The following is a 54525-nucleotide window of genomic DNA, read 5'->3' as shown; positions in this document are numbered from 1 at the left end:
CCCGGCCGCTACGAGGTGGACGCCAGGCTCGGCTACTACACGACTGTCGCTGGTCTCGGCGCCCACCCGGACGACGTGGAGATCCACGGCGCGGTCCGGGTGGTCGGGCAGCCGGACCCGAACTCGCCCGCCGGCATCTCCGCGCTGACCAACTTCTGGCGCTCGGCGGAGAACCTCGCGGTCACCCCGACCGACTGGTCGAACCAATGGGCCGTCTCCCAGGCGTCGCCGATGCGCCGGGTGCACGTCAAGGGTGTGCTGTGGCTGGAACCCGGCAACGGCGGCTACTCCAGCGGCGGCTACATCGCCGACTCCAAGGTGGACGGCATCACCATCAACGGCTCCCAGCAGCAGTGGCTCACCCGGGACAGCGAACTCGGCGGCGAGTGGACCAACGGCGTGTGGAACCAGGTCTTCTCCGGCGTGATCGGCGCGCCCGCCCAGGGCTTCCCCGACCCGCCGTACACGACGCTGCCGACCAGCCCGGTGACCCGGGAGAAGCCGTACCTGTTTGTCGACGCCCGGGGCGCCTGGCGGGTCGCCGTACCGCGTCTGCGCCGGAACACCGCCGGCACCACCTGGGCCACCGGCGGCGCGCCGGTGCCGTCGCTGCCGCTGTCCGCGTTTTTCCTGGCCCGGCCCACCGACTCGGCGAAGCGGATCAACGCGGAACTGGCCCGGGGCCGGCACCTGCTGCTCACCCCCGGCGTCTACCACCTGGACCGGGCCCTGCGGGTACGCCGTCCGAACACCGTCGTGCTCGGCCTCGGCATGCCGAGCCTGGTGCCGGACCGCGGGGACGCGGCGCTGCGGATCGAGGACGTGGACGGGGTCCGCATCGCCGGGGTGCTGGTGGACGCCGGGCCGGTCGAGTCGCCGGTGCTGGTCGAGGTCGGTACGCGGCACTGCCACCGGTCGCACGCCACGAACCCGATCTCGCTGCAGGACGTCTTCTTCCGCATCGGCGGCCCGTACGCCGGGCGGGCGGTGACCAGCCTCGTGGTGCACAGCCGGCACACGCTGATCGACAACATCTGGGCCTGGCGCGGCGACCACGGCCGGGCCGGCACGATCGGCTGGACCGTGAACACCGCCGCCACCGGCGTGATCGTCAACGGTGACGACGTGACCGCGTACGGGCTCTTCGTCGAGCACTACCAGCGCTGGCAGACGATCTGGAACGGCGAGCGCGGCCGGACCGTGTTCTACCAGAGCGAGCTGCCCTACGACCCGCCCAGCCAGGCGGCCTGGCGCAGCCCGACCGGCAACGGCTGGGCCTCGTACAAGGTGGCCGATCACGTCCGCACGCACGAGGCGTGGGGACTGGGCGTCTACTCGTACTTCAACCAGGGCGTGGACATCCGCTGTGACAGGGGGATCGAGGCGCCGCGCCGGGCCGGGGTGCGGTTCCACGACGCGATCACCGTGTTCCTCGACGGCAGCGGCGGGATCGAGCGCACGATAAACGACGTCGGGATGCCGGTCGTCGGCTCGTACGGCACCAGCACGGTGATCAGCTACCCGTGACGTCAGCGGCGGCCCGGCCGGTGATCCGGCCGGGCCGCCCGGCTCACCCGGCGAGCTGGTCGACGCGGGAGAGCACCTGGTCGATCAGGCCGTACTCGCGGGCCTCCTCGGCGGTGAACCAGCGGTCGCGGTCCCAGTCGCGCTGGATCTCCTCCAGCGTGCGCCCGCTGTGCCGGGCGATGAGCTCCTGCATGGTCCGCTTCACGTGCAGCATGTTCTCGGCCTGGATGGTGATGTCGGAGGCCGTGCCGCCCATCCCGCCGGAGGGCTGGTGCATCAGGATCCGGGTGTGCGGCAGCGCGAACCGCTTGCCGGCCGTCCCGGCGCAGAGCAGGAACTGCCCCATCGAGCCGGCGATCCCGAGCGCCAGCGTCGCGACGTCGTTCTTGACGTACCGCATGGTGTCGTAGATGGCCATGCCGGCGCTCACCGAGCCGCCGGGCGAGTTGATGTAGAGGAAGATGTCGCGCTCCGCGTCCTCGGCCGCGAGGAGCAGGATCTGCGCGCAGATCTGATTCGCCGACGCCTCGGTGACCTCGGTGCCGAGGAAGATGATCCGTTCCTTCAGCAACCGCTCGAAGACCCGGTCGTCGAACACCGCCTGCCGATCGTCGAGCATCCAGATGCCACCCATCACCGCGCACCTCCGTACCGCCGGTGGACGGTGGACCGCCCGGGAACCCGGCGGTCTCCAGCGTCCGCCGGGCGCACGGTCGCGGCCCAGGCTTTCTGCCCGGGGCAGATCCGCCCTCGGCAGAAGCTACGCGGCGACCGGCCGCCGCCGGCCCGCGCGGGCCCGCCGCCGGGCCAGCGTGACGGAGGTACGCGGACGGGGGCGGGCGGTCGGGGCGGAGGGAGCCGGCCAGATCCGGATGCCGCCACCGAACCCGATCGGCGTGGCGGCGCCGAGGGGCGCGCCGAGCGGCGCCGGCCCGGGGCCCAGGGGCCGCAGCGTGCCGCCGAGCAGCGGCGTGGCGGTGACCGGCCGACGGGCGACGTGCGGCCGGAGCGAGACGGCGGGCCGGCGGGACACGGGTGGCCGGGACGACACGGCCGGACGGCGCGTGACGGACAGCCGGGGCGGGCCGACCCGCAGCTGTGGCCCGGTGCGGGCGACCGGCACCCGGTCGAACCGGGCCGCCGAGACTCCGGGGACGACCGGCGTCGGCCGCTCGCGGCGCAGCTCGTCACGGGCTTCTTCGAGCAGGTCGGCGAGGTGGATCCCGAGCGCCCGGCAGATCGCGGCGAGCACCTCGGAGGAGGCCTCCTTGCGTCCGCGCTCGACCTCGGAGAGGTAGGGCAGGGAGACGCCGGCGGCCTGGGCCACCTCGCGCAGCGTGCGGCCCTGGCGCAGGCGGATGCGCCGGAGCACCCCGCCGATCACCCGTCGCAGCAACGACATGCCGGCCTCCTCGCGGTCGGGCGCCCCGGACTTACCCATCATGCCCTCTCCACGCCTCCGGCAGCGGCCCCGACGGGTTCCGATCGTCACCCGGCGGGCCGCGTCCCCGCGTACCCGTTATCTTGTGGGCGTGCAGGTGGCGGAGCAGGACCGACGGTGATCCATTTTCCCGCGCAGCGGCGAGGGCCGCTGAGCGCGCTGAGCCTGCGCCTGCTCGCCGCTCTCGGCCTGGTCTTCGCCACGGTGTTCGTGGTGTGGCTCGACCGCGACGGCTACCGCGACGTCGACGACAGCGGCCTGAGCCTGCTCGACTGCTTCTACTATGTGGTGGTCTCGCTCTCCACCACCGGGTACGGCGACATCACGCCGGTCAGCTCGTCGGCTCGACTGGCGAACGTCCTGTTCGTCACCCCCGCCCGGGTGCTCTTCCTGATCATCCTGGTCGGCACCACCCTGGAAGTCCTGACCGAGCAGTACCGCACCGGGCGTCGCCTGTCGCGGTGGAGGAGAACCGTGAAGGACCACGTCATCATCTGCGGCTACGGCACCAAGGGCCGCAGCGCGGTCTCCGCCCTGCTGGAGAACGGCACGGACAAGTCCAAGATCGTGGTGGTCGAGCGCAGTGGCCCGGCGCTTCGGCAGGCCACCTCGAACGGCCTGGTGACGATCGAGGGCTCGGCGACCCGCTCGTCGGTGCTGGAGCAGGCGCACGTGCGTACCGCGAAGTCGGTCATCATCGCGACCGACAGCGACGACGCCTCGGTGCTGGTGGCGCTCACGGTCCGGCAGCTCACCGCCGGTCAGGTGCGGATCATCGCGGCGGTACGCGAGGCGGAGAACGCGCCGCTGCTCAAGCAGAGCGGCGCGCACCACGTGATCGTCTCGTCGGCCACGGCCGGGCGGCTGCTCGGCCTGTCCACCTCGGCCCCGCCCCTGATCGACGTGGTGGAGGACCTGCTCACCCCGGGGCAGGGCATGGCGCTGGCGATGCGGTCGGCCGAGCGCGACGAGGTGGGCCGTTCTCCGCGTGAGCTGGAGTCGCTGGTCATCGCGCTGGTCCGCCGGGGCAAGGTGGTCACGCTCAACGACCGTGCCGGCGCGGTGATCGAGACCGGCGACATGCTGGTCCACGTCCGCGACGACCGGCCGCAGGCCACCACGGCGCTCTGACCCGGCCCCGCTGAGCGCCGGCGGTCAGCAGGCGCCCGGGCCGCCCTCCGCCATCACTTCGCCGCAGGTCGACGACCGGCCCTGGGTGGCCCGTCGCAGCAGGTCGTAGAGCAGGTCCCGCTCGCCGGGCGCCAGCGCGCCGAGAACTTCCTCCTCGGCTCCGGCGAGCGCGCACTCGGCCTCGCGCAGTCGCTTCGTGCCCGCCTCGGTGAGGCGTACCTCGTGCCGGCGGCGGTCCTCCGGGGAGCGGCGGCGCTCGGCCAGGCCGTCCGCCTCCAGGTCGTTGAGCAGCCCGACCACGTTCGTGCTGTCGAGCTGGAGCGTGCCGGCGAGCGCCTGCTGGCTGATGCCGCCGGAGTCGCGCAGCACGGTGAGCGCCACCAGGTGGCGGGGGCGCAGGCCCAGCGGGGCCAGCACCGACTCCGAGCGCAGCCGCATCCGCCGGGCCAGGTGGTCGAGCAGGGGCCCGGAGCGGCGCTCGGACTCCTCGACCGGTGCGGCGGACATGTGACCCAGTTTACGCGCTCCGAGGAACATCGACCTGCTATAAATAGTTGGTTCTACACGAACGATCGTCGGAGGAGGAATCACCAATGGCACACCTACTGCACATCGACTCCAGCATCACCGGGGAGCGGTCGATCAGCCGGCGGCTCACCGCCCGCGCCGCCGCCGCCTGGCGCGCCGCCCACCCGGACGGCACCGTCACCTACCGGGACCTGGGACAGAACCCGCTGCCGCACCTGAACACCGCGAGCGGCCTCGCGCGCATGGTGCCGCCGGATCAGCACACCCCCGATCAGGCGGCGTCCTGGCGGCTGACCGAGGAGGTCGTGGCCGAGGTGAAGCAGGCCGACACGGTCCTGCTCGGGCTCCCGCTCTACAACTACGGCGCGCCCAGCAGCGTGAAGTCCTGGGTCGACCACCTGATCGCCCCCGGCATCGCCTACGACCCGGTGACGAACGCCGGGCTGCTCGGCGACCGCCAGTTCGTCGTCCTGGTCAGCCGCGGCGGCGGGTACGGCCCGGGCACCCCGCGCGAGGGCTGGGACCACGCCGAGCCGTGGCTGCCGCACGGCCTGTCCCTGACCGGCCTGGAGCCGCGGTTCATCTGCGCCGAGCTGACCCTGGCCCCGGTCAACCCGGCGATGGCCGAGCTGGTCCCGCTGTTCGAGCAGAGCCTCGCCGCGGCCGAGCGGGCCGTCGACGACCTGTGGGTGCCCGCCTCGGCGGCCGCCTGACCGGGCTGCGTCACACGCGAGAGGGCGGGCCGCTCCACGGGGAACGGCCCGCCCTCTCGCGTGACGCGTCAGCGGCGGATCAGAGGATCGTCCAGGTGTCGCCGCTGCCGAGCAGCGCGGCGAGCTGCTGCTCCGGGGTCTTGTCCACGCTCGCCTTGGCGGCCGCGACCTGCTCCTGCACCACGCTGTCGTAGGAGGGGCGGCCCACCGACCGGAACACGCCGATCGGGGTGTTGCTCAGATCCAGGCCGGGCAGCCGGGACAGCGCGAACGCGTACGCCGGGTCGGCCACGCCCGCGTCGTGCACCACGATCTCCTCGGCCGGCGTGTTCGCGGTCTCCCGGACCTCCAGGCCGAAGCCGCCCGGCGGGTGGACGACGCAGAACTGCCCGTCCTTGCCGAACGTGATCGGCTGCCCGTGCTCCAGCCGGATCAGGAAGTCGTCCCGGGTGGCCGGCTCCTTCAGCGTGTCGAACGCGCCGTCGTTGAAGATGTTGCAGTTCTGGTAGATCTCCACGAACGCGGAGCCCTCGTGCTGGGCGGCGGCCCGCAGCACCGACTGGAGGTGCTTGCGGTCCGAGTCGATCGTCCGGGCCACGAACGTGGCCTCGGCGCCGAGCGCCAGCGACAGCGGGTTGAACGGCGCGTCCGCCGAACCGACCGGCGTCGACTTGGTGATCTTGCCGACCTCGGAGGTCGGCGAGTACTGGCCCTTGGTCAACCCGTAGATCCGGTTGTTGAACAGCAGGATCTTCAGGTTGACGTTGCGGCGCAGCGCGTGGATCAGGTGGTTGCCGCCGATGGAGAGCGCGTCGCCGTCACCGGTGACCACCCAGACCGACAGGTCCGGCCGGGACACCGACAGGCCGGTGGCGATCGCCGGGGCACGCCCGTGGATCGAGTGCATCCCGTACGTGTTCATGTAGTACGGGAAGCGCGACGAGCAGCCGATGCCCGAGACGAAGACGATGTTCTCCCGGGGGATGTTCAGCTCCGGCATGAAGCCCTGCACGGCCGCCAGGATGGCGTAGTCGCCGCAGCCGGGGCACCAGCGCACCTCCTGGTCGGACTTGAAGTCCTTGGCGGTGAGCTTGAGGGCGACGGGCTCAGACATTCTTCAGGACCTCTTCCAGCATCGTCTCCAGCTCGGCGGCGGTGAACGGCAGACCGCGGACCTGGTTGTAGCCGATCGCGTCGACCAGGTACTTCGCCCGGATCACGTGGGCGAGCTGGCCGAGGTTCATCTCCGGCACGACCACCTTGTCGTACCGGGCCAGCACCTCGCCGAGGTTGGCCGGCATCGGGGCCAGGTGCCGCAGGTGCGCCTGGGCCACCGAGTGCCCGCGCTGGCGCAGGCCACGGCAGGCCGCGCCGATCGGGCCGTACGTGGAGCCCCAGCCCAGCACCAGCACCCGGGCGTCGCCGTCCGGGTCCTCCACCTCGACGGCCGGCACCGGGATGGTCTCGATCCGGGCCGCGCGGGTCCGCACCATGAAGTCGTGGTTGTCCGGGTCGTACGAGATGTCGCCGGTCTTGTCGGCCTTCTCCAAGCCGCCGATCCGGTGCTCCAGACCGGCCGTGCCGGGCACCGCCCACGGGCGGGCCAGCGTCTGCGGGTCCCGCAGGTACGGCAGGAAGGTGGTGCCGTCCTCGCCGTTGGGCTTCGTGGCGAACTCGACCCGCAGGTCGGGCAGCGACTCCACGTCCGGCAGCAGCCACGGCTCGGAGCCGTTGGCGACGTAGTTGTCCGACAGCAGGATCACCGGCGTGCGGTAGGTCAGCGCGATCCGGGCCGCCTCCAGCRCCGCGTGGAAGCAGTCCGACGGCGACTTCGGCGCGATTACCGCGACCGGGGCCTCGCCGTGCCGGCCGTACAGGGCCATGTTCAGGTCGGCCTGCTCGGTCTTGGTCGGCATGCCGGTGGACGGTCCGGCCCGCTGCACGTCGACGATGACCAGCGGCAGTTCCAGCGCCACCGCGAGGGAGATCGTCTCGCTCTTCAGCGCCACACCGGGACCGCTCGTCGTGGTGACGCCGAGCGAGCCGCCGTACGACGCGCCGAGCGCCGCACCGACCGCGGCGATCTCGTCCTCGGCCTGCATGGTGACCACGCCGAACTTCTTGTGCTTGCTCAGCTCGTGCAGGATGTCCGAGGCCGGCGTGATCGGGTACGCGCCGAGGAACACCGGCAGCCCGGAGCGCACCCCGGCGGCCACCAGGCCCAGCGACAGCGCCGCGTTGCCGGTGATGTTCCGGTAGGTGCCGGGCAGCATCTTGGCCGGCTTGACCTCGTACCGGACGGAGAAGTCCTCGGTGGTCTCGCCGAAGTTCCAGCCGGCCCGGAACGCGGCCACGTTCGCCGCCACCAGCTCGGGGCGGGCCGCGAACTTGCGCTCCAGGAAGCGCAGCGTGGACTCGTACGGGCGGGAGTACATCCAGCTCAGCAGCCCGAGCGCGAACATGTTCTTGGCGCGCTCGGCGTCCTTCTTGGAGACGTCGTGCTCGGCCAGCGCGCCGATCGTCATCGAGGTGAGCGCCACCGGGTGCACCGCGTACCCGTCGAGCGAGTCGTCGTCCAGCGGGCTGGTCGCGTAGCCGACCTTCGCCAGGTTGCGCCGGGTGAACTCGTCGGTGTTGACGATGATGTCCGCCCCGCGCGGCAGGTCGGCCAGGTTGGCCTTGAGCGCGGCCGGGTTCATCGCCACCAGCACGTTCGGCGCGTCACCCGGGGTCAGGATGTCGTAGTCGGCGAAGTGCACCTGGAAGCTGGAGACGCCGGGAAGGGTGCCGGCGGGGGCGCGGATCTCGGCCGGGAAGTTGGGCAACGTGGAGATGTCGTTGCCCAGCTGCGCCGTCTCCGACGTGAACCGGTCGCCGGTGAGCTGCATGCCGTCGCCGGAGTCCCCGGCGAACCGGATGACCACCCGGTCCAGTTGACGGATCTGCTTGGTCACACCCGCACCTCGCTTCGCTGAGCGCCGTCGCCCCTGCCGGCCCGGCCCGCTCCGATTCTCACGTCAGAGCCTACGTCGCCACGTTAGGGCCACCTTGGTCGAGGTCCGACGTATGGGACTGGTTCGGGCCGCTGTATGCCCCGCTTTGCAGCGTTTAGTACCTGGGTCCGTAACCCAGATCACCACGTATTCATGATCACCGGTCGGTTGCCGGCCGCTCCGGCACCGTGATGTCACTGCGGCGGCGCAGCGAGCGGGTCGCCAGCGTCAGCGCGAGCACGACCAGGAGGCCGGACACGGCGATCAGCGCGATCGCGGTCCGCCGGGTCGAGGCGTCGTCGTCGGCCGGCCCGCCACCGGCGGCGAGCACGCCCTGCGAGGCGGTCGGACCCGGCACGCCCACCGGCGGGGTGGCGTCCGCCGCGGCGGCGCTGATCCGAAAGCTCATCTGCACCTGCCGGTCCCGCCCGCTGCGCGGGTCCAGCCGGCCGATCACCGCGCCGGCCAGCGGGGCACGGCGCTGCGCCTCGGCCGAGGCGGCGAGCGTCAGCCGCAGGGTCGCGGTCCGGCCGGCCGGCAGGACGCCCAGCTCGCACCGGGTCCGGTCGGGCGTCACCGCGGCACAGCCGCTCCCGGTGTCGCCGACCGTGACACCGGCCGGCAGGAGCACCTCGACACGGCCCGCGGCGTCGACAGCGCCGGTGTTGCCGAGCCTTACGGTGAGCGTGCTGGGCGCGCCACTGATGTCGAACAGCACCTCGTCGGCGCGCAGCGAGATCCCGGGCACCGGCGGCCCGGGCGGGAAGAGCACCGGGAAGCCCTCGTCGTCGTACGCCGCTCCGCTGACCCCCGGCGCGACGGCGGTGACCTGCACGGAACCGGTCAGCGGCATGGTCCGCCAGGCGTCGCCGTCGACCCGTACCCGGATGGTCGCGCTGAACCGGGCGCCCGGCTCGGCGTCCCACCCGACGCAGCTGTGGTTGGCGCCGCCGGTCGGCTGGCAGCCCGGCGTGCCCGCGTCGGTCAGCCCGGGCGGCAGCGTGTAGGCGAGCGTGATCCGCTCCGCCCGGCCGCCGGTGTTCGTCACCGTCACCCGCAGCGTGGCCACCGTGCTGTCGGCGTTCCAGTAGTCGGGCGTGAGCACCACGTCCTCGGTGTTCACCCGTACCCCGAGCGGCCCGCCGGGCGGCTGGGCCGAGGGCGGCGGCGGGGGCTGGACCGGCGGCACGACCGGCGGCGGCGCGCTGGTGGTGTTCGGGGCCGCGCTGGTCGGCGCCGGTTCGACGGGCGGGCTGCTGACCGGCGGGGCCGGCGCGGTGGTGACCGGCGGCGGAGGCGTGCTCGGGGGTGGCGGCGCCTCGGTGGGCGGCGGTGCGGGCGAGCTGGTTCCCGGGTCCGCGGTGGGGACCGGTTCGGTCGGCTCGCCGGCCGGATCGGCGGGTTCGATCACCCGGGCCAGGCCGGCCGGACCTCCGGCGGCGGCCGTGGCTCCGGCCGGCACCACCGCCACCGCCGCCGCGACCAACGCGGGCACCAGCAGTGCGAGGGTACGACGGAGCGCGGCCCGCCGAACGGGTCGAACGCGCAGGCGGGCCATCTGTCCTCCGGGGCGGGTCAAGGTGTCCCATTATTCGGTGATGCTTGCCATCAGGCACTAGTCCTGCCAGGAAACGAATTCGTAACGTGTCCGGGACATCTGGACGGGACCGGTACGCTCCGCTCGTGACCGGATATCTCGGCTCGTACGCCACGCTCGGTCTGCTGCTGCTCGCCGCCGTGCTCTTCTTCGTGACGGCGTTCTCCGCGAACCGGGTGTTACGTCCGAGCCGCCCRGCCGAGCCGTGGGGCAAACGGGCCACGTACGAGTGCGGCATCGACCCGGTCGGCGGCGACTGGGCCCAGATGCAGATCCGCTACTACGTCTACGCCTACCTGTACGTGCTCTTCGCGGTCGAGGCGGTCTTCCTGTTCCCCTGGGCGCTGGTGTTCGACCGGCCCGGCTTCGGCGCCACCACCGTGGTCGAGATGGGCGTCTTCGTGGCGATCGTCGCGCTCGGCATCCTCTACGCCTGGCGGCGCGGCGTCCTGCGCTGGACCTGACCCGTCAGGCGCCGCGCGTCACCTGACCTCCTAGGCCAGCCCGCGCCGGGTCGCCGCCGGCGGCCGGTCGCCCCGGATCGAGGCCACCATGTCCAGCACCCGGCGGGTCTCGCGGACCTGGTGGGCGCGGAACACCCGGGCGCCGAGCCAGGCCGAGACCGCGGTGGCGGCGAGCGTCCCCTCCAACCGCTCGGGCACCGGCAGGTCGAGCGTCTCGCCGATGAAGTCCTTGTTCGACAGGGCCACCAGCAGCGGCCAGCCGGTGTCGGTCAGCTCCGCCAGCCGCCGGGTGATCTCCAGCGAGTGCCGGGTGTTCTTGCCGAAGTCGTGCGCCGGGTCGATCAGGATGCCGTCCCGGCGTACGCCCAGCCCGGCCGCGCGTTCGGCCAGCCCGGTCACCGTGGTGAGCACGTCGGCCACCACGTCGTCGAAGTGGGCCCGGTGCGGCCGGGTACGCGGCGCGAGCCCGCCGGCGTGCGAGCAGACCAGCCCGGCGCCGGTCGCCGCGGCGACCCGGGCCAGCGCCGGATCCGCCCCCGACCAGGTGTCGTTGAGCAGGTCCGCGCCGGCCGCCACCGCCTCCACCGCCACCTCGGCCCGCCAGGTGTCGATGGAGACGACCACCTCGGGGAAGGCGGACCGGACCGCGGCGATGGTGTCCACCGTCCGCCGGATCTCCTCGGCCACGTCCACCTCGTCGCCCGGGCCGGCCTTCACCCCGCCGATGTCGATGATCTCGGCGCCCTCGTCGACCGCGCGCTCCACCGCGCGCAGCGCGCTGTCCTGGGCGAACGTGGCGCCCCGGTCGAAGAACGAGTCGGGCGTGCGGTTGACGATCGCCATCACCACCAGCTCACCGGGGCCGAACGTCCGTCCGCCCAGCCGCAACGCCCCGGTCATGCCCGCCTCCTCGTCGCCCGCGCTCGCCGGCCGGTCCGACGCTATCCGGTCCCGTGCGCGCCACCCCTGCCGGTCCCGTGCGTCGGACGCATTTACCGACCGGACGTCCCGGAGGGCTCGCCCGATCCCGGCCCGCATGCCACGATCTGTGCATGGGTGAGGTTCTGCTCCTCTTGGTCGTCGCGCTGACAGTCGCGGCGGTGGTGTTCGGCGTGACGGTGCTGGTCTCCGGCAAGGATCCGGGCCTGACACCGGCCGAGCCGGACGGGCGGGCCGTGCCCCTGCCGGGCAGCCGTCCGCTCGACGAGTCGGACGTGACAGGCGTCCGCTTCGACACCGCGCTGCGCGGCTACCGGATGGCCCAGGTCGACTCCGCGCTGCGCCGCGCGGCGTACGACATCGGCTACAAGTCCGAGCTGATCAGCGTGTTGGAGGCGGAGAACGCGGCCCTGCGCGACGGCCGCACCGAGGACGCCGACGCGCTGCGCCGGGCGCGCGAGGAGGCCGCCGCGACCCGGCCCGAGACCGAGCAGGCGCCCGACCCGTCCGACCTGGAGCCGGTGGTGATCGACCTGTCCGCGCCCGAGCAGCCGTCCCGTACCGACGCCGACGGACAGCCGGGAGGCACCCCGGCCGAGCCGGGCGTGGCGGAGGCCCCCGCCGCCGCGGCGACCGAGGACACCGTCTCCCCGGCGAACGGGATCGCTGCCGGCTCGGCCGACGACGACCGGGAGCGCGGTTCGGTGGTCCGGTCGGAGTCCGCGTGACCGGCGCCGGCCGCCCGGCCGACGACTTCACCGAGGCGTCCCGGCGCGGCGCCGGCGAGGTCACCGCCACCGTGATCGTCGACGCGCCGGCCGATCGCGTCTTCGCCGCGCTCACCGCCTGGGAACGCCAGTCGGACTGGATCCCGCTGACCCGGGTCCGGGTGGTCGAGGGTGACGGCGGCGAGGGCAGCCTGGTCGAGGCGGTCACCGCGCTCGGCCCGGCCGTGCTCCGGGACGAGATGCGTGTGGTCCGGGTCGACGCCCCGTACGAGGTCGGCGTGGTGCACTGCGGCAAGCTGCTGCGCGGCCCCGGCGTGCTGCGCTGCACCCCGATGGACCGCGACCGCACCCAGGTGGTCTGGCACGAGTGGTTCCATCTGCCGGGTGGCCCGGCCGGGCGGGTGGCCGGGCCGGTGCTCTGGCCCGGCTCGAAGTTCAGCCTGACCCAGGCGTTGAAGAAGTTCGCCCGGCTGGTCGAGCAGGGCCGGCTGCCCTGACCGGCGGTCGGCGCGGCGGGGCTGTCGGTGGCCCGGCCTATCGTGGACGCCGTGACTGACCTGGTGAACGGCCCCGACGGGCTGCCGCGCTGCGCGTGGGGAGCGAGCACCCCCGACTACGCCGTCTACCACGACGAGGAGTGGGGCCGGCCGCTGCGCGGCGACGACGCGCTCTACGAGCGGCTGACGCTGGAGGCGTTCCAGTCCGGCCTGTCCTGGCTGACCATCCTGCGCAAGCGGCAGGCGTTCCGGGACGCCTTCGCCGGGTTCCGGATCGAGTCGGTGGCCCGCTACGGCGAGTCCGACGTGGCCCGGCTGATGGCCGACGCGGGGATCGTCCGCAACCGGGCCAAGATCGAGGCGGCGATCGCCAACGCCCGGGCCGCGTCGGAGCTGCCCGAGGGCCTCTCCGCGCTGCTCTGGTCGTTCGCGCCGCCGCCCCGGGCGGCGCGCCCCCGGTCCTTCGCCGAGGTGCCGGCCACCAGCCCGGAGTCCGCCGCGATGGCCAAGGCGCTCAAAAAGCGGGGCTTCCGGTTCGTCGGCCCCACCACCGCCTACGCGCTGATGCAGGCCACCGGCATGGTCGACGACCACCTGGCCGACTGTCACGTGAGCGGTGACCGGGCCGGGGTGTGACCGAGCGCGCCACCTCCGGCGTGATGGGATTGGGACATGACCGACACCGAGCCGCGTACGAGCGGGACGACCGACGGTGAGACCACTACCGGCGCCTGGGCGGTGCTGCTGCCCGCCGAGCGCTTCGAGGCCGAGCGGCTGGTGCACCACGACGTGCTGGAGCTGACCGGGCCGGCCGCAGCGGCCCGCCCGCGCCCCGGCGACCGGGTGGCGGTGCTGGTCGACGAGCCGCTGCGGCTGGTCGCGCTCGGCCGGGTCGCGCTGGCGGCGTCCGGGACCCGGGAGGACCCGGACGATCCGCAGTCCGACCTGGCGGCCGGGCCGCTCGTGGTCGCGTACACCCGGCGGGCGCTGGACGAGCCGGTTCCGGTCGACGGCCCGGCGCCGGACGGACCGGTGGTCGCGCTCGACCCGGCCCGCTGGCGGGCGCTGGCCGACCGGCTCGGCCCGCCGCCGGCCCGCAGCACCTGGCTGGTCAGCCTGGACCTGCCGATCGAGGCGGCGTCGCGGGCCGAGGCGGTCCGGATCTTCTGGTCCTACGTGCAGGAGCTGGGCCCGCGGGAGCTGCCGGCGTTCGTCTCGCCCTACGGCGACGAGCTGGCCATGCAGGCGTTCGTGCTCGGCGTCGAGGCCAACCAGGATCCGGAAGAGGACGACTGACCCCCCGTCCCGGGCGGTAGCGTCCGGGACGAGGGCCGGCGCCGGCCGGCGTGGTCAAGGGGGTGCCATGCGGTTCCGGGACAGGGTCGTGCTGGTGACCGGCGGAGCGTCCGGCCTGGGCGAGGCGACGGCGCGCCGGTTCGCCGCCGAGGGCGGCAAGCTGGTGATCGCGGACATCAACACCGAGGGCGCCGAACGGGTGGCGTCGAGTTTGCCGGACGCGCTCGCGGTGACCATGGACACCGGCGACGCCACCTCCGTCGAGCGCGGCATCGCCGAGGCGGTCGCGCGGTACGGCCGGCTCGACGTGATCTTCAACAATGCCGGCATCGATGGGCAGCAGCAGGCGCTGCACGAGATGGACCTGGCGAACTGGGAGAAGGTCCGCCGGATCAACGGCGACGGCGTGTTCTACGTGCTGCGGTACGGCATCGACGCGATGCTGCGCTCCGGCGGCGGCGCGATCGTCAACACCTCGTCCACGGCCGGGCTGACCGCGCAGGACAACATCTCGCCGTACACGTTCACCAAGGCCGGCATCGTCGGGCTGACCCGGTCCGCGGCCGTCGAGTACGCCGCCCGGGGCGTACGCGTCAACGCGGTCGCCCCGACAGTGGTGATGACCCCGCTCGTGGAGCACTTCATCGCGAACGCGCCGGACCCGGAGCAGATGCGCCGGCAGATGGAGTCGTTCAACCCGAAGCCCGGCATCCCGACCGCCGACGACGTGGCGGGCGTGGTGCTCTTCCTCGCCTCCGACGACGCGGCCTGGGTCACCGGGCACACGATCCCCATCGACGGCGGCTACGTGGCCCGCTGAGCGGGCGCGCGAGGGGTGCCCGGCGCCCGCCCCGGCCCGGTTCAGCGGCCCTCGAAGACCGGCTTCTGCTTGTTGACGAACGCCTTGGTGGCGGCGTGGTGGTCGGCGGTGGCGCCGCAGATCGCCTGCGCCTGCGCCTCGGCGGCCAGCGCGTCGGCGAGCGTGCCGGCGTCGGCGATGGAGAGCTGGCGCTTGATCGCCCCGTACGCGACGGTCGGGCCGGCGGCGAGCCGCGCGGCCAGCTCCTGCGCGGCCGGGAGCACCTGCTCGTCGTCGTCCACCAGCCGGTTCAGCAGGCCCAGCCGGCAGGCGTCGTCGGCGCTCACCGGCTCGGCGAGCATCAGCAGCTCTACGGCCTTGGCGTGGCCGACCAGCCGGGGCAGCGTCCAGGACGCGCCGGTGTCGGCGGCCAGCCCCACCCCGGCGAAGGCCATCAGGAAACGGGTCTTCGGGCCGCCGATGCGGAAGTCGGCGAGCAGGGCCAGTGAGGCGCCCGCCCCGGCGGCCATGYCGCGCACCGCGGCGACCACCGGCTTGGGCAGGTTGGCCAGCCGGGCGGCGATCGGGTTGTAGTGCGCCCGGACCGTGCCCAGCGGGTCGGCGTCGGCCGAGTCCAGCGTCTGAACGTGCTCGCGCAGGTCCTGCCCGGCGCTGAACGAGCCGCCCGCGCCGGTCAGCACCACGGCCCGGCAGGAGCGGTCGGTCTCCAGCTCGGCCAGGGTGTCCCGGAGCGCCTCCTTGAGCGCCACGTCGAGCGAGTTCATCGCCGTCGGGCGGTTCAGCGTCAGGGTGACGACGGCGTCGGTGCGGTCGACGAGCAGCGGCTCGGTCACGTTTCTAACGACCCTTCTGTCGTGCCAGGCGGTTGCTCGCGTCGAGGCACTGCTCGACGTACCGGTCGGCGGCCGGCCGGAGCCGGGCGGCGTGCCGGTCGAAGAAGCTGGCCGCGCTGGTGCCCGGCCACCGCTCGGGTAGCAGCGCCGGTGGCAGCTGCGGGTCCCGGAACAGGAACGTACGCCACGCGTGCACGAGCCGGAACCGGGCCGCGTACGCGTCCTCGTCGCTGCTGCGCACCGTGACGCCGGACAGGAGCGGCTTCTGCTCGGCGACGAAACGCTCGTACGCCCGGCCGATCTCGGCCAGGTCCCAGGCGCGGCGGACCACGCCCATCGCGCCGGGCGTGCCGGAGGTGTGTGCGGCGGTGAAGCGCTCGTAGCGCACGCCCGCCTCGTCGAGCAGCAGGTCGACGTCCTCGCCGGCACGGGTGGCGACCCAGGTGCAGTCGTCGAGCGTGCCGTAGCCGAGGAAGCTGAGGTTGGCGGCGAGCCGCTGCCGGTCGCGGCGGGACGCGGGCGGGGTGAGCACCAGGAGGTCGAACCGTCCGTCCCAACTGTGCCGTCCGGTCCGGTAGATCCGCGACGCCGCCTCGTCGAGTCGACGTGCCGCCTTCGGGGTGATCGAATACCCGGGTCCGGAGGCGAGCCGGAGTGGTTCCAGCCAGCCCTGGCGGACCATCCGGCTGACCGCGGTGCGCACCGCCGGTGGGGCGATCCCGAGCGGGGCGAGCAGCTTGACCAGGGCGGCGACGGGTGCGCGGCCACCTCGGGCCCGGAGGTGGTCGCCGTACAGGTCGAAGAGTGCCGACCGTGCCTGCATGACCGCACATTGTGACAGGCCTATCCAAGATAAGCTAGATGCTGTTACATCAATGCTGCTTCGGTTTGGGTCCGGCGGTGTTCATCAGGGAAAATCGTTGGTCGAGCCTCCCGTGATGGTTGCGGTTGGCGTTGGCGAAGTGGCTGTGGGGCAACTCACCGACCCTGGTGTAGGTCTGAGGGGAGACAACATGGCGGCGATGAAGCCGCGGACGGGCGACGGTCCGCTGGAAGTCACCAAGGAGGGCCGGGGCATCGTCATGCGTGTCCCGCTGGAGGGTGGTGGCCGGCTCGTCGTCGAGATGACTCCCGACGAGGCCACCGCGCTGGGTGACGCGCTGAAGGCGGCAGCGGGCTGATTCGAGGAGTGTCCGCGTGGCGTCCGCCGCGCGGGCGGTTCGTCATACCCTGAGCCACCGGCACCGCCGGTGGCTCAGGGCCTTCCTCTGCGGGTGAGCGATGAAACGTCCCCGTTGAAACCATTTCGGAGGTACGGTCCAGCGTGCTGGTCATTCGTCTGGTGAGTGGGCCCGCGGGGTCCGACGCTCTCGTCCTGCCCGTCCGTCCCGGGAAGCCCGACTCCGCGGACTCGTCCGGCTCTCCGGCCGAACTGGTCCCGACCGCCGTCGCGCCCGGCGACGACGTCCGGGCCGAGGCCGCCGCCCTGCTGCCCGCCACCCGGCTCACCGGCGCCGCCGGTGAGGTACGCGAGCACCTGCGTCCCGGCGGCGCTCCGGCACGGCTGTGGCTGCTCGGCGTCGGGTCCGGCGACGAGCGCGACTGGCGCACCGCGGGCGCCGCGCTGGCCCGCGCGGCGAAGGATGAGACGCAGATCACCATCGCGCTTCCCGGCGAGGCGACCGAGGCGCTGCGCGGCCTGGCCGAGGGCCTGCTGCTCGGCTCGTACCGCTTCCGCCTCACCGAGTCCGGCGGACGCCCGGCCCTGGCCGAGGCGCTGGTGCTCGTCGACGACCCGGAGGCGCTCGCGGGCACGCTCGACGCCGCCCGGACCACCGCCGAGATGACCCGCCTGGCCCGGGACCTCACGAACACGCCCTCGTCCACCAAGAACCCGGAGTGGTTCGCCGAGCAGGTGGCCGGCGCCGCGTCCGGCCGGACCGGCCTGCACCTGCGGGTACGCGGTCCGCAGGAGCTGGCGGCCGAGGGCTTCGGCGGCATCCTGGCCGTCGGCGGCGGCTCCGCCAGCGGCCCCCGCCTGGTCGAGCTGGACTGGCGGCCCGACGGCGCGCGCACCCACGTGGTCCTCGTCGGCAAGGGCATCACGTTCGACACCGGCGGCATCTCGATCAAACCGGTGCCCGCCATGAAGCTCATGCGCAAGGACATGGCCGGCGCCGCCGCGGTGATCGCCGCGACGCTCGGCGCCGCCGAACTGGGGCTTCCGGTACGGGTCACCACGCTGGCCCCGCTCGCCGAGAACATGGTCAGCGGGTCGGCGTTCCGCCCCGGCGACGTGATCCGGCACTACGGCGGGCTGACCAGCGAGAGCACCAACTCCGACGCGGAGGGCCGGCTGGTCCTCGCCGACGCGATGGCGTACGCGGTCCGCGAGCTGAAGCCCGACCTGCTGATCGACCTGGCCACGCTGACCGGCGCGAACGCGGTGGCCCTCGGCAAGCGGCACGCGGCGCTCTACAGCGAGAACGACGCCCTGGCCGGCGACCTGCTCGACGCGATCACCGCGGCCGGTGAGCGGGCCTGGCGGATGCCGCTCGCCGACGACTACGTCGAACACCTGGCCAGCGACGTCGCCGACCTGCACAGCTCACCGGCGCAGGGCGCCGGCTCGGTGGTGGCCGCGCTGTACCTGCGGGAGTTCACCGGTGACCTGCGGGACCGGTGGGCGCACCTGGACATGTCCGCGCCGTCGTGGTCCGACGACACGCACGGCGAACTGGTCAAGGGCGCCACCGGCTGGGGCGTACGCGGGTTGCTGCGCTGGCTGGCGACGCTGGGCTGAATCAGGCGTGCCGGGGCATGATTCAGCTCTTCACGGCGGCGAGCAGGCCGTGGCCGACCGGCAGCAGCGCGGGCACCCAGTTCTCCGACTCGCGGATCGCCTTGATGGCCTCCCGCACGGTGACCGTCTCGACGTCCCGCGCGGCCGGATCGCCGACCCGGCCGGCCGCGAGCGCGCCGTTGAGCGCGAGCACCCCGCCGGGGCGCAGCAGCCGCAGCGCCGCGTCCACGTACGCGGCGAAGCCGGTGGCCGCCGCGTCCACGAAGACCAGGTCGTAGGCGCCGTCCGCGAGGCGGGGCAGCACGTCGAGGGCCCGGCCGGTGATGATCCGGGTACGCCCCGACGGGAAACCCGCCTCCTGGAACAGCCGCCGGGCGATGCGCTGGTACTCCACCTCGACGTCGATCGTGGTGAGCACCCCGTCCGGGCGCATGCCGCGCAGCAGCCAGATGCCGCTCACCCCGGTGCCGGTGCCGATCTCCACCACCGCCCGGGCGTTGCCGGCGGCGGCGAGCAGCCGCAGGGCGGCTCCCGACCCGGGCGTGACCGCCTCCAGGCCCACCTCGTGGGCGAGGGCGCGGGCCGTGCGCAGCACGAGGTCCTCGGTGACGTACGACTCGGCGAAGTGAAGCGCCTGGGCCGTCGAACTGCCGTGACCGGCGACCGTGGCGATGGGACACCTCCGGGGGCGGACTGGTGCGAGGGGCGGTATGCACTGTGAGCGTAGAGGCGGGCCGGTACCCGCGCAGCCGCGAGTCCGCTGTGAAGCGGTCACGGAGGGCAACCCCTGACTCCATTCGCGTCATCCGTGTAATCCTGGATGCGTCCCGCGCGTCACGGTCGTCCGGCTCCGCCGGTCTCCGGCGCGGGGCGAGGGGGACGGAGTGGGAGGCACCGACGTGACCGACGGCTGGGACTGGCGCCGGCCCGGCGGATCACCGGCACCGGGTGGACCGGCGCCGGGACGACCCGCGCAGGACGCCCCGGGTCAGGCGACGTCGCCGTGGTGGTCGGACGCGCTCGCCGACCCGTGGCGGGACCCGTACGCGCCGGCCGCCGTGGTCGTTCCGGCGGCACCGACACCGGGCGCGGGTGAGCCGGAGCCGGTCACCGATCCGGACCTGCCGACCCGGCCGGGGCTGCGCCAGATGGTGCTGATTTCCCTGGTCACCGCGTTGCTGGCCGGTTCCCTGGGCAGCGCCCTGACGTACGCCCTCCTGCGCGGCGGTGACGTGCCGACGCTCGGCGCGCAGTCGGGGCAGGCCCCGGCGCTGGCCCAGCGCAAGCCCGAGTCGCTCGCGGGCGTAGCCGAGCGGGTCCTGCCCAGCGTGGTCACCATCCGGGTGGTCAGTCTCGGCGGCACCAGCGAGGGCTCCGGCTTCGTGGTCAGCGCCGAGGGGCACATCGTCACGAACGACCACGTGGTCGCCGACGGCCCCGGAAAGGCGACGGTCGTGTTCAACGACGGCAGCACCGCCGCGGGCACCGTGGTCGGGCAGGACCCGGAGTCGGACATCGCAGTGATCAAGGTCTCCCGCTCCGGGCTGACGCCGGTGCAGTTCGGCGACTCCGACGCGCTCGCTGTCGGTGACCCGGTGCTCGCGATCGGCTCGCCGCTGTCGCTCGCCAACACCGTCACCGCCGGCATCGTGAGCGCGCTGGACCGGACGATGCAGGCCGGCGAGCCGGGCGGGCCGACCCGCTACTACGCGGCGATCCAGACCGACGCCGCGGTCAACCACGGCAACTCCGGCGGCCCGCTCGTGGACGGCGCCGGCCGGGTGGTCGGGGTGAACTCGACGATCAAGTCACTGGTGGCCGACGGGCAGGAGGCCGGCAACATCGGTCTCGCCTTCGCCATCCCGATCAACCAGGCGAAGCGGATCACCGAGGACATCATCGGCACCGGCAAGGCCCGGCGTACGGTGATCGGCGCCCAGGTCGGCGGCACCGGCGCCACCGGCGGCGGGGTACGCCTCAACGCGGTCGAGCCGGCCGGTCCGGCGGCGGCCGCCGGGCTGCGCACCGGGGACGTGGTGCTGCGGCTGGACGGCCATCCGATGACCGACCCGACCGATCTGGTGGCGCTGGTGCGCAAGTACGCGCCCGGGTCGGTGGTGACTGTCGAGTACCGGCGGGGGTCGGCGCGGCAGAACGCCTCGGTGACGCTCGCCGCCGACGCGAAGTGAGCACCGGTCACCCCCTCCCGGATGGTCACCTGACGTGCGTAGTCTTGCCGTGGACACGGACGAGGAGGCCGCGGTGTTCGAGAACCTGAACTGGTGGGAGATCGGCGTCCTGCTGCTCCTGGCGCTGTTGATCTTCGGGGACCGGCTGCCCAACGTCATCAACGACGGTCTCCGGATGGTCCGCAACCTGCGCAGCATGGCGCGCAACGCCACCGGCGACCTGAGCCGCGAGCTGGGTACGGACATCCAGCTGGAGGACCTGCACCCCAAGGCGTTCATCCGCAAGCACCTGCTCAGCGAGGACGACGAGCAGGCGATCCGCAAGCCGCTGCAGAGCATGTACGACAACCTGCGCTCGGACGTCACCGGCGTGCACGACGAGCTGAAGGACGTCGCGAAGGCCGCCGACCTGCGTACCCCCAGCGTCGCGACCAGCACCCCCACCCCGCCGGCCCCCCGCCCGTCCTACGACGACGCCACCTGAGCCGGAAAAGGGACCGCCCCCTCTCGCGTGCGGCGGGAAGGGGCGGTTGGGGAGCGGTGGGAGCTAGCGGCCGGCGGGCTTCAGGCCCAGGGGCTTGCCGAGCAGGGACTCGCGACGCACGGCCAGGCGGTCGGCGACCTGGAACAGGGCCTTCGCGGCGGGAGCGTCCGGCTGCGCCAGCACGATCGGCTGACCGGCGTCGCCGCCCTCGCGTACCCGGGTGTCCAGCGGGATCTGCCCCAGCACCGGCACCTGCGCGCCGATGGTCCGGGTCAGCGACTCGGCCACCGCCGCGCCGCCACCGGCCCCGAAGACCTCCATCCGGGAGCCGTCCGGCATCTCCAGCCACGACATGTTCTCGATGACGCCGACCACCCGCTGGTGGGTCTGCAACGCGATCGCGCCGGCCCGCTCGGCCACCTCCGCGGCGGCGGCCTGCGGCGTGGTGACCACCAGGATCTCCGCGTTCGGCAGCAACTGGGCCACCGAGATCGCGATGTCGCCGGTGCCCGGCGGCAGGTCGAGCAGGAGGACGTCCAGGTCGCCCCAGTAGACGTCGGCGAGGAACTGCTGGAGCGCCCGGTGCAGCATCGGCCCGCGCCAGACCACGGCGGCGTTGCCGGGGGTGAACATGCCGATCGAGATGACCTTCACGCCGTGCGACTGCGGCGGCATGATCATGTCTTCGACGCGGGTCGGCGCGCCGTCGGCGCCGAGCATCCGGGGCACCGAGTGGCCGTAGATGTCCGCGTCCACCACCCCCACCGACAGGCCCCGCGACGCCAGCGCGGCGGCCAGGTTGACGGTCACGCTCGACTTGCCGACACCGCCCTTGCCGCTGGCCACCGCGTAGACGCGGGTCCGCGAGCCGGGCTGGGCGAACGGGATCACCGGCTCGGCAGTGGCGCCACCGCCGCGCAGCTTCGACTGCAGCTCCTGGCGCTGCTCCGGGCTCATCACCCCGAAGACGATCTCCACGCCGCTCACGCCGGGCACCGCGCCCACGGCGGCGGTGATGTCGCTGCGCAGCTTGTCCTTTAGCGGGCAGCCGGCCACGGTGAGCAGCAGCTCAACCCGGACCACGCCGTCGTCGTCCCGCTCGGCGGACTGGACCATGCCGAGTTCGGTGATCGGCCGGCGGATCTCCGGGTCGTTGACGGTGGCCAGGGCGGCCTGGATCGCGTCGGAGACGGTGCTGACGGGTGCTGACATGCCCGCAATGCTACGTCGCGGGTCATCGGCCACCGCCGCTGGCGGGGGCGGTGTGAGCGATTCGATGGCCGGTCAGCCCTCGTAGTGACCGTCCCGCGCGAAGTCCCCGTCCAGCTCGTCCCGGGGCTCGTCCAGCCGCTCGGCGCCGGCCGTCCGGCGGGCCTCCCGCTCCTGCTGCCGCCGCTCCAGCTTGCGCCGCCGCTCGGCCGCCTCGTCCAGTTCCTCACCCAGCCGGGTCAGCTCCGAGCGGAGAAAGTCCCGGGTCGCCACGTCACCCATCGCGATCCGCAGCGCGGCGATCTCCCGCGCCAGGTACTCCGTGTCCGCCTTCTGCAGCGTGGCCCGCCGCCGGTCCTCGTCCAGCGCGATCCGGTCCCGGTCCGCCTGCCGGTTCTGCGCGAGCAGGATCAACGGCGCCGCGTAGGACGCCTGCAGGGACAGGACCAAGGTCAAGAACGTGAAGGTGTACGGGTCGAAGCGCAGGTTCGCCGGGGCCAGCGTGTTCCACAGGAACCAGGCCACCAGGATCAGCGTCATGTAGACGAGGAAGTTCGCCGTGCCCATACCCCGGGCGATGCCCTCGGCCCAGCGGCCGAACGTCTCCGCGTCGACTCGGCGCAGGCGCAGGTTCCGTGGGGTGCGCGGCTGGTCCAGCCGGTCGCCCCGTCGCTGATCACTCATCGTCGCCGTCCAGGGGGCCGTCGTCGGTGGCGGACGAGGGGGATACCGCGTCCCGGTCCCGCCAGTCCCGCGGCAGGGAGTGGTCGAGCACGTCGTCCACTGTCACCGCGCCGACCAGGCGGTTGTTCCGGTCCACCACCGGCATGCTCACCATGTCGTACGTCGCCATCCGGCGGGTGATCTCGGGCAGCGGGGTCGACGTCCGCAGCGGGTCGATGTCGTTGACCACGATGCCGCCGAGCAGATCGGCCGGAGGTTCCCGGAGCAACCGCTGGAAGTGCACCATACCCAGGTAGCGGCCGGTGGGCGTGGTCAGTGGGGCGCGGGTCACGAAGACCTGGGCGGCCACCGCGGGCGAGAGCTGCGGCTCCCGGATCCGGGCCAGCGCCTCGGCCACCGTGGCGTCCGGCGGCAGGATCACCGGTTCCGAGGTCATCACGCTGCCGGCGGTGCCGGAGGCGTAGCGCAGCAACTGGCGTACCGGGTCGGCCTCGTCCGGCTCCATCAGGTCGAGCAGCACGTCCTGCTCCGGCGGGGGCAGCTCGTTGAGCAGGTCGGCGGCGTCGTCCGGCTCCATCTCCTCCAGCACGTCGGCGGCGCGCTGGCGGTCCAGCGCGGCCAGGATCTCCACCTGGTCGTGCTCGGGCAGCTCGCTGAGCACATCGGCCAGGCGCTCGTCGTCGAGCGCTGCGGCCACCTCGTTGCGCCGGGCATCGGGCAGGTCCTGGAGGGCGTTGGCGAGGTCGGCGGGGCGCATGTCCTCCAGGACGGCGAGCAGGTTCGCCGTACCCCGGTTGTCGCCGACCGCGCCGAGGCCGTGCACCCGGTCCCACTCGACCTGGTGGAGGTGGCCGCGCCGGGTGAGCCGGCCGGTGTGCTCGCGGACGGCGACCCGGCTCAGCGTCCACTCGCCGCCGCGGCTGCACTCCATGGCCACGTCCACCACGGAGCCGGCCCGGCCGCCCTCGACCTGGACCCGGCGGTCGAGCAGTTCCTGGAGCACCAGCAGCTCGTTCGGGCGCTTCTCGAAGCGGCGCAGGTTGAGCGTGCCGCTGCCGAGCACCACCCCGTCGGGATCGATGGAGGTGATCCGGTTGATGGACAGGAAGATGCGTCGTCGCATCGGCATCTCCGCGACCAGGCCGACCACCTCCGGCGGTCGCTGGGTCGCGCGCATCCGCGCCACCGCGTCCCGGACGCGGCCGACCTGATCGCCGTTCGGGTCGAAAACGGCGACTCCGGCGAGTCGAGCGAGGTAGACCCGGTTCGGCGTGCTCACGGGCACCAGCCTAAGGGCCTACTCTCTAACAGCATGTCGACCTTGGGCTACGAGATCGTGGACGTCTTCACCGACCGCCCCTTCGCCGGCAACCCGCTGGCCGTGGTGTTCGGCGCGGAAGGGCTGGCCACCGAGCAGATGCAGGCGCTCGCGCTGGAGTTCAACCTGTCCGAGACGGTCTTCGTGCTCCCGCCGACACAGGTCGGTGCCACCTACCGGGCGCGGATCTTCACCCCCGCCGACGAACTGCCCTTCGCCGGGCACCCGAGCGTCGGCGCCGCGGTGACCGCGAGCCGGCGTGGCGTCTTCGGCGCGGGCCGGGTCACCCAGGAGTGCGGCGCCGGCGTCCTGCCGATCGAGGTGACTGCCACCGGCGCGACGCTCACCGGCGGCACGCCCACGCTCGGCCCGGAACTCGACCCGGAACCGCTGCTGGAGATGGTCGGCCTCACCGGCCCCGACCACGTCGGCCCGCCGCCGCGCGTCGCCGGGTGCGGCCTGGAGTTCCCCTACCTTCCGGTACGCCCGGACGCGGTGGCCCGGGCACGGTTGAACACGGCGGCGGCGGAGCGGTACGGCGTTGAGCACGTCAGCCTCTTCTCCTGGGACGCCGATTCGCAAACCGCGCACGCCCGGGTCTTCGTGCCGGGGCTCGGCGTGCCCGAGGACCCGGCGACCGGCTCGGCCGCTCTCGGCCTGGGCGTGTGGCTGGTCGCGAGCGGGCTGCTGCCCGGCGAGGGGCGCGCGGAGTACACCGTCCGGCAGGGCATCGAGATCCACCGCCCCTCCACGCTGACCTGCACGGTGACCGCCTCCGGCGGGCTGGCGCTGGGCGCGACCGTCTCCGGCCAGGTGATGCCGGTGGCCCGAGGCGAGATCACCGTCCCCCCGTTCATCGGCTGACCCCACCCCATCCCACCTTGTTGATCAAGGAGTTTGTGTCGGCGAACGGGCCTCTGGAGGACACGAACTCCTTGGTCAACCGGCCGGGGCGGGAGGGACGGGCCGGGATGGGGGAGGATGGCGGGGTGAGTGACGAGGTGGACGAGCGGGTGACTCCTCCGCTGGTGGACGAGGCGGTGAAGAAGGCCGCCGTCTGCTGGGTGAGCAGTGGCGGCGGCCCGGCGTACGCGCTGTGGTGCCTCCCGCTGGACGGCACGCTGCTGGTGGTCACCGGCCCGGGTGAGCAGGCCGCCCCCGGGCTGGCCGACAGCGAGACCGCCGAGGTCACGTTGCGCGGCGACCACGGCGGACGGATCGTCACCTGGTCGGCGCGGGTGACCCGGCTGCGACCCGGCACCGAGGAGTGGGACACCGCCGCGCCGCTGGTCGCGGCGAAGCGGCTCAACGCCTCAGGGGCCGCCGCCGAGCTGGTGGAGCGATGGGTGGCGCAGGGATGCGCGCTCAACCGGCTCGCGCCCGTCGGCGCCGTCGTGACCGGCGCTGACCTGCCGGACGGCTCGCTGAGTGAGCAGCCCCGGCCGGCCCCCGTGGTGCGGGCCGTCCGCAAGCCGTTCCGCCTGCACCGCGTCCGCCGCCGCTGACAGCGAACCGCCGGGGCGTCAGGCGGCCGCCCGATCCGACCCGGCCACGTTCGACGGGCCCCGTCCGACGGGCCCGGTCAGGCGACGGGGACCGGGTCGAGCAGGTCGAGCACGTCCGTCAGCGAGGTCAGCGACGGCCCGTCGAAGCCGTGGTCGGCGTTGAGGACCACGTGGCCGGCCAGATCCGGCGCGGCCAGCCGGACCGCGCTCAGCCCGGCCCGTTCCGCGCCGGTCAGTTCCTGGCTGTCGCCGTCGCCGACGTAGAGGCAGTCGGCCGGCGCCTGGCCGAGCCGGTAACACGCGGCGAGGTAGAGCTCCGGGTCCGGTTTGCAGCGCCCGAGGCGTACCGAGAAGATCTGGGCGTCGAGCAGCGGCGCGACCGGGAGCTGCGGCAGGAACGCCGGCAGCTCGTGCGTGCAGTCGCTGACCAGCCCGGTGCCGACGCCCCGGCGACGCAGCGCGGCCAGCACCGGGACCGCCTCGGCGCGCAGCCGGGTGTCGGCGCGTACGGCAAGGTGCCGGGAGGCGACGGCGGCGCGTACCGCCGCGTCGGACGGGTGGACGCCGAGCCGGGCGCACACCCGGCGCATGGTGGACTCGGCGTTACCGAAGGAGCCGCTGGCCCGTTCGTAGAAGCTGCTGTCCAGCACCTCCATCAGGGCCTCGGGGGAGCAGCCGAGCAGTTCGGCGGTGGCGATGTGGGCGGCTCCACGCCGCGCGCCGTGGGTCAGGGTGCCGAAGAAATCGAACAGCACGGCCTGGAATCTGGGCATGAGGGAACGCCTCCGGACGTCGAGGGGGGAGATCGCCGGGACGCATGATCGTAACGGAGTGCTGACTTTCCGTGTCGGTCGGGTGTTCGTGTGAGGATTACCGCTCGTGCCGACCGTTCCGCATCGCCCGCCGCTCGACGTGTTGACGGTGGGCGCGCTCGCCCTGGCTGTCGCCTCGGTGTCGTCCTCGGCACCGCTCGTGGCGTTCGCCGCCGCCTCGGCGCTCGCTGTCGCGTTCTGGCGTACCGCGTTGTCGGCTGCGGTCCTCGGGCCGGTGGCGCTGACCCGTCGACGGGCCGAGCTGCGCGCCCTGACGGTCGGGCCGGGCCGGCGTGAGGGCCTCTACTGCGTACTCGCCGGGGTCGCGCTGGCTGCCCACTTCGCCACCTGGATGCCGAGCGCGCAGCTCACCTCGGTCGCGGCCGCTACCGCGCTCGGCGCGACGCAGCCGGTCTGGCAGGGCCTGATCGCCCGCTGGCAGGGGCGGCGGCTGCCGGCGGCGGTGTGGGCCGGCATCGCGGTGGCCGTGCTCGGCGCGGCGCTCGCCACCGGCGCGGACTTCGGCGTCTCGGGCCGGGCGTTCGCCGGTGACCTGCTCGCGGTGGTCGGCGGCCTGTTCGCGGCCGTCTACACCGCCTTCGGTGAGCGGGCCCGGGCCAGCATCAGCACCACCACCTACACCACCGTCTGCTACGGCGTGTGCGCGCTGGTCCTGCTGGTGGTGTGCCTGGTCGGAGGGGTACGCCTGCACGGCTTCGAGGGCACGACCTGGCTGGCGATCCTCGGCCTGGTGGCCGGCGCCCAACTGCTCGGCCACTCGATGTTCAACTACGCCCTGCACCGGGTCTCCGCGACTACTGTGAGCGTGCTGATCCTGCTGGAGGCGCCCGGCGCGGCAGTGATCGGCTGGGTGTGGCTGGGCCAGCTGCCCCGGCCGCTGGCCCTGCCCGGCCTGGCGTTGCTGCTGGCCGGCGTGGCGGTGGTGGTGCTCGGCGGGGCGCGGGCCGGTCGCCGTGCCACGCCGGTCGCGGCGCCCGCCGACCCGGACCCGCTGGGCGACGCGGAGCGGGCGCGGCGACCCGGCGACGCGCCCGACTGAGCCGGTCGGGGCGAAGTCGCGCCGTTCCGGCCCCTGGACGGTCCCGTTTGCACGAAAGTGCTCAGGGTGGGGGCGGAGCGGGACGACGCGGCACAGGCGGGCACGGTCGTCACGCCCTCGGCCGAGTTCCCGCCGCTCGGCGACGAGGAACGGGCGGCCCTCGGCCGGATCGGCGAGCGGTGGCGCGGCCCGCGCCGCGCCGACGACCTGCCGGTCGACCCGACGCTGGGCCGRCACGAACACCATCCGGCGCCCACCCGCTTCGGCCGGCTGGCGCCGATCGACATGTTCACCGTGGCGCAGCCGGGGGAACTGGTCGCCACCGGCGCGGCGGACCTGCCCGGCAACCGGGCCGGCCGGTCGGTCGCCCGGGTCCGCCGGACCCTGATCGGTCCGCCGTTGTCCAGCGCGTCGGTGCTCTACGAGCGGATGCGCAAGCTGGTCGCGCTGCCGGTGCTCTCCTCGGATCTGCTCAGCTCCGTCGCGTACGGGCCGGAGGCGATGCTCGCGGTGCTGGTGCTGGCCGGGAGCGCCGCGCTCGGGCTGGCCCTGCCGCTGGCCGCCGTGCTGGTGGTGCTGATGGTCGCGGTCGGCCTGTCCTACCGGCAGACCATCCCGGCCTATCCGCACGGCGCCGGCTCGTACATCGTCGCGGGGGACAACCTCGGGCGTACGCCGGGACTCGCCGCCGCGGCCGGGCTGATGCTCGACTACGTGCTGACCGTGTCGGTGTCGATCGCGGCCGGGGTGCACGCGGTCACGTCGGCGCTGCCCGGCCTCGGCCGGTGGACCGTGCCGCTCGGGGTGCTGGTGATCGCCGTGCTGCTCGCCGGCAACCTGCGCGGCGTACGCACCGCCGGGAACATCTTCGTGCTGCCCACGTACGCGTTCGTGGTGGTGCTGCTCGTGGTGCTGGCGGTCGGGTACGCGAAGGCCGCCTCGCGGGGTTTCGCGCCGCTGCCGCCGCCCTCGGCGCCCGCGGCCGAGGGGCTGGGCCTGCTGCTGGTGCTGCGGGCGTTCTCCTCCGGGGCGGTGTCGATGACCGGCATCGAGGCGGTCTCGAACGCGGTGCCCGCGTTCCGCCCGACCGAGTGGCGCAACGCCCGCACCACGCTGGGCTGGATGGTCGCCATGCTGGTGACGCTGTTCGCCGGCCTGATCGGGCTGATCCACCTAGACGGCCTGGCGCCCCGCGCGGACGAGACGCTGCTGTCCCAGCTCGGCCGGGTCACGTTCCCCAGCGGTCCCGGGTACGCGATCCTGCAGGCCACGACCGCGCTGATCCTGCTGCTCGCGGCGAACACGGCGTTCAACGACTTTCCCCGGCTGCTGTTCTTCATGGCCCGGGACGGGCACGCGCCGCGCCGGTTCCTGCACATGGGCGACCGGCTGGCGTTCAGCAACGGGCTGGTGGCGCTGGCGCTGACCGCGGCGGTGGTGTTCGTCGCGTTCGGCGGGCACACCGAGCGGCTGATCCCGCTCTACGCGGTGGGCGTCTTCCTCGCCTTCACGCTGTCCCAGACCGGCATGGTGGTGCACTGGCGGCGCCGCCGGGGGCCGGGCTGGCGTCGCCGGCTAGCGGTCAACGCGGTCGGCGCGACGCTGTCCGGCCTGGTGCTGCTGACCGCGGCGGTAGCCAAGTTCGCCGAAGGCGCCTGGGTGGTGGTGCTCGCGGTGCCGCTGCTGGTGCTGCTGTTCCGCCGGATCCACGGGCACTACGACCGGCTGCACCGCGCGCTGGCGCTGCACTCGCCGCCGTCCGCGCCGCCCGCCGAGTGCGACGAGCTGCCCCAGCAGGTACGCCACCTGGTGGTGGTGCCGGTGGCCCGGCTGAACCGGGCGTCGCTGCGCGCGCTGGCGTACGCGACCTCGCTCGGGCGGCCGACGCTCGCCGTGCACCTCGCTCCGGCGCAGGACGAGGCGGACCGGTTCCGGGACCAGTGGCGGGCCTGGGGCGACCACCTGAAGCTGGAGACGATCGTGTCGCCGTACCGGTCGGTGATCGGCCCGCTGGCGCACTACCTGGAGGCGCTGCACGCCGCGAGCCCGGACCTGACGCTCACCGTGATCGTGCCGGAGGTGGTGCTGCGCCGACGTCGGTACCGGCTGCTGCACAGCCGCGCCGAGCAGCGGCTGCGGACCGCGCTGCGGGCGCTGCCCGGCGTGGTGGTGACGAGCGTCCCGGTGCACGTGTCGCGGTGACGCTCAGAGGTATCCGGCGAAGTGGTCGGCGACCAGCGCTGCGACCGCCTCGGCGTCCCGGTCGAGGTCCACCTCGATCACGCGTACCCCGAGCGCCCGGGCGCCGGCGACCGCGTCGGCGGCGACCAGCTCGTCGCGCGCGATCCGATGACGCCACGCCCGCTCCGGGTCGCTCACGCCGGGATGCCGGGCCATCGCCCGCGGCAGCCGTTCCACCTGGTACGCGCGGAACTCCGGCGTCGGCACCAGCACCACCATCTGCCCTGTCGACTCGACGATCGGGGCAACCAGTTCGGGCCGCAGCCCCCAGCCCTCGGCGACCACCCGGCGACCGCTCACCAGCGCGCTCAGGTCGTCGAGCACCCACTCGAAGCGGCGCGGAAATCCGGCGAGGGTCTCGGCTGCCATCCGCTCCGGGTTCGTCGTCACCCAGGTCGCCTCCGCGTCCGGGCCGTCCGGCGGCTCACCCCGTCGGATCCGGTCGGCGATCCGCCGGTCGTCGTGCCCTCGCGCGTCGTGGCGGTCGTAGAGGTACGCGGTCAGCCCGTACCGCAGTGCCAACGTGACCGCGAGTGTCGTCTTGCCGGCCCACTGCGCGCCGCCGATCCAGAGTGCGCGGCGGGCGGTGGCCAGAGGATCGAAGTCCATGCCCCGACACTGCGCCTCGCCAACCCCAAGATCAAGTCTTGTTCTCGGCGTCCCCGCGTGATGAAGTGAGGGAGAAGGCGCAGCTCAGACGTCGCGTACCTCCAGCACGCGGGTGGCGGGCGCGGCATCGCCCAGCTCGGCGCGCAGCGCGACGCGGTCCGGGTCGACCAGGAACGCGTCCAGCCCGGCGCGGGCGGCGAACCGGATCACGTGCACCTCGGTCTCCCCGTCGCCGGTACGCAGCCGCCGTTGCAACTCGCCGCCGTGCCGGCCGAGCAGCGCCAGCACCGCGTCCTCGTACCGCCGCCCGGCGTCCGCGTCGGCGCTCAGGTCGACCAGCGCGACCAGCAGGACCTCGTTTCCCGTCGTCATGGCGTCGAGTGTCCCAGCGGACCGGCGGTCGTGGTGACCCGCTCAGGCGTCGACGCCGACGGCCTTCGCGCTGGCCGTCCAGAGCCGCGCGGCCAGCGCCGGGTCGGCCGCCTTGGGCCGGGGCCGGTGCGGCTTGCGGTCGGCGTAGTAGCCGCCGTTCGTCAGCCGGGACGGATCCTGGCAAGCGAGCCAGACCAGCGTCTCGGCTCCCTTCTCCGGGCTGCGGAACGGCAGCAGCCGCATGCCGAGCGCCACGATCCGGCTCTCGTTGCCGAAGCGGGTCCGCACCACGCCCGGGTGGAACACGTGCGCGGGCACCTCCGGCCAGCGCCGGGCCGCCTCGGCGGTGAACAGGATGTTCGCCTGCTTGCTGGTGCCGTACGCGCGGAACGGCCGGTACGAGCGCAGCGCGGAGTTGAGGTCGTCGGGGTCGAGCACGCCGCTGCGGTGCGCGTCCGAGCCGGTGACCACCATCCGCCCGATCCGGTCTCGCAGCAGGTTGCTGAGCAGGAACGGGGCGAGGTGGTTGGCCTGCATGCTCAGCTCGAAACCGTCGACCGTGGTGATCGGCTCCAGCACGATCGCGCCGGCGTTGTTGGCGAGCACGTCGATCCGGTCGTAGCGCTCGCGCAGGCGTTCGGCGAGCCCGCGTACGTCGTCGAGCACCGCGAAGTCGGCGCGGAACAGCTCCGGCTGCTCGCCGCAGCACTCGCGGACCCGCTCGCCCGCGGCGCGCAGCCGGGCCGGGTCCCGGCCGACCAGCACCACCTGGTCACCGCGGCGCGCCAGCTCCTCCGCGGCGGCCAGGCCGATGCCGGAGCTCGCCCCGGTCAGCACCACGATCCGACGCTCAGTGAGATCTTCCACAGGTCCATTCACCCCGGTCACGGCACGAGGTTACCGTGGCGTCACCACGCCCTTTGGGATCGTTAAGTTCTCGAAATCCACCGCTGCGCCGGCGCCTGCGCCGGACGCTGGAAGGAGCGCACCCATGACCGCTGTCGGTCGTCCCCGCCGATCCTGCCTGGCGGTGCCCGGCTCCAGCGTCAAGATGCTCGGCAAGGCCCAGGGCCTTCCCGCCGACCAGGTCTTCCTGGACCTGGAGGACGCGGTCGCCCCGCTGGCCAAGCCGGACGCGCGCAAGAACATCGTGGCGACGCTGAACGAGGGCGACTGGGCGGGCAAGACCCGCGTGGTCCGGGTGAACGACCTGACCACGCCGTGGACCTACCGGGACGTCATCGAGGTGGTCGAGGGCGCCGGGGCGAACCTGGACTGCATCATGCTGCCGAAGGTGCAGAACGCCGAGCAGGTGCACTGGCTGGACCTGCTGCTCACCCAGATCGAGAAGACGCTCGGCCTGGAGGTGGGCCGGATCGGCATCGAGGCGCAGATCGAGAACGCGGCCGGGCTGGTTAACGTGGACGCCATCGCGGGCGCCTCGCCCCGGGTCGAGACGATCATCTTCGGCCCGGCCGACTTCATGGCCTCGATCAACATGAAGTCCCTGGTGGTCGGCGCGCTGATCCCGGACTACCCGGGCGACCCGTACCACTACATCCTGATGCGCATCCTGATGGCCGCGCGGATGCACGACAAGCAGGCCATCGACGGCCCGTTCCTGCAGATCCGCGACGTGGACGCGTTCCGCGAGGTGGCGAAGCGCTCGGCGGCGCTGGGCTTCGACGGCAAGTGGGTGCTGCACCCCGGCCAGATCGACGCGGCGAACGAGGTCTACTCGCCGGCGCAGGCCGACTACGACCACGCCGAGCTGATCCTCGACGCCTACGACTACTACACCTCGGAGGCGGGCGGGAAGCTCGGCGCGGTGATGCTCGGCGACGAGATGATCGACGAGGCGTCCCGCAAGATGGCCCTGGTGATCGCCGCCAAGGGCCGCGCCGCCGGCATGTCCCGTACGTCCTCGTTCACGCCGCCCTCGGCCTGATCGCGCGTCGGGCCGCCCCCGCGCCCGGGGGCGGCCCGGTGGCGTCAGTAGCTGCTGCTGGCGCTGGACGCGCCGATCGCGATCACGATCATCACGATGTAGAAGATGATGCCGGCGACCAGCAGAGCGGTCAGGATCCAGCCCACGATGATGGCCGCCGTGGCCATGCCCTCGCCCTGCTCACCGGTCTCCCGGATCTGCTTGCGCGCGACGTGGCCCATGATCGCGCCGATCGGCGCGGTGATGCACGAGGCGAAGCCGACGAGCGACAGGACCAGCGCCACGATGGCCATCGTGTTGGTGCGGGCCGGCGGCATCGCGTAGCCGGGATAGGCCCCCGGCGGCGGGTAGGTGCCCGGGGGCGGGTAGCCGGGCATCGCGGCGGCGTACGGGTCGCCGCCGGGTGGGGCGTACGGGGACTTCGCGCCCGCGTACGGGTCGGCGACCGGCGCGTAGGGATCGGCGACCGGCGCGTACGGGTCGGCCTGGCCCGGCTGGTTCGGGATCGCGGGCATGATCGGGTCGGCCGGCGGCGCCGAGTGCGGCCCGGCCGCCGAGGGGTCCTGCCAACCACCGGGCGGTGGGGGATAGCTCATCTGATCATCTCCAGGTACGTGGTCGGCTCAGGGTAGCCACCGGCTCGCGACACGGAGCACCCTCTTTCCGGGCGCGCGTTGCCCGGCGGGTCGGTACCGGGCAGGATCCTCGGCATGGCACTTGACGCGCGTGGGGGTCGGTCGCGACGGGACATGAGCCGGCCGGGGTCGGTGCGGCGCCCGCGTGGCGGCGAGCCGGTCGGCGCCGCCGACTCCGAACGGCCGGCGCCGCTGCCGGAACCGGCCACCATGCGGCTGGACGGCCGGGTCGCGCTGGTCACCGGCGCGGGCAGCGCCGACGGCATCGGGTACGCGACCGCGCGCCGGCTGTCCGACCTGGGCGCCCGGGTGGCGATCGTCTCCACCACCCGGCGCATCCACGAGCGCGCGGGCGAGCTGGGCGTCACCGGCTTCGTCGCCGACCTCACCGACGAGTCGGAGGTGGGCGCGCTCGCCGACGCGGTGGCCGAGCAGCTCGGCGACGTCGAGGTGCTGGTGAACAACGCGGGCCTGGCCAGCCGGGCCAGCCCGGAGGTGCTGCGGCCGGTGGCCCAGCTGACGTACGACGAGTGGCGCGGCGAGATCGACAGGAACCTGACCACCGCGTTCCTGTGCAGCCGGGCGTTCATCGGTGGCATGGCCGAGCGGGGCTGGGGCCGGATCGTCAACCTGGCCGCCACCGCCGGGCCGGTCAACGCGCTGCCCACCGAGGCGGCCTACGCGGCGGCCAAGGCCGGCGTGGTCGGGCTGACCCGGGCGCTGGCGATGGAGATGATCGCCGACGGGGTGACTGTGAACGCGGTGGCGCCGGGCATCATCCACACCGCGGCGTCCACCATGGCCGAGATCAAGCAGGGCCTGGGTACGCCGGTCGGGCGTCCCGGCACGCCGGACGAGGTGGCCGCCGCGATCGCGTTCCTCTGCTCGCCGGCCGCGTCGTACATCACCGGGCAGATGCTCGTGGTCGACGGTGGCAACAGCGTCCGGGAGGCGCAGTTCCGCTGAGCCTCAGTAGGTGCCGTTGTCGGAGTTGGCCCAGATCGCCAGCCCGATCCAGCCGCAGCAGGCCACCAGGCCGATCGCGGTGAAGATGTAGCTGAGGATCAGTCCCCAGGTGGCGAGCTGGTCGCCGTCCTCGCCGGTCTGCCGGATCTGCCGCTTCGCCAGGTGGCCGCAGACGATGCCGGCGGGCGCGAAGACGAACGCGAAGACCAGTGACAGGATGGCGAGCACGTTCGTGCCGCCGGGGCGTGGCCCCGGCCCGGGTGGGCCGTACTGGCCGTAGGGCGGCTGCGGGGCGTACGGGGGCTGCTGGCCCCACTGCGGATGCTGCTGGCCGTACTGCGGCTGCCCGTACGGCTGGCCGTGCGGCGGCGGCTCGTACGGTGAGGGTGGCTGCTCGTCAGTCACGCGCGCCCCTTTTCCCCAGGTGAACGGGCCCTCTCTCTTGCGGACGCTACCCGTAGCGGTGAACCTTTTCACAGCGGTTGTAGGGACTGGTCACCTTGGCTGCGCCGGTCCCGGGGCCGATACTGACCGAGCGTTCAGTTACCCCTGAGTAATGCGCCGACGACCCCGGAGGCTGAGATGGCCCGACTCGCCCAGACGCCCGGACTGACCGACGTGCAGCGGTCGATCCTGGAAACTGTCCGGGAGTTCGCCGACAAAGAGATCATTCCGCACGCGCAGCGGCTGGAGCACGCCGACGAGTACCCGAGCGACATCCTCGACGGCATGCGCGAGATGGGGCTGTTCGGCCTCACCATCGACGAGGAGTACGGCGGGCTGGGCGAGTCCCTGCTGACCTACGCGCTCGTGGTCGAGGAGCTGTCCCGGGGCTGGATGTCGATCTCCGGCATCGTCAACACGCACTTCATCGTGGCGTACCTGATCTCGCAGCACGGCTCCGCCGACCAGAAGGCCCGGCTGCTGCCCCGGATGGCCACCGGCGAGGTGCGCGGCGCGTTCTCGATGTCCGAGCCCGAGTGCGGCTCGGACGTCTCGGCGATCAAATCGAAGGCCGTCCGCGACGGCGACAACTACGTCCTCAACGGCCAGAAGATGTGGCTGACCAACGGCGCGTACTCGTCGGTGGTGGCCACCCTGGTCAAGACCGACACCGGGGCCGACTCGGTCTACGGCAACATGAGCACCTTCCTGCTGGAGAAGGAGCCCGGCTTCGGTGAGACCGCGCCCGGCCTCACCATCCCCGGCAAGATCGACAAGATGGGCTACAAGGGCGTCGAGACCACCGAGATGGTGCTCGACGGCGTCACCGTGCCCGCCTCCGCCGTGCTCGGCGGCGAGGAGAAGGTCGGCCGCGGCTTCTACCAGATGATGGACGGCATCGAGGTCGGCCGGGTCAACGTCGCGGCCCGCGCCTGCGGCATCTCGATCCGGGCGTTCGAGCTGGCCGTCGCGTACGCCCAGCAGCGCCACACCTTCGGCCAGCCGCTCGCCCGGCACCAGGCCGTCGCGTTCAAGCTCGCCGAGATGGGTACGAAGATCGAGGCCGCGCACGCGCTCATGGTCAACGCGGCCCGGCTCAAGGACGCCGGCCAGCGCAACGACGTCGAGGCCGGCATGGCCAAGCTGCTCGCCTCCGAGTACTGCGCCGAGGTGGTCCAGGAGGCGTTCCGGATCCACGGCGGCTACGGCTACTCCAAGGAGTACGAGATCGAGCGCCTGATGCGCGAGGCGCCGTTCCTGCTGATCGGCGAGGGCACCTCGGAGATCCAGAAGACGATCATCTCGCGCGGCCTGCTCAAGCAGTACAAGCAGTAGCGTTCAGCGTTCCGCCACGCCGGGGGCCGGCTCCGGGGGTGTCACCGGCAACCCCACCGCCAGCGCCTCCGGCGTGGTCCGGAACGCCTCGATCGCGGCGATGAGCCGTTCGTCCGGCACGGCCAGGTCGCGTCCGCCGACCACCGTCCGGGGCAGCCGCTCCGGTTCCAGCCGGAGGTGCACACCGCCGGCGCGCTCGCCGGAGCGCCGGACGCCCCGGATCTCCGACCACGGGTACCAGTCCCCGCCGTACCGGAGCCCGCCGCCGGTCAACGCCAGCCGGCCGGTGAACCGCGTCTCCGCGTAGACCACCCAGCCCAGGCCGAGAGCCACCGCGGCCAGCACCGGCGGTCGCCCCGCCTCGACCTGCGGCCAGCGCTCGGTCAGGACCGAGAAACCGCCGAGGGCCACCACGACACCCGCTGTCACGTCCGCGGTCAGCCCCAGCCATCCCGCCGCCGACCGCCGGGCGACCAGCCCCGGTTCGGCGCCGTGCGGCCCGGCCACCCGGGGCCGCCAGATCAGCCGGCCGTTCCGCCGTGGCCGCCAGTACCGCTGCGCCAGGTGCCCCAGCATCACCAGCCACACCACGCCACGAGCCGCGTCGAGGTGCGACGGATCCAGCGCGAGGAGAACCCGGCCGCTCACCGCGGCCACCGCCGTACCGGCCAGGAGCGCGAACAACCGGCGGGACCACAACCCGTCGCGGTCGGGCACCGCCGCAGCCATCGGGCCGGGACCGGACATGCCCGGAAGGGTACGCGCCGCGTGCCGCGCCGTCAGTCGGCCGTCGGGCCGGAGGTACGGGTCAGTCCGGCGGCGGCCCGCTCCACGATGAGGCACCTGTCCTCGACGTAGTCGAGGCCCGCCTCCTCGGCGATCCGGCGCGCCTCGTCCGAGAAGATGCCGAGCTGCAACCACACCGCCGGGGCGCCGATCGCCACCGCCTGCCGGACCACGTCGACCGCGTCCCGCGCCGGGCGGAACACGTCGACCAGGTCGACCGGGTGCGGGATGTCGGCCAGCGTCGGATACGCCTTCTCGCCGAACAACTCGTCCACAGTCGGGTTGACCGGGATGATCCGCCAGCCGTGCCGCTGCATCTCCAGCGGTACGCGGTGCGCGGCCTTGCCCAAATCGCGGGAGGCGCCCACGACGGCGATCACGGCGGAGTCGGCGAGGATCTGCTGAGCGGAACGCATCCCCCGAGCCTAGCCCCGCCGGCGCGGGTCCTCCCCGCTAGAGGTAATGCTCAGCAGCGTTGTGGGTCTGCACCGGCAGGTGACAGGTGTAGTCACGCGGCCTGACTGGCCGGTGGGTGCATGATGGCCTCGAATTCAACGGGGTCAACCCGGACAGCGACCGCTGGCGTCGGCGGCGGTGATAGGTCCGTTCGATCCAGGTCACGATCGCGATCCGTAGTTGTTGGCGGGTGGCCCATGATCGGCGGTTCAGGACGTTGTTCTACAAGGAGTCCGAAGCCGCCGCGTCGCGCGAGTCGCTACCCTCCCGTTAGGTCAAGAAGCTTTCAGTAGTGACTATAGGAGGTTGTGCTTACGGGCGAAGGCGGGAAACTCAGCTCCCGAGCAGGGCAGACGAGCATCGCAGTTCGGCGGCAGCGAGGACGGACGCCTCCCCAAGGTCGCGCTCACCCGAGCCGAGCCGCGCGGCCCATTTGGTGAAGCACCGCACCTCATCGAGGGTGTCTAACTGGGCAGTGGTCAGCCAATCCGCCTCGCAAGCGACGGCCAGTTCACGATGATCCGCAGATCCCGCCCGCAACTCCTCCCGAACCACCTGAGTCGTCCAACAATCGGCATCGAGCAGCAGGTCCTGCAAGACGTCCAGCCGGTCAGCGAGAGTGAAGTGGCTGAGAACCATCGTGTCGAGTACAAGGACGGGGTTGGCTTGCGCCGACAGGCTCACGGCGCGATCTCCAGGTCGTCCTCCTGCGGCAGATCCTCGTCGGCGATGTGGCCATGCATCAACTCCAGAGCCCTCGCCCGGGTGATGCGCCTGTTCCGCCACGCGTCCATCACGGCCTGTGCGTAGGCGGGCGGTACCCGCACCGACACAAGGTCGGGCTGCGGCGCCCAGCCCAATGCCTCCATGAACTCCACATGCGTGGGCCGAACCTGGCTCCAGGATCTACGCGTCTCTGCGTCGATGGTCCCTGCCTGCTCAGCCTGCCGCAACGCCAGCAACCAAGAGGTACGGTATCGAGCCGCATAGCTCACGATCTGGTCCCGGCTCACCGTCCCGGGGGCTCCGGCTGCGGCAATCGCTTGCACGGGCAGCAGCAGTTCTGCGGCGAAGGCATCAATCACCGCCTCCCGTTCTGCACGCGAGGCACTCACGCCGAGGTCGGCAGAATACTCATCACCAATGATGAGATGCCCCAACTCGTGTGCAGCGGTAGCCCGACGGCGGCCAGGGTCGCCCGTAGTGCTTACGACAGCAACCGCGATGTCGCCCTCGACGAGCGATGCTCCGTCGCCTGGAAGGTCGGTGACCAGTACCCACTGACCTGCGCGCTCACAGACGTCCATGATGCTGCCGATCGGTGCATCGCCGAGCCCGAACCGCTGTCGCAGCCACCGGGCTGTCTGACGCGCATCATCCTCGGATTCCACTGAGTGCGGGTAGCGAAGCAGCGGACGGGTAAGCAATACGCCAAGATCCAGCAACTGCTGGACGTTGCGCAGCCACTCAACCATGGCGATTTCGAGGCGTTCCGACGATCGTGCTGCCTGAGTGTCCGTTTCCTCGGTCAACGGGGCCGCTCGTCGGGACAACACCGCCGGCGGCTGAATCAAGTACTCCATCGACACTCTTAGTGCCCTGGAAAGCCGAGCCAGCTCCATGCCGTCCAAACGGCGGCTGCCAGCCTCAACCTTGGCCAGCATTGTGCGGTCCAGCCCCACCATCGCCGCGAGATCCTGCTGCGAGATCCCCAGCGACAACCGGGCTCGCCGTACCTGCTCACCGACGAGGGGCCAGACCCAACCATCAGCCATGGTGCGATAATCGCACACTTGGCGCTGGAGTGGGTCAACACACGGAAGTTCAGGGGTCAACCTCAGGGGCATTACCGCTAGAGCAGGGAGAGCTGTTCGGCGGCAGGCGCGGGCGGCGGGGTCTCGGGCAGCCGCCTGTTGTCGCCCGTCTCGCCCCGGTGCAGCCCGTGCCGGCGTGCCGCCATCCGCACCCGCGCGGTCACCTCCCGCTGGTACGCCTGCGGCGCGTACGAGCCGGCCTGGTAGAGCCGCCGGTAGCGGGGCACCAGGTGGGGGAACTCCCGGGCCAGCCAGCGGGCGTACCACTCCCGGGCGCCGGGCCGAAGGTGCAGCGGCAGCGGCGTCACGCTCGCCGCCCCGGAGGCGGCGACGGCCGCGACGGTGGCGTCGATCGACTCCTCGTCGTCGCTGAGGCCCGGCAGGATCGGCGCCATCAGCACACCCACCTCGAAGCCGGCGTCGGCGAGCTGACGGACCGCGTCCAGGCGGCGGCGCGGGCTCGGCGTACCAGGCTCGGCCGCCCGCCAGAGCGCCTCGTCCACGAATCCCACCGAGTACGACACCCCGACCCGGGTCACCTCCGCCGCCTCGCGCAGCAGCGGCAGGTCACGCAGCAGCAGCGTGCCCTTGGTCAGGATCGAGAACGGGTTCGCGAAGTCCCGCAGCGCCTCGATGATCGGCGGCATCAGGCGGTAGCGGCCCTCGGCCCGCTGGTAACAGTCCACGTTGGTGCCCATGGCGACGTGCGCGCCGCGCCAGCGTGGGGCGGCCAGCTCACGGCGTACCAGCTCGCCCGCGTTGACCTTGACGATCACCTTGCGGTCGAAGTCGGCGCCCGCGTCCAGGTCGAGGTAGGTGTGCGTGTTGCGGGCGAAGCAGTTGTGGCTGACCACGCCGTTGGCGATGAAGTCGCCGGTGCCGGTGGTGATGTCCCACAGCGGAAGCTCCAGGCCGAGATCCTCGACGGTGCTCACCTGGAGGTGCGCCGCGCACTTGAGCGCCATGCCCTCGATCGAGCGCCGGGCCGTGACGGCCGGGTCGGTGAGGTGGAAGAAGCGCAGCCGCTCGGGCAGCCCGCCGGTCAGCCGGAGCTGACGCGCCGCGCCCGGCATGCCCGGCACGTCGAGCGCCCACCGGAAGCCGAAACGCTCCAGCGCGCCGGACGTGCGGGCCTGGCTCCCGTCGTCCGCGACGCTGATCCGGAACACGCCCCGGTGGCAGGTGCCGGTGGCGTCGAACATGCCGGCCAGGTAGCCCAGCGACCAGTCGTCTGTCGTCTCGCCCGGCGGGCGCAGCAGGCCGGTGACGACCTCGGCCGGGCCGGACGTGCGTACCACCGTGGTCGTCGGCCGGCGGCCGACCCGGGTGACTGTGGCCCGCTCGACGGTGACCCCCGCGTCGGCCAGGTAGCGTTCGGCCCGCTCCAGCGCCTCCACCTCAGCGGTGGCCAGCCGGAACCGGGCACCGGCCCGGTCGTCGTCGCGGAGCAGGGCGTGCAGGTAACCCCGGCGGTAGTCGGCCGAGCGCTTCGGCGCCACCGCGAACCGGCCCGTGCCCAGCAGGCGGTTGCGGGTGGTCAGGTGGGGACGGCGGCCGCCGCCCCGCATGCTCCCGGTGACGTGTTTCCAGCCGCGTTCGGTCAGGAACCGGTGGTCGCCGCTGGCGACGAGCGTGGTGCCGTCGGCCAGGGTGACCCGGTAGGCGCGCTTCACAGTGGACCACTTGTCGAGCACCGTGGTGACGACGTAGTGGCGGTAGGCGCCGCGCCGCCGGGTGCCGTAGATCCGGTCGCCGGGCTCCAGCTCGCTGATCGCCCTGGTGCGCCCGTCGGCCATCAGGATCGGCGTGTCCCCGCCCAGGCAGTAGACGCAGGCGTGTGAGCAGCCCCGGTAGGGGTTGATCGTCCACTCGAACGGCACACGCGACTGGCCGGGCACCCGGTTGATGATCGACTTGGCGCGGACCTCGTAGAACGTCATGCCGGCGAAGCCCGGGGTGTCGAAGGTGCGGGCGACGGCGCCGGGCAGCGCCAGCGGCAGGGGTGGAGCCGCCGGCGCCGCCCGATCGGGAGTCCCCTCGTCCGGGGGAGCGGAGAGGTTGTCCCAGCGCATGGAGCTCATTCGAACATGTGTACGAACAAAGCGCAAGTGACGCTGCGGACACCGCGCGCCGCCGCGCCCCGGGGCGGGGCAGGATGGGGACATGGAGACGTCGACCTTCGTCTACGACGGCGACTGCGCCTTCTGCACCCGGTGCGCGCAGTTCATCGAGCGTCGGATCCCGACCGGCGCCCGGGTGGTCCCGTGGCAGTTCGCCGACCTGGCGGCGCTGGGCCTGACGGAGGCCGAGTGCGAGGAGGCGGTCCAGTGGGTGGGCGCCGACGGCTCCCGCGCCGCCGGGCCGGACGCCATCGCCCGGCTGCTCGGCGACAGCGGCCCGCTCTGGCGGTTCGCCGGGGCCGGACTGCGCCTTCCCCCGGTACGCGCCGCGGCCTGGCCCGCGTACCGCTGGGTGGCCCGCAACCGGCACCGGCTGCCGGGCGGCACGGCCGCGTGCGCGCTGCCGCAGGAGGCCCGGGAACGGCTGTACGGCCCGACCGGACGCCCGGGCCCGACCGCCTGACCGGCCGGGTGGCCGTGGTCAGGCGGGCGCGGTCGAGGACGGGTCGGGGGCCGGTGCCGGCGAGAGGGGCGCCGTCGCGGGCGCCGTCGGCGCGGCGGGCGGCGGACGGCCGAGCAGACGCCGGACGAACACCACCGGACGGACCTTCTCCAGCGCCAGGAAGCTGGTCATCGCCACCAGGTGCGGCGCGAACGAGATGGTGATCGTCGCGATGGTCACCAGGTGGAACGAGTAGAAGAAGCCGACGGTCATCGTCCGCCACCGCGCCGGCAGCACGAACACCAGCGGGCTGAGCAGCTCGAACGCCAGGATGCCGAACTGCGCCACGATCAGCAGGTGCGGCACCTGCGCGATCAGGTCGGCGAGGTCGGTGCCGCGCCGGATGATCGCGCGGGCCAGCACCGAACCGTTCGCCCAGTCCAGGCCGCCGAAGCGGAACTTGGCCCAGGCGGCGAGGAAGTACGTGCAGATGACCGAGATCTGGGTGACCCGCAGCGCCCAGCCGCCCGCCTCGGTACGGGTCGGGTCGCCGTGCCGGGCGCGGCCGGCGGTGGGCAGCACGGCCAGCGCCACCAGGAGCGCGAAGCGGTCGTGGTCGACCTTGCCGTAGCTCATCGCCACGATCATCCACTCGAAGTACAGCGCGAAGACCGTCCAGCCGAGCAGCCGGTGCGCCCGGCCGGTGGCGGCGAGCAGCGCGGTGACCAGCAGCGCCCAGAACACCACGCCGACCAGGGCGGGGGTGGGGGTGGGTAGCGGGAGCAGCCGGCCGACGAGCAGCGGCTGGTAGAGGTCGCCGGGTACGTCGACCCGGGTGCGTACCCAGGGCGTGAACACCACCAGGTCGGCGGCGACGAAGAGGTAGACCAGGGTGCGGAACGCGGCGATCCGGCCGCGCGGGACCGCCTCGGTCAGCCAGGCGGTCATCCGCCGGTCTCCCAGCGCACGGCCGTCTCGTCGGTCCACCTGCCGGTCGGGCGGCCGCCCTGGATGTCGAACCAGCGGACCACGATGCGCACCTCGACCAGGTCGGGGGCGTCGGGGTGGCGTTCGGCGTACGCGTCGGCGACGGTCCGCAGCAGGCTCGGGTCGGCGGCGTAGCGGTTCTGCTGGCCCTCGATCTCGGCGCGGCGGATGCCGGTGGCGTCCTGGCCGAGCGGGACCACCGCGCCGGTGCGGTCCACCCCCTCGACCCGGGTGTCCGGGGCGGGCGCGTTCGGCGGGTCGGAGGTGGAGTACATCCGGAACGGCCCGAACGGGAAGTCGTCGTCGGTGCCGCGCACGGTGCCCAGGAGCAGCAGCGCCAGGCCGAGCAGGGTGGCGCCCACTCGGACCGCGCGCCCGCGGGCGGTCAAGGTCTCCATCGCATGGTGACGATACGGGAGTGAAGCGGCCGAAAGTGTCCCTCAGTCGGCCATTCCTCACTGTCCGTCCCGGCGGTGCGGCGGGCGTGGAAACGCCGCCGGCCGGCCCCTGGCGGGGTCGTCCGGCGGCGTCGGGTACGTCAGTGGTTGTGCTCGGCCAGCTTCTTGCGGACGTCGTCCATGTCCAGCGCCTGGACCTGTTCGATCAGGTTCTCCAGCGCGGACTCCGGCAGCGCGCCCGGCTGGGCGAACACGATCACGCCGTCACGGATCGCCATGATCGTCGGGATGGAGCTGATGTTGAACTTCGCCGCCAGCTCCTGCTGCGCCTCGGTGTCGACCTTGCCGAAGGCGATGTCCGGGTGCTTCTCCGAGGACCGCTCGTAGACCGGGGCGAAGCGCTTGCACGGGCCGCACCAGTCCGCCCAGAAGTCGAGCAGGACGATCCCGTCCTGGCCGGTCACCTCGTCAAAGTTGGCCGTGGTCAGCTCAACCGTTGCCATTGCTCTCTCCGATCACCGCGGATTGTCGTACGCCCGGTGGAACCAGGGTCAGTCCGTCCGAATTCCCGGCACGGTGGGGGCGAAACGCACAGCGCCCGGACGGTGACCCTGGGCACATCGAACTCTATCTGTGCGGGCCGCTCGTGCGGAACGCAAATGCATGCCGCACTTGCGTGACGGGACGTGATGGGAGCGTTTCCAAGGAGATCACGCACAGTTCTGGCTACGAATCAGTAACTTCGGGCTTGACGAGCATCTATCCAGCCTGCGGAGATCGCTTACCGACAGTGCGTCGGTGACTTTCCGTAGTGTTACGAAAAGGTAAATGTGACCTCCGTCTCTGTTGATGTGGTGCGCCGTACGGCAGAATTCTTCGCATCAGAGCGTGGGCGGCGGGTGCCGGGGAGGGCCCCGCCGCTCATTGCGTCCGGACCTCGGTGGCCCCCGGTGTGACATTTCCGCCGCGCGAGCGCCCCGCACCTCGCCTTAACAAGCGATAAGGCATGCTGTGCCGAACTCCATCGCCGCCTGTCGAAGGGGACAAGGATGCAGTTCGGCCGCTACTACGAGGAGTTCGAGGTCGGCGCGGTCTACCGGCACTGGCCGGGCAAGACGGTCACCGAGTACGACGACCACCTCTTCTGCCTGCTCACCATGAACCACCACCCGCTGCACATGGACGCGCACTACGCCGAGTCCGCCTCGCAGTTCAAGCGCAACGTGGTGGTCGGCAACTACATCTACTCGCTGCTGCTCGGCATGTCCGTGCCGGACGTCAGCGGCAAGGCGATCGCCAACCTGGAGATCGAGTCGCTGCGGCACGTCGCGCCGACGTTCCACGGCGACACCATCTACGGCGAGACGACGGTCCTGGACAAGCGGGAGTCGGCCTCCAAGCCCGACCGGGGCGTGGTCGCCGTCGAGACCCGCGGCTACAACCAGGACGGCACGCTGGTCTGCGTGTTCCGCCGCAAGGTCATGGTCCCCAAGAAGGAGTACGCGGCCGCCGCCGTCCCGGACGGCGTCGACCCGGAGCGTCCCAGCTTCCCCGAGCCGCGCTGACCCGCGTCCGTCCGGCTCACCGGGCCTCGTTCTCCGTTCGGCGGGGACGGGGCCCGGATCTCGTCCGGAGGCATATGCTCGGGCTGGAGGTGCCCATGAGCCACTCCGAAGCCGTAGAGCCGCCTTCCGCCGGTCGCCGCGCCGCGCCGCTCACCACCGCCGCGTACTCCGCGACGGAGTGGGACCTGCTCACCGACCTGCCCGGCCGCGTGCTGGTCGCCGCCGCGGCGCCCGGGCCCGGGCGTCCGCCGCGCGGTGTCGCCGCCGGCCTCGCCGGTCTGGACGCGGTGGCCGCCGGACGCGCCTTCGACAGTGATCTCGTCCGCGCCGTGGTGGCCGCCATCTACGCCCGCCACGACGGCGCGACCGAGCGGGACGAGCGCCTGACCGACCTGGTCGACCTGCTGGCCGCCGCCCGGGCCGCGGTACGGGTGCTGCGCCGCCGCGCCGATCCGGCCGACTCGGCGGCGTACCGGCAGTGGGTGGAGTCGGTCGCCGCCCGCGTGTGCCGCGCCGGGCAGACCACGCCGAGTCCCGCCGACCGGCGTTTCCTCGACCGGCTGGGCGGCGCGCTCGACCTGCGCTGACTGTGAGGCTGGCCGGGCCGTACCCTCGGCAACCGTGACCGACGACCAGCTCGACGTGGGTGTGGGGCCGTGGCCCGGTGACCCGCCGGACGACCCGCGCTACGATCCGGAGCTGCTCGTCGCCGGTGACCGGCGCAACGTGGTGGACCGGTACCGCTACTGGCGGCGCGAGGCGGTCGTGGCCGATCTGGACCGGCGGCGGCACGAGTTCCACGTGGCGATCGAGAACTGGCAGCACGACTTCAACATCGGGACCGTGGTCCGCAACGCCAACGCCTTCCTCGCCGCCGAGGTGCACATCGTCGGGCGGCGGCGGTGGAACCGCCGGGGCGCCATGGTGACCGACCGCTACCAGCACGTCCGGCACCACCCGACGATCGAGGAGTTCGTCGCCTGGGCGCGGGACGAGAGCCTGCCGGTGGTCGGGATCGACAACCTGCCCGGCTCACGGCCGATGGAGACCGCCGTGCTGCCGCGCCGCTGCGTGCTCCTCTTCGGTCAGGAGGGGCCCGGCCTGTCCCCGGTGGCGCGGTCGGCCTGCGACGCGCTCTTCTCGATCGCCCAGTACGGCTCGACCCGGTCCATCAACGCGGGCGTGGCCAGCGGCATCGCCATGCACGCCTGGATCCGGTCGTACGCCGGGCCGCCGCCGGACTGACGCCGCGGTTCCACCACCGGACGGAAATCCCACGCCGGTCGGCCCGCCCCGCTTGACGCCCCGCCGTGCGGGGGCGACGGTGAGGGTGTGACTGTCGCGGTGAGTTGTCCGAGATGCGCCGGGCCGGTACGCGAGCCGGACCTGATGCACGCCGAGCACCGGTGCCTGCGCTGCGGCCCGGTCGCGCCGCTGCACGTGCCCGAGCGCATCAACGACGAGATCATGGCCAGCGTGGTCGAGCGGATGGCGGCCGACCCCGACCCGACCGGCCGGCTCCGGATGCCGCTGTGGTGCCCGTGGCCGCTCCCACCGGGTTGGACGCTCACCGGCGTGGCCTGGGCGGGCGACGAACGCGCTGGAGTCCGGGCCACGCTGGTCGCCTGCGCCGGACCGGCCCCGCTGGACGGTGGACCGGCCGACCTGATCTTCGTCGCCGAGGAACCCGGCATCGGTCTCGGTTCCCGCTTCGCGGGACTGCCCGGCCCCGATCCCGGTCCCCAGGTGGAGGAGGCGTTGACCGATCCCGGCCCTGGTCATCCCGAGCGGCTGCCGCACGCGAAGATCCGCGTGGGCGGCCATCCGACTCCACTGTGGCTCGTACGCTCCGAAACGGATCGAAGCGCGTACGCCGGCGAGGCTCGGGGAATGTGGCTCCATGCGATAGCCTGGCCGGCGAGTGCGGGTCACCTCCTCGCGGAAGAAGTCGTGCTGCACGACCTCACCGAGTGGACACCGCCCGAACTCGTGTACGGCGCACCGTCTCCGTACCTGCACGGACGGGCCTGACCGCCCGCACCGGTGAGTCGGAGAGCGGACGCAGATATTCACGGTAAGACACCATGCTGATACTCTGGGTGCCGCTGCGGTAAACGGACCCGGCGCCGCGCGAGAGGATGGCCCGCTATGGTCAAGAAGGTCCTCACCTGGGCCGGCATCGCATTCTTGATCTTCTTCGTTGCGTACCGGCCCAACTCCGCCGCCGACGTCTTCAAGTCTCTCGGCGGCGGCATCATGGACATCGCGCAGGGCTTCGGCGACTTCTTCACCAACCTCGTCGCCTAGCCGCCCATGGGAAGCCCCTCCGGTCCACCCTTCGACCCGGACGACCCCGACCGGGCACGCCGGGAGCGCGACACCGAGCCGATCCCCCGGATCGACCCGGACGAGCCGCCCAGCGCCTACGGCCCCGGCCCGTACGCGGACGCGGACGACGCCGGCTACGGCAGCGCGTACACCGGTGAGGGGCGGTCCGGCCGGGCCTGGGCACGGGATCCGGACGGCTTCCCGGACCAGCCGATCTCCGAGGAGGAGCTGGCCGGGCTGCGGTCCGACGCCACCGGCATGGCACCCCGCCGGGTGCTGCCGTTGGAGGACGAGCCCAGCTCGCTCGTGGCGCGTTACCTCTTCCCCACCGAGCGCTACCGGGGCGAGTGGAAGCGGCACTGGATCCACCTCACCACCCCGATCATCGTCGGCGTGGCGGCCACGTTCGTGCTCGGCTACCTCTCCGGCTTCCTCGCCGGGCGGGACGTCGGCGCGCTGACCACCGTCGCCGTGCTGCTCTGGTTCGGCGTGATGGGCTGGGTCGCCTGGAAGGTCGCCGACTGGTGGTACGACCGGTTCATCCTCACCAACAAGCGGGTGATGGTGGTCAACGGGATCATCACCCGCCAGGTCGCGATGATGCCGCTCACCCGGGTCACCGACATGAAGTACGAGCAGAGCCCGACCGGCCGCGCGCTCAACTACGGCACGTTCGTGCTGGAGTCCGCCGGCCAGGAACAGGCACTCCGGGTGATCAAGAACTTGCCCAACCCGAACGAGCTCTACCTGCGCGTGGTCGAGGAGATGTACGAGCCGCAGGCGGTCGAGGCACGGCTGGGCAAGGAGGCCGACGAGGCGAAGGCCGACGACGGAGCTTGAAAGTTTTCGTCCGAACATCGGATGAACTGCACACCTTCCGCCATCGACCTGACCGACCGGGCCGTGGCATCCTGCCAGGCAGGACGGGGGGAGATGAGCGTGGTGAGCAGAGATCCGCTGGAGGAGGAGTTCCGCGAATTCGTCGCGGCCCGGTCCGGCGCGTTGCTGCGCACCGCCTACCTGCTCGCCGGTGACTGGGCCACCGCCGAGGACCTGCTCCAGACCGCGCTCACGAAGACCTACCTGGCCTGGAAGCGGCTCGGCGGGATCGAGGCCATCGAGCCGTACGCCCGCCGGGTCCTGGTCAACACGTCCACCAGCTGGTGGCGGCGCCGCTGGCACGGCGAGCGCCCCACCGAGGTGCTGCCGGAGCACGCCGGCGTCGACGAGATCGAGCAGCAACTCGACCGGGACGCGCTCTGGCGGCACCTGCAGGCGTTGCCCGCCCGGCAGCGGGCCGTGCTGGTGCTGCGCTTCTACGAGGACATGTCCGAGGCGCAGACCGCCGCGCTGCTGGAGATCTCCCCGGGCACCGTCAAGAGCCAGACCTCCCGGGCGCTCAACACGCTGCGTCGCCGCCTGGGCTCCGAGGCGGCCCTGAGCCTGCCCGAGCCCGCGTCTCCGCCGCCCGCCCCGGCCGGCCGGCCGGGGCCGCCCGCGCGCGGAAACGAGCAGTCCGTGCCCCGGACCCCGGCGCCGCGACCCGCAGCCCGGGTGCCGCAGCCGGTACCGCCACCGGCGGCCCCGGTCCGCCCCGCCGTTCCGATCCCGGCGGAGAGCCGATGACCGGCATCCGGCACGACTGTGACAACCGGACCGGTGGCCCGGAGCGTCCATTGGCCGTGAGCGACGACGAGCTGGAACGGGCGCTGCGGGAGACGCTGTCCCGCCGCGTCGCCACGTCCCGGCCGCTACCAGTCGACCCGGCCGGAGAGGTGCTGCGCCGGGCACGCCGCACCGGCCGGCGGCGTACGCTCACCGGCCTGGCCCTGGCCGGCGTCGCCACCGTGTTCGTCACCACCGGCGTGGCCCAGTTCAGCGCCTCCGGCGGCGACGGCGGCACCCCCACAGTCGTGCTCGGCGACCCGCCCGGGCTCACCCCGTCCCCGCTGGCCTCGGGGCCCCCGATCACCCGCTTCGGGCCGGTCCGCGCCGAACTCGACCTGCTCGTCGGCGACCGGCTGGACACCAGCGGCGGCGAACGGCGGCAGCTGACCGGGGTCAGCGGCGTCGAACGGGCGCAGCGCGTCCACGACCGCGAGGGCTGGCTGATGACCTCGGCCGCCACCGCCGCCGGTCGTACCCTCTGGTGGGTTCCGGCCAACGGCACCGCGCCGCAGGTCATGCTCGCCGCCGCGGAGGCGGTCGCGATCTCCCCGGACGGGCGGCAGGTCGCCTGGCGGGACGGCCCCGAGGTGATCGCCGCCGGGGTGGTCGCCGGGCAGCTCATCGCGCCGGTCCGGACCCCCGCGCCCGACGGCGCCGTGCCGGTCGGGTTCGCCGGCGACGCCGTGCTGATCCAGCAGCCCGGCGAGGGCGGGGTGAGCGTCTGGGAACGCGCGCTCGGTGGGCAGCCGGCGCCGGCGAACCCGGACGTGCGCGCCGTCTACGGCACCCGGCCCGACGGCCGCCTGGTCGGCCTGATCACCGCCGACCGGCCCGGGCAGCACTGCCTGGCCCTGCTCGACCCGGCCCGCGACCTCGCGCCGGTGCGTACCGGATGCGGGGTGAAGCTGGCCGCCGACGGACTCGGCGGGGTGTCCGCCGACGGCCGGTGGCTGCTCGCGAACGGCAACGCCCGCTCCGCCCTGCTGGTCGACCTGGCCGACCCGGGCGCCTCCCCGGCTGCGCACCCGGCCGGCCCGGTGCTGGCCGGCGACGTGGCCTGGACCCACGCGGGCGTGGCGCTGCACGTGGACGCGACCGGCGGGCTGGTCCGGGTCAAGCCGGAGCGGGTGCTGGCCGGGGACCGGCCCACGGCGTCGCCTGTCGAAGGGCTGGCGCCGGGGGACCGGCCGGTGGTGGTGGCCGACGTCCCCGCCGCTCCGGAAGGCGCGTAGCGTCGGGCGGGTGAGCGATCCGGCCCGCATCGACCTGCACACCCACTCCACCGCCAGCGACGGCACGCTGACCCCGCCCGAGCTGGTCCGGGCCGCCGCCGACGCCGGGCTCGACGTGGTGGCGCTCACCGACCACGACACCACCGCCGGCTGGGTGCCGGCTGTCGCCGCGCTGCCGCCCGGCCTCACCCTGATCCGCGGCGCGGAGATCTCCTGCCGCTGGTTCGGCGTCGAGCCGGCGATCCCGCTGCACCTGCTCGCGTACCTCTTCGACCCGGCCGAGCCGGAACTGGCCGCGGAGCTGGCCCGGGTCCGGCAGGCCCGCGAGGAACGCGGCGAGCGGATCGTGCGGCTGCTCCAGGCCGACGGCATCCAGGTGAGCTGGACGGAGATCCTGGCCGGCGCGGACGGCGGCACCGTGGGCCGCCCGCACATCGCGCAGGCGCTGATCCGGGCCGGACTGGTCGCCACCACGAGCGAGGCGTTCGGGCCGGACTGGCTCGGCGAGCGGTACCGGCTGCCCAAGGACGACATCGAGGTGTTCCGCGCGGTGGCGCTGGTGCGGGCGGCCGGCGGCGTGCCCGTCTTCGCCCACCCGAGAGCCAGCCGGCGCGGCCGGATCGTGCCGGACGAGCTGATCGCGGACCTGGCCGTGGCCGGCCTGGCCGGCCTGGAGGCCGACCACGAGGACCACGACGCGGCCGAGCGGGAGCACGTCCGCCGGCTCGCCGCCGAGCTTGGGCTGCTGGTCACCGGCTCGTCCGACTTCCACGGCACGCACAAGACCGTCCGGCTCGGCGCGCACACCACCGGACCCGAGGCGTACGAGCGGATCGTCGCGCTGGCCCGCGGGGTGACCCCTGTCGCTTCGAGCTGAAGCGCTCCGGCGGCACGGCTACCGTGTCCGCGTGGATCTCAAGCTCTTCGGCGAGGTCTTCGTGACCCTGCTGGTGATCGTCGACCCGCCCGGAATGATGCCCATCTTCCTCGCGCTCACCGGGCCGTTGACGGCGCGCGACCGGAACCGGGCCGCCTGGCAGGCCGTGGCGCTGGCGCTCGGGGTCATCGTGATCTTCGCGGTGGCGGGGCAGACGATCCTGGCGTACCTGCACGTCGACCTGCCCGCACTCCAGGCCGCGGGCGGCCTGCTGCTGATCCTGGTCGCGCTGGAACTGCTGACCGGCAAGTCGGACGACCCGAGCCAGCAGGTCACCTCCAACATCGCGCTGGTGCCGCTCGGCACCCCGCTGCTGGCCGGGCCGGGTGCCATCGTGGCCACCATGCTCTTCGTCCAGCAGGCCGGCGGCGGCGTCGACTACCTGGCCATCGGGCTGGCCATCGTCGCCGTGATGGTCACCGTCTGGGTGGTGCTGCGCTTCTCCGGCGGGATCGTCAAGGTGCTGCGCCCCGGCGGCATCGAGGTGCTGACCCGCATCGCCGGCCTGCTGCTGGCCGCCATCGCCGTGCAGCTCATCGCCGACGCGATCGCCGCGTTCGTGACCCAGTACCTCAACAACGCCTGAGCGCTTCGTCCGCTGTCGTACCGGGGTGGCAGGATCTCAGGGGTGCGACGACAGTCAGCAGCCAGTGGCTCCCGGGCTCCCCGACCGCGCGCCGAGCAGTCCGAGCAGCTCGGCTTCGAGGGCATGCCGGAGCGCCTGTTCGTCTGCACACCGAGCAAACTCGGCGCGTACGCGGACTGTCCCCGCCGCTACCGCTACGCCTACGTGGACCGGCCCGCGCCGCCCAAGGGCCCGCCGTGGGCGCACAACTCGCTCGGCGCGAGCGTCCACACCGCGCTGAAGAACTGGTACGCGCTGGCCCCCGACCGCCGCCGCCCCGAGGTGCTCGGCACGCTGCTCAAGGGCACCTGGGTCCGCGAGGGCTACCGCGACGACGAGCAGGAACGCGACGCCTTCCGGCGGGCGCTGACCTGGCTGGAGAGCTACGTGGCGGGCCTCGACCCGGCCGACGAGCCGGTCGGCGTGGAACGGGTCGTCGCGGTGAAGACCGCGGTGCTCGCGTTCAACGGCCGCACCGACCGGATCGACTCGCGTCCCGGCCCGGACGGGCGGCCCGAACTGGTCATCGTCGACTACAAGACCGGCCGCACCGGCCTCGACACCGACGACGCGCGCGGCTCGCAGGCGCTCGCGCTCTACGCGTACGCGGCCGAGCGGGTGTTCCGCAAGCCGTGCCGCCGGGTCGAGCTGCACCACCTGCCCACCGGCACCGTCGCCGCGCACGAGCACACGCCGGAGTCCCTGCACCGGCAGCTCACCCGCGCCGAGGACACCGCCCGCGACATCATGGCCGCCGAACGCGCGGTGGCCGACGGCACCGACCCCGACGCGGCGTTCCCCACCGAGCCGGGGCCGCGGTGCGGCTGGTGCGACTACCGGCGTACCTGCCCGACCGGCGCGCAGACCCCCGGCAAGGAGCCCTGGTCCGCCGTCGAGCGATTCGCCGACCAGGACTGAGCGCGCGTCGCCGTCAGGCCGCGGTCAGGCGGGCGGCGCGTTCCTTGGCGGCCTGCTGCAACGGGCCCTCCCGGTAGCGCCGGGGCACCGCGGCCAGCGCCAGCCGCAGCGCCCGCGCGCTCAGGTCCGCCGACAGCGCGGTGGTGGGCAGGCCCAGCCCGCCGTAGAGCCGCAACGCCCACGGCGGCAGCATCCCCAGCGCGGTGGCGGCGATCCCCAGGTACGCCCAGCGCGGCGGCCCCAGGTTCAGGCCGACCCGCGCCGGCAGGCTGACCTTCCACGGGATCGGCGGCGCGGTCAGGAACAGCGCCGTCTCGGCCGCCTCCCGGGTCATCCGCAACTGCGGGCGTACGTCCCGGTAGTAGTCGGCCACCTCGGCGGTGGTGCCCGGCACGTCGTCCGGGTCCAGCCCCACCAGGGCCGCCGACCGGCGCTGCTCGGTGTAGTAGCCGTCCACCTCGTCGTCGGTGAGCGCCAGACCGGCACGCCGGGCGGTGCTCACGAACGACTCGATCTCGGTGACGTGCACCCAGCGCAGCAGCTCCGGCTCGTCGACGCGGAACTCCTCGCCGGTGAACGGGTCGGTGGCGCGCATCCGGGCGTGCCGCGCACGCACCCGCCGCCCGGCCGCCTGCGCCTCGGCCGTGGTGCCGTAGATCGTCGTCCCCACGTACGTCGCCGTGCGGACCAGCCGGCCCCAGGCGTCCGAGCGGTAGTTGCTGTTCTGCGCGACGCCCGCCATCGCACGCGGATGCAGCGCCTGGAGGTAGAGCGAGCGCAGGCCGGCGACGATCAGGATCGGTTCCTCGTGCACCTTCCACGTGACCGAACCCGGACCGAACAGGCCGAGGTCGTCAGTGTCCACCGATCAAGAGTGCCACGGCGTTCGCCGGTCACCCCCGGGTCGGTGTCCTCGGTGCGGCGCCCTCGGTGCTCGCTCAGTCGTCGGCGGAGCGGCGCGACTGGCAGGCCGGGCAGAGACCCCAGAAGGTCACCTCGGCCTCGTCCAGCTCGAAGCCGTGCGCCACGTTCGGGTCGAGGCACGGCGCGCTGCCCACCGCGCAGTCGACGTCGGCGATCTCGCCGCAGCCCCGGCACACCACGTGGTGGTGGTTGTCGCCGACCCGCGCCTCGTACCGCGCGGGGCTGCCGGCCGGCTCGATCCGGCGGGACAGCCCGGCTCGGGACAGCGCGCCGAGCACGTCGTAGACGGCCTGGGTGGAAACGGAGTCGATCCGCTGACGGACCCGGCGGGTGATCTCGTCGACCTCCAGGTGCCCACCGGCGGAGAGCACGTCCAGCACGGCGAGACGCGGTCGCGTGACCCGTAGGCCCCTCGACCGGAGCAGTTCCTCACCCGTGGACATGAATCCATGACAGCACGCAGGTGACAGGCCGACAAGCGAGCGTGCTCGCGGGTGGCCGGGGCCACAGGTGAACCGGCGGGGCCGCGTCTGCGTGTGTGGGGTTACACAGCCTCGCGACGTACGCTGTGCGCGCCTAACCACCCACTCGCCGGAGGTGTCGGTGTTCAGGGAATTCAACGGTCTGCCGCTGCACGTGCTCGTCATTCACGCGGTGGTGGTGCTCGTGCCGCTGCTGGCGCTGTTCGCCATCGCGTACGGATTGCTGCCGCGCTGGCGGCACCGGCTGGACTGGGCGGTCGCCGCGCTGGCCGTGATCACCCCGGCGGTCGCCTGGGTCGCGACCGAGTCCGGCGAGGAGCTGGAGGGGATCCTGCGCGCGAAGGGCTACCCGCCGGACCGGCTCCAGCAGATCAGTGAGCACGCCGAGTACGGCGACACCCTGTTCTGGTTCTCGCTCGGTCTCGGCGCCGCGGCGCTGCTGCTGGTGCTGTCGGCGAGCAGGTTCGCCCGCGCCCGGAACCTGCCCCGCTGGCTGCCGATCGTGCTCACCGTCGCGGTGGCGGTGCTGGCGGGCTTCGCGCTCGTGTACGTCTACCTGACCGGTGACAGCGGCGCCAAGATGGTGTGGGACGGCATCGTCTGAGCGTTGCCGCTCAGAACAGCAGCCGCGAGCAGAGCAGGCAGGTGAGCAGCACCAGCACCACGGCGACGACTGCCCCGACGCCGTAGGTGAGCCGCTGCGCGCGCTGCTCCGCCTGATC

At 72.9% G+C, this 54525-nt stretch carries 63 protein-coding genes and 1 pseudogene (2 of these 64 running past the window's edge); 33 read left to right on the top strand and 31 right to left on the bottom strand.

Annotated features, from left to right (window positions below):
• Nucleotides 1-1527 carry the 3' portion of an adenylyl cyclase gene (locus A8711_RS01160; protein ID WP_043326954.1) on the top strand. The gene continues 261 nt to the left of window position 1, outside the view, so the window shows 1527 of its 1788 coding nt (coding positions 262-1788); its start codon lies off the left edge, out of view; its stop codon occupies nucleotides 1525-1527.
• 43 nt (nucleotides 1528-1570) lie between these two features.
• On the opposite strand, the gene A8711_RS01155 is transcribed toward A8711_RS01160, so the two are convergent.
• Together A8711_RS01155 and A8711_RS01150 are read right to left on the bottom strand one after the other, a co-directional pair.
• Nucleotides 1571-2161 (bottom strand): ClpP family protease, encoded by a 591-nt coding sequence (locus A8711_RS01155; RefSeq protein ID WP_043326952.1) that lies wholly within the window; start codon nucleotides 2159-2161, stop codon nucleotides 1571-1573.
• A gap of 126 nt (nucleotides 2162-2287) precedes the next feature.
• The gene (locus A8711_RS01150) at nucleotides 2288-2929 is read right to left on the bottom strand and encodes a helix-turn-helix domain-containing protein (RefSeq protein ID WP_043330676.1); all 642 of its coding nucleotides are present in this window, start codon (nucleotides 2927-2929) and stop codon (nucleotides 2288-2290) included.
• 156 nt (nucleotides 2930-3085) lie between these two features.
• Here A8711_RS01150 and A8711_RS01145 point away from each other — a divergent pair, with 156 nt between their 5' ends.
• A complete protein-coding gene (locus tag A8711_RS01145) occupies nucleotides 3086-4099 on the top strand; it encodes a TrkA family potassium uptake protein (RefSeq protein WP_043326951.1) in 1014 nt (337 codons plus the stop codon).
• 24 nt (nucleotides 4100-4123) lie between these two features.
• Here the strand turns inward: A8711_RS01145 and A8711_RS01140 are convergent, their stop codons facing one another.
• A complete protein-coding gene (locus tag A8711_RS01140) occupies nucleotides 4124-4606 on the bottom strand; it encodes a MarR family winged helix-turn-helix transcriptional regulator (protein ID WP_174536704.1) in 483 nt (160 codons plus the stop codon).
• Nucleotides 4607-4692: 86 nt separating this feature from the next.
• Here A8711_RS01140 and A8711_RS01135 point away from each other — a divergent pair, with 86 nt between their 5' ends.
• On the top strand, nucleotides 4693-5340 hold the full coding sequence (locus A8711_RS01135; protein WP_043326946.1) for an FMN-dependent NADH-azoreductase: 648 nt from the start codon (nucleotides 4693-4695) through the stop codon (nucleotides 5338-5340).
• A 79-nt stretch (nucleotides 5341-5419) separates the two neighbouring features.
• Here the strand turns inward: A8711_RS01135 and A8711_RS01130 are convergent, their stop codons facing one another.
• From A8711_RS01130 to A8711_RS01120, 3 genes are all read right to left on the bottom strand, one after another.
• Complete coding sequence (locus tag A8711_RS01130; RefSeq protein WP_043326944.1) at nucleotides 5420-6454, bottom strand: 2-oxoacid:ferredoxin oxidoreductase subunit beta; 1035 nt, start codon at nucleotides 6452-6454, stop codon at nucleotides 5420-5422.
• Nucleotides 6447-8294: a 2-oxoacid:acceptor oxidoreductase subunit alpha gene (locus tag A8711_RS01125; RefSeq protein WP_069087221.1), complete on the bottom strand. Its 1848-nt coding sequence runs from the start codon at nucleotides 8292-8294 to the stop codon at nucleotides 6447-6449. Before A8711_RS01125 ends, A8711_RS01130 begins: the two co-directional genes overlap by 8 nt.
• 196 nt (nucleotides 8295-8490) lie before the next feature.
• Nucleotides 8491-9828 (bottom strand): hypothetical protein, encoded by a 1338-nt coding sequence (locus A8711_RS01120; RefSeq protein ID WP_223201250.1) that lies wholly within the window; start codon nucleotides 9826-9828, stop codon nucleotides 8491-8493.
• Nucleotides 9829-10016: 188 nt separating this feature from the next.
• On the opposite strand from A8711_RS01120, the gene A8711_RS01115 reads away from it, so the two are divergent.
• The gene (locus tag A8711_RS01115; protein WP_030501070.1) at nucleotides 10017-10394 is read left to right on the top strand and encodes an NADH-quinone oxidoreductase subunit A; all 378 of its coding nucleotides are present in this window, start codon (nucleotides 10017-10019) and stop codon (nucleotides 10392-10394) included.
• Between the two features lie 30 nt (nucleotides 10395-10424).
• On the opposite strand, the gene folP is transcribed toward A8711_RS01115, so the two are convergent.
• Nucleotides 10425-11294 carry a dihydropteroate synthase gene (gene folP / locus A8711_RS01110; RefSeq protein ID WP_043326936.1) on the bottom strand — a complete coding sequence of 290 codons (870 nt, stop codon included), beginning with the start codon at nucleotides 11292-11294 and terminating at the stop codon, nucleotides 10425-10427.
• A gap of 152 nt (nucleotides 11295-11446) precedes the next feature.
• On the opposite strand from folP, the gene A8711_RS01105 reads away from it, so the two are divergent.
• From A8711_RS01105 to A8711_RS01085, 5 genes are all read left to right on the top strand, one after another.
• Nucleotides 11447-12061, top strand: coding sequence for a DivIVA domain-containing protein (locus tag A8711_RS01105; protein ID WP_069087220.1), 615 nt, complete (start codon nucleotides 11447-11449; stop codon nucleotides 12059-12061).
• Nucleotides 12058-12558 carry an SRPBCC family protein gene (locus A8711_RS01100; protein ID WP_069087219.1) on the top strand — a complete coding sequence of 167 codons (501 nt, stop codon included), beginning with the start codon at nucleotides 12058-12060 and terminating at the stop codon, nucleotides 12556-12558. Before A8711_RS01105 ends, A8711_RS01100 begins: the two co-directional genes overlap by 4 nt.
• A gap of 51 nt (nucleotides 12559-12609) precedes the next feature.
• Nucleotides 12610-13194: a DNA-3-methyladenine glycosylase I gene (locus A8711_RS01095; RefSeq protein ID WP_064447752.1), complete on the top strand. Its 585-nt coding sequence runs from the start codon at nucleotides 12610-12612 to the stop codon at nucleotides 13192-13194.
• A 36-nt stretch (nucleotides 13195-13230) separates the two neighbouring features.
• Entirely contained in the window at nucleotides 13231-13854 is a 624-nt protein-coding gene (locus tag A8711_RS01090) for a hypothetical protein (protein WP_043326931.1), read from the top strand.
• A 67-nt stretch (nucleotides 13855-13921) separates the two neighbouring features.
• On the top strand, nucleotides 13922-14674 hold the full coding sequence (locus tag A8711_RS01085) for an SDR family NAD(P)-dependent oxidoreductase (RefSeq protein WP_043326929.1): 753 nt from the start codon (nucleotides 13922-13924) through the stop codon (nucleotides 14672-14674).
• Nucleotides 14675-14715: 41 nt separating this feature from the next.
• Here A8711_RS01085 and A8711_RS01080 read toward each other — a convergent pair whose 3' ends face one another.
• A complete protein-coding gene (locus A8711_RS01080) occupies nucleotides 14716-15507 on the bottom strand; it encodes an enoyl-CoA hydratase/isomerase family protein (protein WP_069087218.1) in 792 nt (263 codons plus the stop codon).
• Nucleotides 15508-15511: 4 nt separating this feature from the next.
• Nucleotides 15512-16330, bottom strand: coding sequence for a PaaX family transcriptional regulator C-terminal domain-containing protein (locus A8711_RS01075; RefSeq protein WP_043326925.1), 819 nt, complete (start codon nucleotides 16328-16330; stop codon nucleotides 15512-15514).
• Between the two features lie 190 nt (nucleotides 16331-16520).
• Between A8711_RS01075 and A8711_RS01070 the strand changes: the two genes are divergently transcribed.
• Together A8711_RS01070 and A8711_RS01065 are read left to right on the top strand one after the other, a co-directional pair.
• Complete coding sequence (locus A8711_RS01070) at nucleotides 16521-16688, top strand: DUF3117 domain-containing protein (protein WP_013283866.1); 168 nt, start codon at nucleotides 16521-16523, stop codon at nucleotides 16686-16688.
• A 143-nt stretch (nucleotides 16689-16831) separates the two neighbouring features.
• Nucleotides 16832-18310 carry a M17 family metallopeptidase gene (locus tag A8711_RS01065; protein ID WP_069087217.1) on the top strand — a complete coding sequence of 493 codons (1479 nt, stop codon included), beginning with the start codon at nucleotides 16832-16834 and terminating at the stop codon, nucleotides 18308-18310.
• A 22-nt stretch (nucleotides 18311-18332) separates the two neighbouring features.
• Here the strand turns inward: A8711_RS01065 and A8711_RS01060 are convergent, their stop codons facing one another.
• Nucleotides 18333-18983, bottom strand: a complete 651-nt coding sequence (locus tag A8711_RS01060) for an O-methyltransferase (protein ID WP_255358665.1) — start codon at nucleotides 18981-18983, stop codon at nucleotides 18333-18335.
• 211 nt (nucleotides 18984-19194) lie between these two features.
• Between A8711_RS01060 and A8711_RS01055 the strand changes: the two genes are divergently transcribed.
• On the top strand, nucleotides 19195-20499 hold the full coding sequence (locus A8711_RS01055) for a S1C family serine protease (protein ID WP_176722725.1): 1305 nt from the start codon (nucleotides 19195-19197) through the stop codon (nucleotides 20497-20499).
• A 73-nt stretch (nucleotides 20500-20572) separates the two neighbouring features.
• On the top strand, nucleotides 20573-20983 hold the full coding sequence (locus A8711_RS01050) for a preprotein translocase subunit TatB (RefSeq protein ID WP_043330672.1): 411 nt from the start codon (nucleotides 20573-20575) through the stop codon (nucleotides 20981-20983).
• Between the two features lie 63 nt (nucleotides 20984-21046).
• Here A8711_RS01050 and A8711_RS01045 read toward each other — a convergent pair whose 3' ends face one another.
• The 3 genes from A8711_RS01045 to A8711_RS01035 form a co-directional block, all read right to left on the bottom strand.
• Entirely contained in the window at nucleotides 21047-22195 is a 1149-nt protein-coding gene (locus A8711_RS01045) for an Mrp/NBP35 family ATP-binding protein (protein WP_030501083.1), read from the bottom strand.
• A gap of 72 nt (nucleotides 22196-22267) precedes the next feature.
• Complete coding sequence (locus A8711_RS01040) at nucleotides 22268-22876, bottom strand: DUF1003 domain-containing protein (protein WP_069087216.1); 609 nt, start codon at nucleotides 22874-22876, stop codon at nucleotides 22268-22270.
• Complete coding sequence (locus A8711_RS01035; RefSeq protein WP_043330671.1) at nucleotides 22869-24155, bottom strand: magnesium transporter MgtE N-terminal domain-containing protein; 1287 nt, start codon at nucleotides 24153-24155, stop codon at nucleotides 22869-22871. Before A8711_RS01035 ends, A8711_RS01040 begins: the two co-directional genes overlap by 8 nt.
• Nucleotides 24156-24188: 33 nt before the next feature.
• On the opposite strand from A8711_RS01035, the gene A8711_RS01030 reads away from it, so the two are divergent.
• Both A8711_RS01030 and A8711_RS01025 read left to right on the top strand, forming a co-directional pair.
• Nucleotides 24189-25058 (top strand): PhzF family phenazine biosynthesis protein, encoded by an 870-nt coding sequence (locus A8711_RS01030; RefSeq protein WP_064447573.1) that lies wholly within the window; start codon nucleotides 24189-24191, stop codon nucleotides 25056-25058.
• Between the two features lie 107 nt (nucleotides 25059-25165).
• Entirely contained in the window at nucleotides 25166-25699 is a 534-nt protein-coding gene (locus tag A8711_RS01025) for a hypothetical protein (protein WP_176722724.1), read from the top strand.
• Between the two features lie 77 nt (nucleotides 25700-25776).
• On the opposite strand, the gene A8711_RS01020 is transcribed toward A8711_RS01025, so the two are convergent.
• Entirely contained in the window at nucleotides 25777-26472 is a 696-nt protein-coding gene (locus A8711_RS01020; protein ID WP_069087214.1) for an HAD family hydrolase, read from the bottom strand.
• A gap of 106 nt (nucleotides 26473-26578) precedes the next feature.
• Between A8711_RS01020 and A8711_RS01015 the strand changes: the two genes are divergently transcribed.
• Nucleotides 26579-27571: a DMT family transporter gene (locus tag A8711_RS01015; protein WP_069087213.1), complete on the top strand. Its 993-nt coding sequence runs from the start codon at nucleotides 26579-26581 to the stop codon at nucleotides 27569-27571.
• 66 nt (nucleotides 27572-27637) lie between these two features.
• A complete protein-coding gene (locus tag A8711_RS01010) occupies nucleotides 27638-29773 on the top strand; it encodes an APC family permease (protein ID WP_233607825.1) in 2136 nt (711 codons plus the stop codon).
• Nucleotides 29774-29776: 3 nt separating this feature from the next.
• On the opposite strand, the gene A8711_RS32665 is transcribed toward A8711_RS01010, so the two are convergent.
• From A8711_RS32665 to A8711_RS00995, 3 genes are all read right to left on the bottom strand, one after another.
• Nucleotides 29777-30421 carry a hypothetical protein gene (locus tag A8711_RS32665; RefSeq protein ID WP_043326908.1) on the bottom strand — a complete coding sequence of 215 codons (645 nt, stop codon included), beginning with the start codon at nucleotides 30419-30421 and terminating at the stop codon, nucleotides 29777-29779.
• 84 nt (nucleotides 30422-30505) lie between these two features.
• Nucleotides 30506-30793: a hypothetical protein gene (locus A8711_RS01000; protein ID WP_043326906.1), complete on the bottom strand. Its 288-nt coding sequence runs from the start codon at nucleotides 30791-30793 to the stop codon at nucleotides 30506-30508.
• 42 nt (nucleotides 30794-30835) lie between these two features.
• Nucleotides 30836-31660 carry an SDR family NAD(P)-dependent oxidoreductase gene (locus tag A8711_RS00995; RefSeq protein ID WP_166455797.1) on the bottom strand — a complete coding sequence of 275 codons (825 nt, stop codon included), beginning with the start codon at nucleotides 31658-31660 and terminating at the stop codon, nucleotides 30836-30838.
• A 124-nt stretch (nucleotides 31661-31784) separates the two neighbouring features.
• Here A8711_RS00995 and A8711_RS00990 point away from each other — a divergent pair, with 124 nt between their 5' ends.
• Nucleotides 31785-32741 (top strand): CoA ester lyase, encoded by a 957-nt coding sequence (locus A8711_RS00990; RefSeq protein WP_043326903.1) that lies wholly within the window; start codon nucleotides 31785-31787, stop codon nucleotides 32739-32741.
• Nucleotides 32742-32785: 44 nt separating this feature from the next.
• Here A8711_RS00990 and A8711_RS00985 read toward each other — a convergent pair whose 3' ends face one another.
• Nucleotides 32786-33337 (bottom strand): DUF4190 domain-containing protein, encoded by a 552-nt coding sequence (locus A8711_RS00985; protein WP_030501095.1) that lies wholly within the window; start codon nucleotides 33335-33337, stop codon nucleotides 32786-32788.
• A 114-nt stretch (nucleotides 33338-33451) separates the two neighbouring features.
• On the opposite strand from A8711_RS00985, the gene A8711_RS00980 reads away from it, so the two are divergent.
• On the top strand, nucleotides 33452-34342 hold the full coding sequence (locus tag A8711_RS00980; RefSeq protein WP_036342954.1) for an SDR family NAD(P)-dependent oxidoreductase: 891 nt from the start codon (nucleotides 33452-33454) through the stop codon (nucleotides 34340-34342).
• Between the two features lie 3 nt (nucleotides 34343-34345).
• Here the strand turns inward: A8711_RS00980 and A8711_RS00975 are convergent, their stop codons facing one another.
• Nucleotides 34346-34747: a DUF4190 domain-containing protein gene (locus tag A8711_RS00975; RefSeq protein WP_043326898.1), complete on the bottom strand. Its 402-nt coding sequence runs from the start codon at nucleotides 34745-34747 to the stop codon at nucleotides 34346-34348.
• Nucleotides 34748-34924: 177 nt separating this feature from the next.
• On the opposite strand from A8711_RS00975, the gene A8711_RS00970 reads away from it, so the two are divergent.
• The gene (locus A8711_RS00970; RefSeq protein ID WP_013283885.1) at nucleotides 34925-36121 is read left to right on the top strand and encodes an acyl-CoA dehydrogenase family protein; all 1197 of its coding nucleotides are present in this window, start codon (nucleotides 34925-34927) and stop codon (nucleotides 36119-36121) included.
• 3 nt (nucleotides 36122-36124) lie between these two features.
• On the opposite strand, the gene A8711_RS00965 is transcribed toward A8711_RS00970, so the two are convergent.
• From A8711_RS00965 to A8711_RS00945, 6 genes and pseudogenes are all read right to left on the bottom strand, one after another.
• Nucleotides 36125-36868 carry a hypothetical protein gene (locus tag A8711_RS00965; RefSeq protein ID WP_069087211.1) on the bottom strand — a complete coding sequence of 248 codons (744 nt, stop codon included), beginning with the start codon at nucleotides 36866-36868 and terminating at the stop codon, nucleotides 36125-36127.
• 32 nt (nucleotides 36869-36900) lie between these two features.
• Nucleotides 36901-37323, bottom strand: a complete 423-nt coding sequence (locus A8711_RS00960) for a CoA-binding protein (protein ID WP_043326894.1) — start codon at nucleotides 37321-37323, stop codon at nucleotides 36901-36903.
• Between the two features lie 136 nt (nucleotides 37324-37459).
• Nucleotides 37460-37582 (bottom strand): annotated as a pseudogene (locus tag A8711_RS31280) (IS3 family transposase); the annotation flags it as partial.
• Between the two features lie 114 nt (nucleotides 37583-37696).
• A complete protein-coding gene (locus A8711_RS00955) occupies nucleotides 37697-38047 on the bottom strand; it encodes a hypothetical protein (RefSeq protein WP_069087210.1) in 351 nt (116 codons plus the stop codon).
• On the bottom strand, nucleotides 38044-39138 hold the full coding sequence (locus A8711_RS00950; protein ID WP_069087229.1) for a helix-turn-helix domain-containing protein: 1095 nt from the start codon (nucleotides 39136-39138) through the stop codon (nucleotides 38044-38046). Before A8711_RS00950 ends, A8711_RS00955 begins: the two co-directional genes overlap by 4 nt.
• A 77-nt stretch (nucleotides 39139-39215) precedes the next feature.
• Nucleotides 39216-41249 (bottom strand): intein-containing Rv2578c family radical SAM protein, encoded by a 2034-nt coding sequence (locus tag A8711_RS00945; RefSeq protein ID WP_069087228.1) that lies wholly within the window; start codon nucleotides 41247-41249, stop codon nucleotides 39216-39218.
• Between the two features lie 91 nt (nucleotides 41250-41340).
• Between A8711_RS00945 and A8711_RS00940 the strand changes: the two genes are divergently transcribed.
• Nucleotides 41341-41760 carry a thiol-disulfide oxidoreductase DCC family protein gene (locus A8711_RS00940; protein WP_043326890.1) on the top strand — a complete coding sequence of 140 codons (420 nt, stop codon included), beginning with the start codon at nucleotides 41341-41343 and terminating at the stop codon, nucleotides 41758-41760.
• A gap of 18 nt (nucleotides 41761-41778) precedes the next feature.
• Here A8711_RS00940 and A8711_RS00935 read toward each other — a convergent pair whose 3' ends face one another.
• The 3 genes from A8711_RS00935 to trxA form a co-directional block, all read right to left on the bottom strand.
• Nucleotides 41779-42687, bottom strand: coding sequence for an HTTM domain-containing protein (locus A8711_RS00935; protein WP_043326888.1), 909 nt, complete (start codon nucleotides 42685-42687; stop codon nucleotides 41779-41781).
• The gene (locus tag A8711_RS00930) at nucleotides 42684-43124 is read right to left on the bottom strand and encodes a hypothetical protein (RefSeq protein WP_064447585.1); all 441 of its coding nucleotides are present in this window, start codon (nucleotides 43122-43124) and stop codon (nucleotides 42684-42686) included. Before A8711_RS00930 ends, A8711_RS00935 begins: the two co-directional genes overlap by 4 nt.
• A gap of 140 nt (nucleotides 43125-43264) precedes the next feature.
• Nucleotides 43265-43627: a thioredoxin gene (gene trxA / locus A8711_RS00925; protein WP_018789069.1), complete on the bottom strand. Its 363-nt coding sequence runs from the start codon at nucleotides 43625-43627 to the stop codon at nucleotides 43265-43267.
• 528 nt (nucleotides 43628-44155) lie between these two features.
• Between trxA and A8711_RS00920 the strand changes: the two genes are divergently transcribed.
• The 11 genes from A8711_RS00920 to A8711_RS00875 all read left to right on the top strand — a co-directional run bounded on the left by A8711_RS00920 (nucleotide 44156) and on the right by A8711_RS00875 (nucleotide 52397).
• Complete coding sequence (locus tag A8711_RS00920; RefSeq protein WP_338013367.1) at nucleotides 44156-44689, top strand: MaoC family dehydratase; 534 nt, start codon at nucleotides 44156-44158, stop codon at nucleotides 44687-44689.
• A gap of 95 nt (nucleotides 44690-44784) precedes the next feature.
• Nucleotides 44785-45276: a hypothetical protein gene (locus tag A8711_RS00915; RefSeq protein ID WP_043330668.1), complete on the top strand. Its 492-nt coding sequence runs from the start codon at nucleotides 44785-44787 to the stop codon at nucleotides 45274-45276.
• A gap of 34 nt (nucleotides 45277-45310) precedes the next feature.
• The gene (locus tag A8711_RS00910) at nucleotides 45311-45934 is read left to right on the top strand and encodes an RNA methyltransferase (RefSeq protein WP_043326883.1); all 624 of its coding nucleotides are present in this window, start codon (nucleotides 45311-45313) and stop codon (nucleotides 45932-45934) included.
• A gap of 99 nt (nucleotides 45935-46033) precedes the next feature.
• Entirely contained in the window at nucleotides 46034-46720 is a 687-nt protein-coding gene (locus tag A8711_RS00905; protein ID WP_307189064.1) for a TFIIB-type zinc ribbon-containing protein, read from the top strand.
• Between the two features lie 117 nt (nucleotides 46721-46837).
• Entirely contained in the window at nucleotides 46838-46996 is a 159-nt protein-coding gene (locus A8711_RS32290; RefSeq protein WP_013283898.1) for a hypothetical protein, read from the top strand.
• Between the two features lie 6 nt (nucleotides 46997-47002).
• Nucleotides 47003-47857, top strand: coding sequence for a PH domain-containing protein (locus A8711_RS00900; protein WP_043326880.1), 855 nt, complete (start codon nucleotides 47003-47005; stop codon nucleotides 47855-47857).
• A 93-nt stretch (nucleotides 47858-47950) separates the two neighbouring features.
• On the top strand, nucleotides 47951-48643 hold the full coding sequence (locus A8711_RS00895) for a SigE family RNA polymerase sigma factor (RefSeq protein ID WP_043326878.1): 693 nt from the start codon (nucleotides 47951-47953) through the stop codon (nucleotides 48641-48643).
• A 56-nt stretch (nucleotides 48644-48699) separates the two neighbouring features.
• Nucleotides 48700-49917 carry a hypothetical protein gene (locus A8711_RS00890; protein WP_223201248.1) on the top strand — a complete coding sequence of 406 codons (1218 nt, stop codon included), beginning with the start codon at nucleotides 48700-48702 and terminating at the stop codon, nucleotides 49915-49917.
• 10 nt (nucleotides 49918-49927) lie between these two features.
• Nucleotides 49928-50794, top strand: coding sequence for a PHP domain-containing protein (locus tag A8711_RS00885; RefSeq protein ID WP_069087209.1), 867 nt, complete (start codon nucleotides 49928-49930; stop codon nucleotides 50792-50794).
• A gap of 31 nt (nucleotides 50795-50825) precedes the next feature.
• Entirely contained in the window at nucleotides 50826-51440 is a 615-nt protein-coding gene (locus A8711_RS00880) for a MarC family protein (RefSeq protein ID WP_064447588.1), read from the top strand.
• A gap of 123 nt (nucleotides 51441-51563) precedes the next feature.
• Nucleotides 51564-52397 (top strand): PD-(D/E)XK nuclease family protein, encoded by an 834-nt coding sequence (locus A8711_RS00875; RefSeq protein ID WP_223201448.1) that lies wholly within the window; start codon nucleotides 51564-51566, stop codon nucleotides 52395-52397.
• A 13-nt stretch (nucleotides 52398-52410) separates the two neighbouring features.
• Here the strand turns inward: A8711_RS00875 and A8711_RS00870 are convergent, their stop codons facing one another.
• A complete protein-coding gene (locus tag A8711_RS00870; RefSeq protein WP_069087208.1) occupies nucleotides 52411-53262 on the bottom strand; it encodes an oxygenase MpaB family protein in 852 nt (283 codons plus the stop codon).
• A gap of 73 nt (nucleotides 53263-53335) precedes the next feature.
• Nucleotides 53336-53764: a Fur family transcriptional regulator gene (locus A8711_RS00865; RefSeq protein WP_030501115.1), complete on the bottom strand. Its 429-nt coding sequence runs from the start codon at nucleotides 53762-53764 to the stop codon at nucleotides 53336-53338.
• A gap of 160 nt (nucleotides 53765-53924) precedes the next feature.
• On the opposite strand from A8711_RS00865, the gene A8711_RS00860 reads away from it, so the two are divergent.
• Nucleotides 53925-54407 (top strand): DUF2231 domain-containing protein, encoded by a 483-nt coding sequence (locus tag A8711_RS00860; RefSeq protein WP_043330667.1) that lies wholly within the window; start codon nucleotides 53925-53927, stop codon nucleotides 54405-54407.
• 10 nt (nucleotides 54408-54417) lie between these two features.
• On the opposite strand, the gene A8711_RS00855 is transcribed toward A8711_RS00860, so the two are convergent.
• Nucleotides 54418-54525 carry the end of a hypothetical protein gene (locus tag A8711_RS00855; RefSeq protein ID WP_083296906.1) on the bottom strand. The gene runs 363 nt beyond the window's last position, so 108 of the gene's 471 nt are visible here — the last part of the coding sequence; its start codon lies beyond the right edge, outside the window; its stop codon occupies nucleotides 54418-54420.

This window comes from Micromonospora sp. II (assembly GCF_001709195.1).
GTDB lineage: Bacteria > Actinomycetota > Actinomycetes > Mycobacteriales > Micromonosporaceae > Micromonospora > Micromonospora chalcea.
The sequence above is the reverse complement of the archived record's forward strand: the minus strand, read 5'-3'. Positions and strand labels throughout refer to the sequence as shown.

Coding starts and splice junctions, on each gene's coding strand:
- A8711_RS01155 (WP_043326952.1), bottom strand. CDS start 2,161: ATGGGTGGCATCTGGATGCTCGACGATCGGCAGGCGGTGTTCGACGAC.
- A8711_RS01150 (WP_043330676.1), bottom strand. CDS start 2,929: ATGTCGTTGCTGCGACGGGTGATCGGCGGGGTGCTCCGGCGCATCCGC.
- A8711_RS01140 (WP_174536704.1), bottom strand. CDS start 4,606: ATGTCCGCCGCACCGGTCGAGGAGTCCGAGCGCCGCTCCGGGCCCCTG.
- A8711_RS01135 (WP_043326946.1), top strand. CDS start 4,693: ATGGCACACCTACTGCACATCGACTCCAGCATCACCGGGGAGCGGTCG.
- A8711_RS01130 (WP_043326944.1), bottom strand. CDS start 6,454: ATGTCTGAGCCCGTCGCCCTCAAGCTCACCGCCAAGGACTTCAAGTCC.
- folP (WP_043326936.1), bottom strand. CDS start 11,294: ATGACCGGGGCGTTGCGGCTGGGCGGACGGACGTTCGGCCCCGGTGAG.
- A8711_RS01105 (WP_069087220.1), top strand. CDS start 11,447: ATGGGTGAGGTTCTGCTCCTCTTGGTCGTCGCGCTGACAGTCGCGGCG.
- A8711_RS01090 (WP_043326931.1), top strand. CDS start 13,231: ATGACCGACACCGAGCCGCGTACGAGCGGGACGACCGACGGTGAGACC.
- A8711_RS01085 (WP_043326929.1), top strand. CDS start 13,922: ATGCGGTTCCGGGACAGGGTCGTGCTGGTGACCGGCGGAGCGTCCGGC.
- A8711_RS01075 (WP_043326925.1), bottom strand. CDS start 16,330: ATGCAGGCACGGTCGGCACTCTTCGACCTGTACGGCGACCACCTCCGG.
- A8711_RS01070 (WP_013283866.1), top strand. CDS start 16,521: ATGGCGGCGATGAAGCCGCGGACGGGCGACGGTCCGCTGGAAGTCACC.
- A8711_RS01045 (WP_030501083.1), bottom strand. CDS start 22,195: ATGTCAGCACCCGTCAGCACCGTCTCCGACGCGATCCAGGCCGCCCTG.
- A8711_RS01040 (WP_069087216.1), bottom strand. CDS start 22,876: ATGAGTGATCAGCGACGGGGCGACCGGCTGGACCAGCCGCGCACCCCA.
- A8711_RS01030 (WP_064447573.1), top strand. CDS start 24,189: ATGTCGACCTTGGGCTACGAGATCGTGGACGTCTTCACCGACCGCCCC.
- A8711_RS01025 (WP_176722724.1), top strand. CDS start 25,166: ATGGGGGAGGATGGCGGGGTGAGTGACGAGGTGGACGAGCGGGTGACT.
- A8711_RS01020 (WP_069087214.1), bottom strand. CDS start 26,472: ATGCCCAGATTCCAGGCCGTGCTGTTCGATTTCTTCGGCACCCTGACC.
- A8711_RS32665 (WP_043326908.1), bottom strand. CDS start 30,421: ATGGACTTCGATCCTCTGGCCACCGCCCGCCGCGCACTCTGGATCGGC.
- A8711_RS01000 (WP_043326906.1), bottom strand. CDS start 30,793: ATGACGACGGGAAACGAGGTCCTGCTGGTCGCGCTGGTCGACCTGAGC.
- A8711_RS00990 (WP_043326903.1), top strand. CDS start 31,785: ATGACCGCTGTCGGTCGTCCCCGCCGATCCTGCCTGGCGGTGCCCGGC.
- A8711_RS00985 (WP_030501095.1), bottom strand. CDS start 33,337: ATGAGCTATCCCCCACCGCCCGGTGGTTGGCAGGACCCCTCGGCGGCC.
- A8711_RS00980 (WP_036342954.1), top strand. CDS start 33,452: ATGGCACTTGACGCGCGTGGGGGTCGGTCGCGACGGGACATGAGCCGG.
- A8711_RS00970 (WP_013283885.1), top strand. CDS start 34,925: ATGGCCCGACTCGCCCAGACGCCCGGACTGACCGACGTGCAGCGGTCG.
- A8711_RS00965 (WP_069087211.1), bottom strand. CDS start 36,868: ATGTCCGGTCCCGGCCCGATGGCTGCGGCGGTGCCCGACCGCGACGGG.
- A8711_RS00960 (WP_043326894.1), bottom strand. CDS start 37,323: ATGCGTTCCGCTCAGCAGATCCTCGCCGACTCCGCCGTGATCGCCGTC.
- A8711_RS00950 (WP_069087229.1), bottom strand. CDS start 39,138: ATGGCTGATGGTTGGGTCTGGCCCCTCGTCGGTGAGCAGGTACGGCGA.
- A8711_RS00945 (WP_069087228.1), bottom strand. CDS start 41,249: ATGCGCTGGGACAACCTCTCCGCTCCCCCGGACGAGGGGACTCCCGAT.
- A8711_RS00940 (WP_043326890.1), top strand. CDS start 41,341: ATGGAGACGTCGACCTTCGTCTACGACGGCGACTGCGCCTTCTGCACC.
- A8711_RS00935 (WP_043326888.1), bottom strand. CDS start 42,687: ATGACCGCCTGGCTGACCGAGGCGGTCCCGCGCGGCCGGATCGCCGCG.
- A8711_RS00930 (WP_064447585.1), bottom strand. CDS start 43,124: ATGGAGACCTTGACCGCCCGCGGGCGCGCGGTCCGAGTGGGCGCCACC.
- trxA (WP_018789069.1), bottom strand. CDS start 43,627: ATGGCAACGGTTGAGCTGACCACGGCCAACTTTGACGAGGTGACCGGC.
- A8711_RS00915 (WP_043330668.1), top strand. CDS start 44,785: ATGAGCCACTCCGAAGCCGTAGAGCCGCCTTCCGCCGGTCGCCGCGCC.
- A8711_RS32290 (WP_013283898.1), top strand. CDS start 46,838: ATGGTCAAGAAGGTCCTCACCTGGGCCGGCATCGCATTCTTGATCTTC.
- A8711_RS00900 (WP_043326880.1), top strand. CDS start 47,003: ATGGGAAGCCCCTCCGGTCCACCCTTCGACCCGGACGACCCCGACCGG.
- A8711_RS00895 (WP_043326878.1), top strand. CDS start 47,951: ATGAGCGTGGTGAGCAGAGATCCGCTGGAGGAGGAGTTCCGCGAATTC.
- A8711_RS00875 (WP_223201448.1), top strand. CDS start 51,564: ATGCCGGAGCGCCTGTTCGTCTGCACACCGAGCAAACTCGGCGCGTAC.
- A8711_RS00865 (WP_030501115.1), bottom strand. CDS start 53,764: ATGTCCACGGGTGAGGAACTGCTCCGGTCGAGGGGCCTACGGGTCACG.